Raw genomic sequence first — 57,671 nt, forward strand, 5'->3', positions numbered from 1 at the left:
TTGCGACCATCCGAAGTTTTATCTCCACGTTGGTCAAACAAAATCATCCTATTCTTACATCACTGCAATTGGCTTACGTTGGTAATTTCAGCTTTTTTAGTCGGGGTCCTGAGTAGTAACCGAAAATGCAGGATTTTTCGCTCAAATCGTGTGAAATCAGAGAAAGCCTGCGATTATGCAGGCTTTTTAAGCATTTCCATCCTAAAATCGAAAAAAGCTTACCAAAATATGCATTATCGCAGGCTTTTCACGATTTTGCGTGTTCCCGAGACGAAAAGGATGCATATTTGCAGGAAATATGCCGACATACACGGACGCAAGGTAATTTGCCAGCTTGGTGAACGCAAAAAACAAGAGGCATAAAGTTTGCCTCTTGTTAATCACTAACCTTCAATATCAAGTACCGCAAAAGGTTTGGTACGGACGAGACGTTTGTGCCGGCAATGCGGCGTATTCAGCCTGTTCCGGGGAGTGTGCGAAGGGACTCGCAAGCACCTCAAGAAGTCTTGTCATGACGCTGTAATCGCCATCTTCCACTGCCGCTTCCAAAGCCTCTTCGACCCGGTGGTTTCTCGGGATTACCGCGGGATTGCTGCTGCGCATCAATTGATGCGAGTCGGCCTTTGACTCCTGCTGTCTGCCTAGTCTCGCCTGCCACAGCTCATGCCACTGCTCAAATTCTGTGGTGCCGAACAGGGCAATATCTTCCTGATTCTCGAACGTTAAAGCGCGGAAAGTGTTCGTGTAATCAGCCTGATGCTCCTTCATCAAACGGAGCAGCCCTTCAAACAGCGAAGCATCCTCAGGCTCTTCATTAAAGATCCCCAGTTTTGCCCGCATCCCCGCAAACCAATTGAGGTGATACAGCTTGGAGAAATCGGAAATCGCAGCCTCTGCCAATTTAATAGCCTGTTCCTCATTGTCATGCAGCAGCGGCAAAAGCGTTTCGGCCAATCTGGCGAGATTCCATGCGCCAATATACGGTTGATTGCCGTACGCATAACGGCCCTGCGTATCAATGGAGCTAAATACCGTCGCTGGGTCGTACGCATCCATGAACGCGCAGGGTCCATAATCAATGGTCTCTCCACTGATGGCCATGTTGTCGGTGTTCATCACCCCGTGGATGAAGCCTACGAGCTGCCATTTGGCAATTAGCGCAGCTTGACGCTGAATCACTTTCTGAAGCAGCTGAAGATAGCGGTTCTCGTCAACTTCCACTTCAGGGTAATGCCTTTGCAGCGTATAATCAGCGAGGGCGCGCAGATCTTGGACTGTGCCATATTTAGCAGCATATTGAAAGGTGCCAACACGTAGATGACTGGCAGCCACGCGAGTCAGAATTGCGCCAGGCTGCTCAATTTCGCGGTATAGCGAATCACCGGTGGTTGCGACCGCTAGGCTGCGCGTCGTGGCAATACCGAGCGCATGCATAGCTTCGCTGATGATGTATTCGCGCAGCATGGGTCCTAGCGCTGCGCGGCCATCGCCTCTGCGGGAGTAAGGCGTTTTGCCTGACCCTTTGAGCTGAATATCAACCCGCTCGCCAAGCGGCGTGATTTGCTCGCCAAGAAGAATTGCACGGCCGTCGCCCAATAAGTTGAAATGCCCGAATTGATGCCCCGCATAAGCTTGAGCAAGAGGCAAAGCACCTTCAGGACTCTGGTTGCCAGCAAATACAGCAACACTTGCCTTGCTTTGCAGCGCATGGGCATCAAGCCCAAGTGACGCTGCCAACGGGCCATTCAGAATGGCTAGCTTGGGCGAAAACACAGGGGTTGGGCTGCACTTGGTGAAAAATGTATCGGGCAGACGAGCATAACTATTATCGAAGTTCCATCCTGGTTCATTAATTGTTTCTTTCTCCGTCATCGCATTCCCACCTCATCTCAATTAAACGAAAGGATTTAAACCTATTGACATTGTTACAGCATATCAACTTAGTTTATCTTCTTCGGAAAAACTTATCAATGTTTGGGCAAGGACTCGAACTTCTTCCGTTTCCTATGTGAATCCAATCGCCGGGGTCCTGGGGTTTGGGTCTGGGTCTGGGTATGGCTCTGGCTCTGATGGGTCTGGGTCTGATGGGTCCGGGTCTGATGGGTCCGGGTCTCGGTCTCGGTCGGGGTCGGGGTCGGGGTCAGAAAACCTGCATAAATGCATCTATTGGGGACGAAACTCATGCAAAAAGTGAAAATACCTGCGTTTTTACAGGCTTGTTCAGGTCTTCCTTCCAACTATCAGGAAAAGTCCTAAAAAGCATGCAGAAACGCAGGTATTTAATGATAGAATAGTCTTTAAAGCTTAAAAGGATGCATAATTGCAGGTTTTCTGCGCATACCGCCTCTTACTGGTATCACAATTACACATTTAAAGCGCTATTCGAACGAGCTAACTGTGTCGCTTCAACCATGTTCCGCAGTGACGCAACCGTTTCTTCTTGTCCGCGGGTTTTCAGTCCGCAGTCGGGATTGATCCAGAATAACTTCGGATCCAACACCTGCAAGGCACGTTCAATCATAGCTGTCATTTCCGCTACATCGGGAACACGTGGACTATGGATATCGTATACACCCAAGCCAATGCCCTTTGTATAGGTGTTCACCTCAAAGCTATGAATCAATTCTCCATGGCTGCGAGAGGTTTCAATCGAGATCACATCCGCATCCATCGCATCAATCGAATGAATCATGTCATGGAATTCACAATAGCACATATGTGTATGAATTTGCGTTGTATCCTGTACCGTGCAAGTGGCTAGACGGAAAGCTTTGACCGCCCAAGCAAGATACTCAGCTTGATCCTCAGCTTTAAGCGGCAATCCTTCCCGGACCGCCGGTTCGTCTACCTGAATCATGCCAATCCCCGCACTTTCAAGCGCCTCGACTTCTTGTCGAAGTGCGTAAGCCAACTGATAGGCAATTTGTTCACGAGGGATATCCTCACGGACGAAGGACCAATTCATTATCGTAATCGGGCCTGTAAGCATTCCTTTAACAGGGCGATCCGTTAGTGATTGAGCATACTTGGTTTCTTCCACAGTCATTTCATTCAGGAAAGCGACATCTCCATAAATAATCGGAGGTTTCACACAGCGGGAACCATAGGACTGCACCCAGCCATTTTGCGTAAATGCGAAGCCTTCCAGCTTCTCCCCGAAGAACTCAACCATATCCGTACGCTCAAATTCCCCATGGACCAGAACATCTAGGCCGATTTCTTCCTGAAGCTTAATCCAGATATCGATTTCCTTCCGGATAAACTCAGCATACTGTTCGTTGCTCCATTCATTTTTACGCCATAGCTGACGCGCCTTTCGAACCTCAGCGGTTTGAGGAAAGCTGCCAATGGTCGTGGTCGGGAAGATCGGAAGCTGCCATTTCTTCTGTTGCGCTTGATGGCGTTCAGCAAAAGGTAGATGACGCTCAAACTTTTGATCAGCGAACGAAGCGATCGCTTGTTGGATATCTTCGCGCTTACGCTTGTCAGACAATTGGAAAGTCTGATAGGCGCGTTCGTTTTCTTCCAATTCCGCCGTCACATCGGCCACATCTCCACGGGCTACTTTGGTCAGAAGGACAATTTCATCCAACTTCTCATCCGCGAAAGCGAGAGCATCTTTCAGTTCAGAACCCAGCTTCGTTTCATAGCTCACAGTTACCGGAACATGAAGCAAGCTGCAAGAGGATTGGATAATGATCTGCTCCGGCTTCACGTAACCAGTAAGCTTCTTCAGCAGTTCCTGTTTCCCGCGAAGGGATGCCTTCCAAATGCCACGGCCGTCGATAACGCCTGCGCCTAATACTTTGTTTTCCGGGAATCCAAGTGATTGCAAAGATGCTAAATTGCCGGACAAACCATGAACGAAATCAAGTCCTAGTCCTTGGACAGGCAGCTGGATAATTTCTTTGTATTGCTCTACCGATTCAAAGTAGGTTTGCAGCATGATATTCAGCGTTGGTGCTGCGGAAGCGAACGTATCATAGATCGTTTTCAGACGATTCAAGTCTTCCACGCTTAACTTGGACGTCAGAATTGGCTCGTCTATTTGAACCCATTGAACGCCTTCACTTGCCAGCTCTTGAAGGATTTGCACATAAAGTGGAAGCAATTGGTTCAACCAAGCATCTGTCTCAGTTCGACTATATCCTTTGGAAAGCTTAAGGAAAGTCAACGGTCCAACGATAACTGGCTTGCCCTCGATGCCAAGCTTCTCCTTCGCTTCCCGGTAAGCGATTAAAGGTTTATTTTCAGTAAGAACAGGAACTGCCCCATCCAACTCAGGTACGATATAGTGATAATTGGTGTTAAACCACTTCGTCATTTCACTAGCAGTTGCATCCTTCGTTCCACGGGCAATACCATAGTAGAGTGACAAAGGTACAACCCCGCCATCATAAGAGAAGCGTTTTGGAATAATTCCGAACATCGTAGCCGCATCTAAAATATGATCGTAATAACTGAAATCATTGACAGGGATGTAATCGATGCCCTTCTCCTGCTGCTTTTTCAAGTGATTTAAACGTAGCTCCTGCAGCTGACTGCGCAGCTCCTCTTCTTGCAGCTTGCCTGCCCAGAAGGCTTCAAGTGCTTTCTTCCATTCGCGATCTGCACCAATACGTGGATATCCTAAATTACTACTCTTCATCATCTTGTGATCCCCTTTGCGACTTGTTACAAGTAAGATATCACGGATAAGAAGATATAGTGTAACTGTATTAAACTATAGCTAGATATAGCCTAAAGCTATATCCAAGCTTTTAAGATGAAATGGCATTTTTCAGCTCTTGCACATAGGCGGTTCCAAGTTTTGAAAGGGAAATGTTCTTATGTGAAATCCAACCGACATGAATGGATTCGTCAATATCCAAAGGTACGGGAATAATCTCATTGCCATTCAAATCAGCACTTAATACACCGGTCGAAATGGTATATCCATTTAATCCAATCAATAAATTGAACAGCGTTGCTCGGTCATTCACACGGATACTTTTCTTATGTATCACCGTGCTGAGAATTTCCTCTGAGAAATGAAAGGAATTATACTCCCCTTGATCAAAGGATAAATACGGATAATCTTTGAGCTGATCCATCGTTACGATGGATTGCTTCGCTAGCGGATTTTTAATACTAATGAATATATGGGGCTTAGCCGTTAATAGGCTGTTGAATTGCAAATTGGCTGTCTTCAGTAATTTATTAATTACTTTTCCATTAAATTCGTTGAGATATAAAATCCCGATCTCACTGCGTAAATTTTTGACATCTTCAATAATCTCGAACGTTTTGGTCTCCCGCAGCGCTAAATCATATTCATCTTGTCCATACTCCCGGATCAAATTCACAAAAGCATTGACTGCGAAAGCATAGTGCTGCGTGGAAACCGAAAAATGCTGCGGTGTAGGCTTGGTATTGAGATATCGGCTTTCCAATAGCTCTGCCTGTTCAACAACTTGCCGCGCATAGCTTAGAAATTCAACACCTTCCTTAGAAATGGATATGCCTTTATTGGATCTTTCAAATATCTCGATCTGCAATTCTTCTTCCAGATCTTTAATCGCGTTGGAGAGGCTGGGCTGAGAAATAAACAACCTTTTGGCAGCTTCATTGATAGATCCACGAGTGGCGACCTCGATCACATACTTTAATTGTTGTAAAGTCAAAGTGATCCCCCTTGAAATCCAAAATATTGTTTGGCCAGCGCTTTAAATCTATCGTTGTCAATCTGTTCCTTCCTACATGTCCCATCAATCCATTGTGTGAAAGACGTATCGGTTAACGTTATATTCCCATCGCTTTTAATTTGGGTAATAAGCGGGATTTTGTTAAAACGGGAATCTGGGTGATTAACGATGATGTCTTGCACGTCATTCAATTCGGATAAATCCGCTAATGTTCGATTGATATCAAAAGCATAGCCTATTCGCCAATCTGTATCTTTATATTTGAGTTTCAACTCGAGCCTATAGTTCCCCTCATCGCTTTCCATCGCTTGGACTCGAAATTCACCGTTCATTGAGGAGGCCGTTTCTCCATGAAGCGGCACAGGCTTTAGTGGCAAATTGCCGCCAAATCCAGTATCAACCAAGTACGTTTGGCCTTCCTGCTGCAAAAGAACAGCCACATGGGTTCTCCCCAATTCGGACCATTCATTCGTCGCTTCATTATATACTTTCCCGCGAATTAACACGGCTTTAAACCCATTTTCAACTAAGAAAAAATAAAGCAGAGGGTTTAATTCATAACATAGACCCCCTTCCTTATTCACGAGAATTTTGTTAATCAGATTGTTTGGGGAGATCGCTTTTGTTTTATTAAAAATGATGCCTAAATTTTCAAAAGGAAACGTTGTTGCTGTCTTTTCAAGAATTCTGTCTAAAGATTCAAAGGTAAGCTTTTCATTCTCTGGAATGCCGAGTCTTTTACGAAATAAGCCATTCAACTCACTCATGATGAAAAATCCCTCCTTATCGGGTTCACATTTACCTTCTATTGTGATAATAAAAAGGAACCCAGTCAAGACTGGATTCCTTACTTTTACGGATAAGTAATATGGCTGGTCATTTTCGTCTTCCCAATTTGCGAGTTCGAGGCATTGGTAGGCGAAATCGAAGGGGAGCTGCCTGATCCACGCTTCATCCTGCCTGATTTAGTCAGTTTCAGCATATAGTCGCAGCTGGGTGGAAGTTGTGTATCGCAAGCTGCGATATTTATTTTAAAGGAAAATGATGGTACGGCGATGTTGAAGTCATCGGAAGGATGCTTTCGGTTCCGTATATTTCGCAAATTCCTGCGATAATGCATCCTTTTCCTCTTGGAAATAAGCAAAATCGTGAAAAGCCTGCGATTATGCAGCCTTTTGACACCTTTTTCCACTCTAGGCGCGCAAAAGCCTAAAAAGCCTGCACTATCGCAGGCTTTTCATAACGCGCGCGGATCCTAGGCGCACGTTGTGTCGCCGCCGCATGGCGGCTGTCAATCCAAGGACATTAGCCGAGCCGCATCACTGCTGCCCTTGCAGTCTTTTATCCAGCATCCCCTGCACAAACCAGGCATAAATCACAAATCCCACTAACAGCGCAACCGCTGTAACTAGGAAAGGCAGCGAATAATGATTGCCAGCCAAAATGTAACCCGCCCAGTAAGAGGCGATCGTGTTGCCGATGCTGCGCGATACGGTCCGCATGCCTGCGAACAAGTTGCGGTCTTCTTCTCCGACAGCCGACATGCTTTCACTATCCATCAAGTTGTTCAGCATGGTGAAGCCCGTCCCGCGAATGAGCAGAAGTACGGCGAATATGGAGGCCGGCATAGCTAGCGCCATCAACGCTACGACCACCATATTATATAGAAACAGGAATATGAAGGTCCTGCGGCTGCCCCATCTCTCCACTACGTATGGCATAACGATTGAGCCAATAAAGAAGAAAAATCCAGACAGCGCAAGCAAACCGGAGATGTTGCCGTCTTCCATCTGAAAGCGAAATTTCAGAATCACGTTCAAGAACGGACTAAGCAGCCCGAACGTAAAGCCGGAGTTGAAAATCAGCAGCGAAAGCAGCAGCAGAAAATACATCGCATGCCTTCTTTTCGGCTGAACGGAAGGCTTCGCTGATTGGGGGCCGCCAACTTCAACACTGTTCAACCGTGCATGTGTAGAAGGAAGCAGCAATCCCCGTAATATGCCTGAGAGCGCCAAGCAGCCTCCGGCAACGAAGAAAGCATACTGGTACATCGTCGTATGTCCAGGCAGCCAATCTGGCAGAAAGCCGCCAAGCCATGTGCCGAGGCCGGTAAAAAACGTAAATATGGCGAACAACAGCGAATACGCGCTTGTTTCTTCTTTTTTGCTGCGGCAATATTGGAAGATCAGTTGAATTTCGGAATTCACGATCGCTGTAATTCCGAGCGACCAGATAAGCTGTGCGCCCGTCACCGCGCCAAGGCTGATTCCTAAGCCGAAAACGACAAGCGATAAGAAGCATAAGAGCATGCCGGCGACAAGCATCGCTTTGCGCCCGACACGCTTCACGATGAAACCTGCCGGCAGACTGGCGAGGCCAATGGTCAAAGCTCCCAGTGATGTTATTTTACCGATGTCACCTTTGGAGAAGCCAAGGTCTAGCAGGTGCAAATTCAGGATGAGGCTGAAGATGCCCACTCCGATGCCAAACAAGCTTTCCGTCGCGATGAACCGCTTCACGCTGGGAGATAAATCACGAACTAAATTAACTGTATACGTCCACATTGATGTACCTTTCCTCTTGCTGTTGTATGTGTAATATCTTACATGGCAGCGGCAGAGGGTTCAATCCTATTTTTCCATAATGATTCTATAATGGTGTTGGGCCCCTAATTATCCGATTAGTCCCGGGCATTTACTTCCCACTCGCAGGCTCAACCAAACGGTGCTTGTACCACCGCTCACCCCTATATCGCCACAGGAAGATCGCACCGCGCACGCCCCACTCCAGTTGCATGGCTGCCCACACCCCTAATACCCCGTACCCTAACATGATACCGAACACATAGCCAAGCACGACCCGAAATAACCACATAGTCAGCATCGCAGTGATGGAGGTGAATCGAGAATCCCCCGCAGCTCGCAGCGCGCCTGGCAGCAGAAAACTGATCGACCAAAGAGGAATTTGGGCCAACATATTGACCAGCATAATGAGATATAGATCGTCCATGATTTCGGCCGGTGGGTCGAACAGACTAACCAAAGGCTTAAAAAATGGGATCAATAATAGCCCCATGACCAATAAGGAGCCAGACGACAGCCACAGAAACGATCTAGTAAATTTGCGGGCATCCTGAATATTGCCCCTGCCGATGCATTGCCCTACCACCGTAATAAGCGCTGTAGACAAGGCGATGGCGGGGATTTGCAAAAGCATCGCAAATACTGAACTGATGGCGTTAGTTGCAATCGCATAAGTGCCTAAACTGACGATGTAGATTTGGGTCAGCATTTTTCCCCCGTTAAAAAAAAGCTGCTCCGCGGCGAACGGCAGCCCGATGAACATCATTTTCTTTAACATGGAGAAATTCCATTTCAGCAAATCTTTTAGTTGAATTCGCAAGTTGGCATCCAAACGGAGCAAGTAATATAACGCGCAAGCCGCTGCCAAATAACGGGAAATATTCACCGCCACACTCAAACCTAGAACTCCCATATCCATAAAATGGACGAATAAGATGTTCAGCAGTACATAAGTGAAGTTCATGATTAGGGACAAGACTAATGTCACTCTGGTCTTGCCGATTCCGCGGAGCGCTCCGCTAACCGCTTCCTTGAACGCAATCCCGATGTAAGATAAACCGCTTCCCACCAAATAAGTGCCGGCATGGGAGAACACTTCAGGATCAGCCGTTCCAAAAAGAAACTTCAAGATCGGATGATAGAATACGAGGACGACCAAGCTAAGTATCACCGCAACCAAAGTCACTGCAGAAAGCGACGTTGCCGCCGCCTTGGATACCATCTTATCATTCCCGCTGCCCTTGTACTGGGCCACCACCACCGTGCCTCCTGTCGCCAACGCAACGAAGACGTTAACCAGGAAGAGATTGAGCGAATCGACCATACTAACAGCGCTGATCGCGGCTACCCCAGAAGAACTAATCATAGCCGTGTTCACTAAACTTAAACCGACAAGAAAGCCTTGATCAATGAGGATCGGGAGAAATAGCGCTATAACCTGCCGATAATCAATAGACTCCCCAGAAAAATATGTATTCAAAAAAGCCTGGCCTCGAGCCTTATAACGACTCGGAATCATATTAGATCACTTCCCATCTGAGAACACAACCAAACAAAATCGAATCCTCTCATCTTGATTCTTTTACCCTACTTTATCATAGAATGAGCAATTGTAGTTGCTTGGGTGCCTACTTTGTGACCTCATTTGGAAATTATTGATGAATGAAATGTCAAACGAATTCTTTATAATGAGAATAAAAGTAACATCAGGATAAAAAAGGAGTTTCCTATGAAGAAAATTAGAATCATGATAGTGACCATAGGGTTAAGTCTATCTATTTTAATCGTAGTATCCGTTTTCTCATCCAAGCATTTCTGGAAATCAACAGAGGAGGCAGCAACCACACCCTATCAGGCAAGTGTGATGAACAATGCTCCCGTCCCGTCTGTCCACCCAGCGGAGTCACAAGGAGTTGAGGGCAAAGTGAATCCTCAGGTCATTCAAAAAGAACCACAAGAAATGAAACCAGTAACTCCTGCTGTTACAACAGCGCCGCAAGTTCAGCAAGTGGCACCACAGGCACAGGCTCCCCAAAAGAGTCTTCCAATTGCCACAATCGCTCCTCCACCTAATAAGGAAGAACCCACTCCGATCGCTGAAACGCCTGAACCTTCTGGCACAGTGCCGAGCACGACCAATGAAGATCCCTTAAGCGGAGAAACACACGTCAATCTCGATCAAAAACAAATTAAGGAAGTCGTTGCTGCTTGGAATCAAGCTGTAAAAGATTCTAATTCTATGCCGCCATGGCAGCAAAAAGCAGACAATATGTTAGTTGCAGCATCTAACTATCTAGGAACACCCTACGTGTTTGGTTCAAAAGTTGGACAAACGGCCTCGTTTGATTGCTCTTCCTTTACCAAATTTCTGTTTGCTCAAGAGCATATAAAGCTGCCCCGTAGTTCGCGTGAGCAAAGTTTGCTAGGCACTGATGTCCCCTTGAGTGATTTGCGTCAGGGTGATCTTATTTTTTTCACAACCCCTGCTCGCTCTAAAAAAGAAGGGCTTGACCATATCGGACATGTCGCTATATATGCGGGTGACGGGCTCATTGTACATACGTTTCGTCCAGGCATCGGCGTAACCATTTCCGAATTGAATGGCTCTTGGAAGAAACGGGTTGTAGAAGTAAGAAGAGTCCTAGTATAAAACCTGAATTAAGGTCACTAGATCATTCTAGTTGACCTTTTTTTCGTCACTCATGCTCTGAATTCCAAGCATTTGGTACGGTATGTTTCTTCTTTCGGAGCATCCTTCTTAGCAAACTTTCCTGTTTTTTTTCAGTAAGAATCCGTTTGAGGCCTCGAATAAGAAGCTTGGATCTCATCTCATCTTCTCGGCTCATCTTTTGCAGCTCACTAAAGAATTTTTCGTTCATTTTCACCATCTCCATAGGTATATAACACTAATAATTCTCTTATATCAAAATGAATATAGTTCCATAGGATTACATTGTAACAAATGTTTATCTCAAAATTCTCACAAAAAGACAACTATTGTCGAAAATAGTCGGTAAACGAGGCAAGCCGCAGGGGTTTTTAGCATACAAAAAAACCTGCATGATAGCTCATCAGCAGGTGTGTGCGGAGTATGTATGGATAACCTATTCCTAGATGATTGAATGAATTTCCGAAATTTCTTTGTATATGATCTTTCCTTGTTCCATCGCAATCCGTACCATTTCATCAGCCCCCTGCGATGGTCCGCCAATTCGAAGCACCGCATCACAACTTTGCAGCAGCCGGATGGATGAAGGATGAAAGATCCGATTAAATATATCGTCACCTATCGCTTGTGAACCCGCTTGTTCAATCAAAGGCAGAGCATACCACTCGCCTAGAACTGGCAAATGTCCTTTCTCATATACCGCAATCGCCATTGCGTTCATCAAGTTGACATTTTGCTCAATGAGATGGGGATCATCTCCAGTTCCTGAACGATAAGGACCGGCAATCAAGATATGCTGCGCTCTTTTGGGTTCCAATAACCTGTTAATCTGAGCATACTGCAGCAGCATAATCGTTTTTGCATCTTTGATCTCACCGTTTTTCACCATGTTTAAGGCTTGTTCGAACGAGTATTCTAATACTTCAATGTTTTCTTGTTCTTCCTCCAATCCACCACCATCGCCAACTCGCATATGATCTGAATATTCGGCCGTATAAAAATACAGCATTTCGGTAACTGAACCTGGTGACATATAGGCTTCGCCGATTTTTTGTATACTCGTTACACGGTATCCCGTTTCCTCCTCGGTTTCCCGAATGATGCAATTCTCAGCATTGTCTTGATCCAGCAAGCCCGCACACGATTCAATCAAAAGTCCGGATTCATTCCCGTTCACATAAGTTGGCATCCGAAATTGCCGGGTAAGAATCACAGTTTGCTTCTCGCGATTGAATAGCAGGATCGTAGCTCCATTTCCCCGATCATAAGCTTCTCTGGCTTGGACATTCCACTTACCTTCTTTGTTAGGACGCATGAAAGTTATTTTCTTCAGCACATACCAGTTGTCCGATAAAATCTCTTCTTTCACAATTCGGATCTGTTGATTCACGACGTAACCCTCCCAAAAATCTTATAGATCATTTCCTACCTGATCTTTTTTTGATTATATAGGGTTACGCTGCGTCACCTTCAAGCTCTTTTTTTGCTGCATCATGATCTGTAAGCTAATCCTCAGTTAGATGGATTTCTTTGCTTGGAAAAAACCCGAATCCTTGGTGATATGAATGCTGCCGTCACGATCAAGCAAATTTTGCAAAAAAGACCTGAATGTATCCATTTTAGCTCCAATCAAACGGTTTCTGGCATTCATCGGTGTCGAAGTCATGTAATTCAAAAGCGGCTGAATTTGGTCTACAATCATCTCATCCACATATCGGATAAGCTTGATTTCTGAGAACAAACCTGCCAGCAACTCATAACCATTCCCGAACTCAAACCTTTCCATGACCGGGTCTAACACCTGCATTTCGGGATCAAATGCGTTAGCCATATGCTCGATTTCCCGCAAGTGACCCTTGCTCATCGTTGAAGCATAAAATACGGCATCGGACTTCATTACCCTGTATATTTCAGAAATGGCTTTAGGAATATTGGGCACATGATAGAGCATATGGTTGGCGATCACGATGTCAAATTGCTCATTATGAAACGGAATGGCCTGAGCATCTACGATCAGGAATTTAAATCGTTCATCCTGCTCGTCTAGCTGTTTACGAGCTTCTTCCAACATCCCCACAGATAGATCCGTGAGCGTGATATGCCATGACTGCGGAATTTGATTCATATTTCTAGCCCATAATGTACCATTCCCACAACCCAGTTCTAATATTTTCAAATCAGGCTGATCCCTTAACTGTTGGAAAAACCATTGATGCCAACCAATTTTATTTACACTGAAATTATCGTACAAATCAATTCTTGCTTGCAGTCGACAGGCTGTCTGGTATTGCTCTGCCCAGTCCTTTTCTGTATGTACAATGTGAATAAGATCCTCCAAGCCTTCCCAGTCCACAGCATCCTTTTGTTCATCCAATAAGGCTATGGCCTTGCTGATCGCTCTGATTACATAGTTCATATGTGCTGTTTTTTGCATCATGATTTCTTTTTGCATAGCTAGTGAGCTGCGCAAATCTTGTTCAAGCAATGAATTTTCATTAATAATTTTGTTTATTTCCTGAAGCGACAACCCAATATATTTTAAGGTCTGAATTTTTTGCAACTTAATCAAATCCTGTTTGCTATACAACCGTCTAGACGCATCTTCGTTCTGCGAAGGGCTTAATAAGCCGATTTGGTCGTAATATCTTAAAGTCCTTAAAGTCAGGCCTGTCCGCTTGGCAATTTGCCCGGTAGTCACATATTTGCTTTTATCCGTCATTCCTTCTCCCCCCTAAAAGATGATACCAAATTTCTCCAATAGATTATAGGGAAACAAAGGGCGAGGGCCTTTCTGTGCTTTTCACGCCGCACGCGGACAGAACAGACTTAGCAGCAGGACTGCCGGCAGCTCCCTATCTTTTCCGATTGTACATAGACTTCCTCCCGTCTGAGTTAATCTATCCCCTCGTCTGCAGCCTAGACGTCTCGGAAGCGGGCAGCTATGCATCTCATTGGAATTTGTCCAATGAAATCAGCCCTCAAAGGGCTCATTGCCAGCTTTCATTGGAATTAATCCAGTGAAAATTTCCATTAAACCTCAAAATACCTACTTGTCAGACTATCCATTGGAGTTTTTCCAATGAAACCGCCCATCAAGCTCTTCAAGCTAGCTTACATTGGAAATAATCCAATGAAACCAGCTTTTCTCTTCATCCTTCAGAGCCTATCAGCTAGCTCCATTGAACTTCCTTCAATTAGCTGTGCTAGCTTGCTCGGCGCGCTATGTAAACAAAAAACAGCAGTCCAAAGTAACCTTTGAACAGCTGTTTTAAAACCTTCAGATCAATATTCTCTGGGCAGCTTCAACCAATGAAAGAAACTTACCAAGGCAGCTCATCATCTGCATGATAGAATTTCCCCGTTGGTCCATCTGCAGGCAAAGTGGCGAGCTTCACGCTTGTCCTGCTGCTTTCTTTAACGTCCATATCTGCGTATTTGCCGCCTATTTCGGTCTTTACCCAGCCTGGGTGGGCAGAATTCACTTTAATTGGCGTATCTATAAGTTCGTGTGCAAGATGGATCGTAAATGAATTCAACGCTGTCTTGGATGAGTTGTAAGCAAGCAGCTTGACGCCGTATATAGGAGATGCAGGATTGGCATGCAGGGTAAGCGATCCAAGCACACTAGAAAGATTGACGATTCTGCCGGCAGGAGCTTTGCGAATTAACGGAAGTAACAGCTGAGTCAATTCGATCAAATTAAAAAAATTGGCATCAAAGGTTTCACGCAGAATAGTTGGCGAAACGGTACTTGATTCATTCATGGGCGAAAGATGTTCAATTTCTTTCTGTACACCGGCATTATTGATTAAAATATCAAGCTTTCCATGACGTTGATCCAAAAAGTCAAAGGCAGCTTGACGATCTTCGGCGACATTGATGTCGAATTTGAGACTCTCTGCTTGAATTCCTTCAGATCGAAGTGCTGCCGCGGCAGCCTGCCCTTTCTGCAAATCACGTGCTCCAATAACGACCTTAGCGCCAAGCTTGCCAAGCTCACGTGCTGTTTCCAATCCAATACCGCGATTTCCACCTGTAATAAAAGCGACCTTACCGTCAAGATTGTTCGAGTTCGTTGTCATTAGGAAAGTCTCCTTTGTTTTTTAATTTAGAACGATCGTTCTAGTAATGATAAAAAAAATGTATGAATGCCTTCGAAGATTGTTACCCTAACCTTGATCACTTCATCATATTAGCATATTGGGAACGATCAGTAAAGAATTAATTCGGAGGGGCATCTAGACCGATTCATCTTCATTACCCATCTCAAACGAACCCATATGCCGCTGAAGGAAATTGAAAGGTATATGACCTTGGCATCCGCTCAAAATTATGAGAGCTGCTACAGCGTACTGCAAGAGCACAAGCTCAAAGTGCAGTCCCAGATGGCTGAAATGCACGCTACTTTGGAAATGATGAATTACAAGCTAGACCACTTTAGGGACCTGATGAAGCGTTCAGGGTTAATAGGAGAATAGACGATGATGCCTACTAATAGCACATATAAGATAACACCTCAAGCCCCGATCCCTTCGGGCTTCGGCCCGCTATCAACAGCGCGGGAAGCACTTGGCGGACGTGACCTAAGCGGCAAACTCGCCATCGTCACTGGCGGTTACTCTGGCGTCGGACTCGAGACAACTCGCACACTCGCAGAAGCAGGCGCGACGGTAATTGTACCTGCCCGTACGCCGGAGAAGGCCCGCGCTGCAATAGCAGACATCCCGAGAGTGGAGCTGGAGGAGCTGGATCTTATGGATCCCGCTTCCATCGACGCATTTGCGAAGCGGTTTCTGGCCACTGGACGGCCACTGGATATGCTCATCAATAACGCGGGCATTATGGCTCCTCCGCTGGTGCGCGATACGCGCGGCTACGAATCCCAATTCGCCACGAATCATTTGGGACACTACCAGTTAACAGGACGGCTCTGGTCAGCCTTGAAACAATCCGGCAGCGCACGGGTTGTCTCGGTTTCCTCCACTGGGATCCGCTTCGGGGGCGTTGATTTTGACGATCCTAACTTCGAGCGGCGTGAGTACGACAAGTGGCAGGCCTACGGCCAGTCCAAGACGGCCAACGCGCTGTTCGCCGTAGGGCTCGACAAGCGTGGTCAAACCCACGGGATCCGCGCTTTCTCTGTTCATCCTGGCAGAATAATGACCGATTTAGCCCGTTATTTATCGCCTGAAGAGAGCGCTATAGGCGGAATATACAAAACTACTGAGCAGGGAGCTGCAACGAGCGTATGGTGCGCGACGAGTCCTTTGTTGGAGGGCAAAGGCGGCGTTTATTGCATGGATGCCGATATCGCTGAGCTCATTCCGGCATTCGATCTGCAAGGGGTAGGCCAAGTGGTGACGGGCGTACTTCCCTGGGCGGTCGATGCCAACTTGGCGGAGCGGCTATGGAAACTCAGCGAAGAAATGAGCAGTGTAAAGTTCAGCTAGGCGTGAAACTTCCCCTCGCATGCCGCCGATGATTACATTAAAAGGGCTGCTGTCCCAAAGGTTACAAAAAACGGATGGTCAGCCCTTCCCTGTTTCGCAAATATAAGAGTCTCTATGAGCTCCTATCTACGCAAAAAAGAAAGTTTCTTCACGAATAGAAGACTCTAGAGACTCTTGTCAACGGTTAAACGCGTAAAAACTCACACACACGAGGCAATAAGAGTCTTTATGAGCTCCTATTAGTACAAAAAGCGGCTGTTTTTCACAAATAGAAGTCTTTGGAGACTTTTATCTGGGGAAGAGAACCAACCACACTCCCGAGCTTTGAAAACAGAAAAAGGAACTGTCAATTAGATGTACCTAGTTTGCGACAGCCTCCATTTTAATCAAGAATGGTTAAGGTAGTATCAATAATACTTAACAATTTTTCTTGATCACTTGTTGTTTTGACCAACACACGCATACCCACCCAAGCATTATTAAAATATAAAGATAGGCTTGCCGCATTAAGATGTCCTGGTATTTCTCCGGATTGCTGCCCACTCACGAGCAGATTATAGAACAATTTCTCCGTATTCAAAAACTCTTCATGAATGATTGCTGCAACGATCGCATCATGCATGGCTAGCTCAACAGCAGAATTAACGAGCAGACATCCTTGGGGCTGATCTTCTTCCGTATATAGCGTCATCTCAAACAATTGCCGAATGCCCTCTTTGGCAGAAGCGGATTGCCGAATTCGATGATTGATTTTTGTTTCAAACGTCGTCTTATATCGGTTCATAACGTCTATAAATAAGTCATGCTTGTCTCCAAATGTATCGTACAAGCTTCTTCTGTGAATCCCCATGTGGGTGACAAGCTCTTGTATGGAGGTTTTTTCATAACCTTGTCTCCAAAATAAATCCATTGCCTTGTCTAATACCGTGTTGATTTCGAACTCTTTGCTTCTCGCCATGAACATGCTCACGTCCTTTAATTGACCCTACCTTGTGACCGCTAAAATCATAGTAGCATATTGGGAATGATCAGTAAATAATGCTGTTTTTAAAAGAAGAACAACCATCCCTAAATTGCATAAACTACATCAGATTATCTTTATTTTCCAAGAAAAAGGTGGTACTGATGTCGGATAGAATCCTTGTCATCGAAGATGAGTTGAAAATAGCAAGGCTTTTGCAATTAGAGCTCACCCATGCTGGTTATTCAGTAGAATTAGCTTTCGACGGTTCTGAAGGACTGCAGAAAGCGTTGCATCGTGATTGGGATCTCATCCTAATTGATATCTTATTACCCCTGTTTAACGGGTTTGATCTGATAAAGTCCTTTCGTGCGACGAATAAAGAAACGCCCATTATTGTTTTATCCGCTTGCGGCAGCACGGAAGACATCGTGAATGGAATTGACCTGGGAGGCCAGGACTATATCACTAAGCCCTTTCAGATGGAAGAATTACTAGCTCGCATTCGAGCTTGCATCCGTCATCGCAAACATTTCCAAGATATCTTCAAAGCACTTAAGAACAGTGGAACCACAACTTATTCCATCCAAGGAGCCTATGTAAATGCAAGAACGAGGGAATTCATACAAAATGGTAAAAAAGTAGATCTTACGCCAAAAGAATTTGATCTTCTCGTTTATTTAATGGAGCATCCGAATGAGATTCTTAGCCGCGAACAGATTATGAAAGATGTCTGGGGATACGATTTTTCCGGGAATTCGAATCTCGTCGATGTCTATATTAGATATGTAAGAAATAAGATATCCCCTCCTTTTCCGGTTATTCGAACCATCCGAGGAATCGGGTATTGTTTGGAGGTTAGGGAAAATGAAGCTTAAAACAAAAGCCGCTTTACTCTCCTTTCTCTGGTTAATTGGTATTTTATTTCCGTTAACGAGTATCATTTATCTGCTCTATGCCCAGTCCGAGCAAGAAGAAGCATTGGAATCCGTGCAACAAGCATCAAGTGCGATCATGGAGAACATTCTGCCTTCCCAATTAGTTCAAACAGGCAACAGCCAGCTCCTCAAAAGATACCTAACGAACCACACCATGATTCGAACACTTGATCAATCCTCAACAGTCAAAAACCAAGCACAGCGAGGCTTTGAATTTCCTGCCATTCAACCCAAGATTACTTTAACCCCGGAATCTTATACGGAAGAATTTAATCATCAAATTGTGATGATTGTACGTACTCCCATCCTGCAAGATCAGGATATCATTGGAACTTTAGAACTGATTACTGTTCCCGTTGAGCTGCAGCAAAGCTTGCTGCGCTTGTTCAGCATCATGTGCATCGTGACGTTGATCGCCATCTTCTTCTCTATTTCTGCTAGTTTTCTATTATCCAAAATGTTATTTCTACCCATTTCTCGGATCATTCAAGCAATGAAAAATATTGAAGCCAGTCTAGAAATAAAAAAACTCCCCTTAGATCGCAAATCGAAGGATGAGCTTTTTCAACTATCCGAAACGTTTAATCATCTAATGGAGCGTATAGAGGCAAGCATGCAGAAGCAAAGGCAGTTTATATCCGATGCTTCGCATGAATTCAAAACCTCTCTTACGATTATGGATGGGTATACGTCCCTTATGAGCCGGTGGGGTTATGAGAGTATGGATCTTCATCAGGAGGCCTTGCATGCTGTTCAGGAGGAATGTGCGAGAATGAAACAAGTAACTTATCAATTACTTGAATTGGCTAAACTTGAACATGAGGGAAGGCTTATAATCAGCAAATTTGATCTGGTGAAGCTCTGTAATGAATGTATTCAGCTGTTCCAGCCCCTTACGTCCAAAGTGATTGAGCTCAGCCACGATCAAAGCAGCATCCTCCTTCAAACTGATCTCTTTAAATTAAAACAGCTTATCTTTATTATTTTGGATAATGCCCTGAAATATGGCCAGCAGCATATTGACATTTATCTCTCCACAACGCCGTCGTCCTACCGCATTAAAATCAAAGACGATGGCATCGGTATTCCTCCAGAAGAGTTACCGTTGGTGTTCGAACGATTCTATCGTGTTGACCGCTCCAGAAGCCGACAAACCGGGGGATCAGGCTTAGGTTTATCGATTGCCCAGCGCTTAATCATCCAACTGAAAGGGACTATTGAAATTAGCAGTGAGCTTGAGGCAGGAACAATCGTCACTCTCACCCTCCCGCTGAGTTGACACCGCCCTAGATATCAGCGGCTGCCTTGCTTCAATAAATATTTGGCGTATTGCAGCGGTGTTTCATAGGTCCGATAAAATGTTGTTTTCATCTTTGCTTTTTTAAAAGAGTAGCGTTGGTCTCGTCCATTAACTTCAATCAATTTGATATGACCTTGATTTGTAATCCCGATATCCAGCCCAACATCAGCCAGATGAGGCAGCTTTTTGCTCAAATCTCTCAAAATACTTATAGAAGCCTGATGCAAGGCAGTTTTCATCGTCTTATTGTCTAGTTCATTATGTTTAAAAAGCTCTTCCGCTCTTCTTACCTTGCCCCCTTTGGCCACATTCGTCACATGGCTTCCGAGCCCAGCCACTTTGCCAACCATGCCAGTTACCTGCCAAGCGCCTGTTTCACCACGCTGTACAGAAATCCGTAAATCGTAAGGTCTGCCTTTGTAAGTTGCTAATGAAATGGCTTCTTGAATCATATAGGTTCTCTTTCCCACAATCTTAGTAATCTTGGCGATGATTTCTTTTACGGATACCAGCTTGGGATTTCCCCTTTTCCAGTAAAATAACCAATTCCCGCTTGCATGCTTAGCAATTTTGATGATGCCATTTCCAATACTGTCGTTTGTAGGCTTTATGAATAAAGCAGGATACGTAGACATTGCTGCTTGTAAACTCTTAGTCGAGTACTTCAGCGACACGGGCAGATAACTTCTCAAGCTGGCATTTTGATGCAGCAGTTTATAAATATAGTATTTGTCATATCGATTCTGCCGATTAAAAACGATACTGGACTTCGATAATTGTTTGAGCTTTCGTTTAAGTACTGGCGACAAAGTAATGGCGCGGTTATGTGTAACTTTGGGAATCGGACGGCGTACCAGCGTATATTTATTTTGCGAATACAAATAACCATGTGCTGACTTTTCGCCAATCTGATGAAGTGACGTATAGAAGGGGGTCAGCAGAAGCTGCTTTGCTGCCCGATTATAGAGGGATAATCTTTCATTTCCGGTTTTCTTCCTTGGTATTCCTTTAAACGTTTTTGGATCCAATAGAACACCCACGATTTGATTCATGAACCCACCACCATTTCTAGTTTTACTAAGATATGGTATGTCAGTTCCACCTTAATCAACACGGTTGTGGCCCTATATGCAGATGAGAATGTTATCATAATTGGTTATTCAGCAGCCAATGCGTCTGCTTTCGTTTTATGAATCGTACCAAATGGATGCTCAGGCGGAGCATAGATACTATAAAGTTTAAGTGGGGTATTACCTGTGTTTATTATGTTGTGCCATTTACCAGCAGGTACCATGATTGCATAATCATCATTAACACTTTTTTCAAAATTTAAGTTGTCTTTAGTATCACCCATGCGAACTACACCTTGCCCCTCTTCAATACGCAAGAATTGATCAGTAGTGGGATGAACTTCTAAACCGATGTCTTCCCCAACATTGATACTCATCACAGTTACTTGTAAGTTTTTTCCTGTCCATATGGCAGTGCGGAATGTATTGTTTTGCTTTGTAGCCCCATTAATATCCACAACAAACGGTGTTCTTCCATAATCTTTTAACTGAATTTCGCCATTCATGTTTGATGATTGCCGATAACCAAATCGGTATGCATTCTCTATTTCTTGTGGAATTACCCAGTACACAGGCTGTCTTACATAGTTAAATATTGGTGCGTTAACGTAGTATGGATATGGATACATGTTTACTCATTCCCTTCACAGAAGTATAAATTATGTTATTCGCTATGGCTTGGGAATGGCACTTTTATTCTGTGATGTATTACTTTGAGAAATTGTTGTATGGAAAGATTGATCCCATAAGTTAATGTTTCATATCTTTTACTTGTTCACTTTGAAGTTCAATTCCGGATATTTAGCAACTAATGCTTTGAGCGCAGAGTCGTCCTTTCCTTTTAAATACTGGTCGAAAAAGGCAACACTGAATTCGTTCACAATACGGTGATCCCGCCGCGTGTCTGAGCCGCCTAACAATGGAGAGAATAGCGCAAGATCAGAGTAGCTTGCATGCTTTGAACCAGGAATAAGTATGGATAAACCGCCGCCTGCCAATGCATTTCCTGATTTTAGCATATATTCCTTCCTGGGAGCTTCAAACTCCTCTCGGCTTCCCCCCCTTCTCTGTTTCGGAATTTCATCGTAAGAGGTCATTACCTTATTATATGTCTCTTCTGAATACATCATAAAAAAAGGCTTTCCCAATCCTTTTTCGGAAACCGGCGAACCATAAAACCCACCGTCCATACTTAAGGCAGCCTTCACACGTGAATCGTTCTTCATCATTTGCACAGTAACCCGGCTTCTGCCCCCCTCCTTCCGCTTGCCTAAGAAGAAATAAGCCGTCAAAACCAATGGAGTCAAGTAAGCCGGAACCATCTGCCAACGCCCGCCCTCCACTGCAATTTGTACCATAACCAAACCTAAGGAGATCATCAAAGGGAAAACAGATCCCTGGCCGCCTTTCCTATTCGCGATAATTGCCCAGTACAACAGACCAAAATTGATCGCGATCACAATTACTTCCAACATCCTCATCTCGATCTCACCCCCTATTAACTAGTTTCATCATATCCTGAACTTCTGAAAATAAAGTTGGGGGAATACTGAATTTATTCTGAAGCATGTCAAACAACGCCAAACTATTTCATAGCAACTCAAACTTCGCAGAGAGGATAGATGTATAACCATATTTTCGGAATAACACAAGTGAATATACCCAAAAGCGGTAGCCTTGGACGAGAAAATAAAGTCCTAGACTACCGCTGTATTATTGAACTATCGTTTTCCGCTAGAGCTTAAATAGCGAAACAGACGATTCCACCACTTGATCTACAACCTTCTGCAATTGCTCTAGTTGGTCTGCTGCTGGATTTCCTTGAGCGGTAAGCTCCTGCTGTACTTGATCCAAATAGTTCATCCCCTGAGAAACAGACCCCCAGAATTGCACAGCCATCAGATTAGCGTCACCTTGCTGAATCGTGCCTTGCTGAATGCCTTTTTCAATAGCCAGCGTCATCTGGTACATGAAGTTTTTGATCCACTCAAATGGTGAAAACTCCTCAGGTGTGTACAAATGATGCACATCCAAGCTAATCCGAATGTAAAATCGTTGAGTAACCGGATCTGCCAGAATTCGCTCGCAAACGATCTGCGCATAGCGCTTGAACAACTCAAATACAGAACCCTCTTGCTCAAAGTAAGTCTTCGTAAAACCCTTAGACTCCTCCATCATGTATTCGTATAGCTCGCGAAATAAAGCCTTCTTATTTTTGAAATAGTAGTACACTAGGCCGTGGGCAAGGCCGGCCTGATCCGCTACATCGCCCATCTCGGATGCCAAATAACCCTTATCGACATACACCCGAATAGCGGCTTGCAGAATTTCTTGCTTCCGCTGCTTTCGGATGACTTCGTTTTGCTCTTTCGTACGAGGAGACATGTTATGGATCACCTTTTATTTTGACTTTAACGTTAGTCAAATTATAGAGATAGGCAATCTGTGTTGTCAATCAACACATGAAGCTAGAAATAGGGGCTGATAATCTCTTGATGAGCCTCCTACTTTGTCTGACTCTAGCTCCAGTTGCTTTCTCTAAACCTGCAATTATGCATCTTTTTTGCTCTTGGAAGAGCCTCAACGATTAAATTCCTGCATATGTGCAGGTTTTTGAGGCTTTTTCTGGATGAGCGGCCGAAAAAGATAAAAATGCCTGCACAATTGCAGGCATTTCCACTTTTTAACCGAATTCGCTCGGAATTTCCTGTATTTTCGCAGGCTTTTACACTCGGGTGAACGGATCTGATCTGGAAGCCCTTTCATACCACATGAAAGTAATCATCCCATCATCTATCGACGCTTACCTACTTAATTTGGCTTATGGGACAGCCTCATTTCTTAACTCAAGCCTCCTGCCACAACCGCCTTACATTGTCCATCGCGATTCTAGAGGCCGCCTTGCACTCTTCCATCCCTTCGAATTCAACCGTTACATACCCGTCGTATCCCGAATCCTTAATGAGCTTCATCATTCGGCGCGTGTCGATATCTCCTTGGCCGAAGATTGCGCCTCTTAAGTAGTTGCCATTTGCGGTTGTGAACCAGGCACCTTCTCCGGGATGCTCGTCGTACGGCCTGAAGTAGAAGTCTTTGACGTGGATAAGCGAAGCATAGGGCAAATTTTTGCGCACACCGATTAGCGGGTGTTCATCGACGCACATGAAATTGCCAATATCGAGTGTTGTCTTGAAATTGGAGCGATTGACCTCCGTCAGAACGCGCTGCACGCGATCGCTTGCCTGTACGCTGAAACCATGATTTTCAATGGTCGTAGTGATGCCGTAGTGGGCCGCGTAATCGGCAATGATGCGGCTTCCTCTTACCATCTGGTGCAAATTCGCTTCGAACCATTGAATTGTCATGCTATCAGGCGGCAATGTGAAAGCAGTCACATCATGCCGCATATGTGCCATGCCAAGCTCGTGCACTAAATCAACATGCTGCTTGACGCGCTCCACTTCAGCTTCGAAAGCCTCTTCCGTCTCCTGGACGAAGTTGGCCGGCATCGAATAATTGGATAGCTCGATGCCGACTTCCTTTGCTTTCTCGCGAACTGCGGCCGCTAGCTCGGGCTGGTCTACCAGCGTAAAGCCATAGGGAACGATTTCCATATGCTCGCCGCCATGATCCGCAATCCACCCAATCGCATCAAGGACTGTCATCTCTCCTGTTTTTAATGCCGCCAGCAGGCTATAGGTGCTAAGACCGACTTTCAACGTTTATCACCTCAGTCACTAATTCGAGCGCAATCACGGTATCCATATCGTCCGGCAGCTCTGCTCCGATCAAATGAATGAAGGCCCCGCTATCGGTATCCGAGTATTGTTCTGCCATCCATGGCAAGGATACTTTAAGCTCGGATCCGTCTGCGAGGAGCCTCGCCTTCTTGATTTTTCCCTTGAGCCCTTGGAAATAAATCGGACCGATGCCCCGATCAAATACATGGGCATACAGCATATTGCCGTTCTGCGTATACCGTCCCCATTCTGGCTTCGGCAGCTCAGATGCTCCGCATCCATAGATGCTTTGACCATTACGCTGCATCCATTCCCCAACCGCCGTCAAGATTTGAAGGGACTGCGTTGGAATCTCTCCTCTTGCATCCGGGCCAACATTCAGAAGCATGTTGCCGTTCTTGCTGATGCATTCCACTAAGGCGCGCACGACCTGCTTCGGCGACTTATAGGCTTGGTCCTTCGCATGATAACCCCAGTTGTCATTGAGCGTGATGCAGGCTTCCCATGGAACATTCAGCCCATTCTCATCGACAATGCCGCCAGGGGGCACGATTTGCTCCGGAGAATAGAAATCACCGGCGTACACCTCAGGCTCAGCCGCTTTAATATGACCGCCAAGCCGGTTATCAATAATAATGTCAGGCTGCAAGGAGCGAATCAGATTGACTAGCTCGGTTGCCCGCCACTTTTCTCCGGTCATATCATCATAAGAGAAGTCGAACCACATCACATCGATTTGCCCGTAATTCGTAAGAAGTTCCTTCACTTGCGCATGCATATAGTCCACATAGCGTTCGAACTGAATGCTCCGATCTTTATAAGCTTCATTGTCTCTCATTGGATGAATGCGGTCCCCGTATGCGGGATAATCGTCATGATACCAATCAATCAGGGAATAATAAAAGCCAACCTTCAAGCCTTCCTCACGAAAAGCTTCGACATATTCCTTGATCAAATCCCGCTGTGCGGGTGTATTCGGCGCTTTGTAATCCGTAAACTCGCTGTCAAACAGACAGAAGCCATCATGATGCTTGGTCGTCAGGACCGCGTATTGCTGTCCTGCCGCCTTCGCCGCTTTGGCCCAAGCCCGTGGGTCATAACGGTCCGGATTAAACTCATTAAAGTAAGGCTCGTAGTCTTGATTGCTCAGCTTCTCAAAGCTGCGAACCCATTCCCCCCTCGCGGGGATTGCATACAATCCCCAGTGAATAAACATGCCGAATCGTGCTTCCCGGAACCAATCAGTTCGCTCCCAACGTTTGTTCATGTTTTCCTCCTTTTTGAGCTTCGCAGCTGCTGCTATTTCTTATATACTTTGTTGTAAGCATCTTGATAAATTTGGATAAATTGATCCATGCCGGAATCTTTGAGGCCTTTCACGTAAGCGTCCCAATCTTTATCGATGCTTTTGGCTCCCATGATGAACTGCAGCATGGACTGTTTGACGTAATCCGTAATAATCGGTTTCAGCTGCTTCACTTGATTGGCCTGATCATTCGTCAAGAAAATATCCGTCGGGAACTCTTCTTTCGGTTGATGTCCTTCATACAATTCCTTGGTAGCTTTGTACAGGCGAGTTTCCAAGCCATCCATCGTATAGAGATCCTGACTAGCAGCGTACGCAGTTTCGCGATATTCAGCCGAACGAAGGTTGGGTCCCATCTGATTCCAATGGTCATTCTGAACTTGACCTACCCCGTAAGAGGTTTCTTTCACTTTGAACTTGGCTGCTGTTCCACGCGTATTTTTGTCGTTCGCTTCCGCCTTGACCCAATTGCGGCCTTCCTCTCCAAAGTTGGACAATGTCGTGCCTTCATCCGAGTATAGATAATCGGCAAGACGAATGGCCGCTTCCGGATTTTTATTTTTGTTCGTCACAGCAAACACGGAGTTGCCGATACCGATGTAGTGCGGCGTGAACGAAGCTCCGTCCGGTCCTGTAAGCGGTGCGATCGGATCATAGTCTTTGTGCCGTGTTGCCGTAGGCGAGGCATCGGTGAATTCGCCGAACCAGCCTGCCGGAATAGCGCCGGCAATCGCCGTATCAGGGCTATTCCCTTTCTGTGAAAGCGCGTCCGATTTTTGCGTAAATGCTTCCTTATCTATCAAGCCTTCCGCATACAGTTTGTTCAAGAATTGCAGACCTTTTTTGAACCCTGGCTGATCAACGGACGTTGCCAGCTTGCCGCCGCTCATCATGAAATAATTGTTATCTGCATTGTAATAAACGAACGCGTTCATAATGAACGTTTCCACATCGGTGTGCCAACCAGTCGGAGATCCCGTTAACGCAATTTCGTCAGCTTTGCCATTCCCATTCGGGTCCTTTTCTTTAAAAGCTTTCAGCATATTGTAGAAATCGTCGGTCGTCTTCGGCGCGGTAAGGCCAAGCTTCTGCAACCATTTCGTATTTACCCACATCTTAGCGGAAAATTGGCAATGGTAGCACTCATTCACGGAAGGGATCGCATAAATATTGCCATCCGGTGCCGTGATCGCTTTCTCCAAATAGGAAATGTCTTTAAACGCCTTCTTAATGTTTGGCGCATATTGGTCAATCAACTTATTTAAAGGAATCAGAACCCCTTGTTGCCCATACAATAGCTGCTCTTCTTTCGTTAGATCCCCTGACATGAAAATATCAGGATAATCACCACTGGCTAGCAGCAGTTGTTTCTTTTCCTTCAAAGCGGCTGCTTCTCCCGGTACAAGCTGCCAGTTCAAATGAATATTCGACTTGCCTTCCAAATATTTGGTAAACCAATTCGTATTCAAGTCGGCAATATTTGCCGATTGCGGCGCGAAGGCGCTCATGTTGATTTTATTTTTGGCGATTGGAAAGCCTGTTGCGTTCACATTGCTTCCTCCGTCTGCGCTTCCACCCCCATTAGGGCCAGCACTGCCTTTGGGCTCATCGCTAGTGGATGTGCAGCCGATTATGAGCAAAGTAATGGATACAATCAGGACCACCAATAACCCTGTTCTTCTGGTTCCTTTACTTACCATATGCAAAACCCTCCTTGTTTTTCATCGCTAATCAACTGTGGGTGAAAACCTGATCTGTTCGCTGCCCCGCATCCCTCCTCCCAATAGAGTGCTCATTCAACCTTTCAGAGAACCAATCAATAGCCCCTTCACGAAATGCTTCTGAACAAAAGGATAAAGAATGAGAACGGGTGCGCTTGCGACGACAATCAGCGAGTATTTCAACAATTCCTTCAAGCCTTGTCTTTCCGCTAGCTCTCTGACATCCTTAATCATCGTAGGATCAATCGAGTTCAGGATCAGAATATTCCGCAATATAAGCTGAAGCGGATACAAATTAGCCGTTTTCAAGAAAATCAACGCTTCAAAGTAGGAATTCCAATATCCGATCGCATACATAAGTACGAGTACAGCAATGATGGGTTTGGAAAGCGGGATCACAATGCGCAATAAAAACTTGAAATCGCTGCATCCGTCCAAATGTGCGGCCTCCGTTAATTCCGAAGGAATCGACGTCTGGAAAAACGTCCTGGCGAGAATCACCTGCCAGACCGAAATTGCCCCTGGAATAATCATGGCCCATCGCGTGTCGAGCAGCCCCATCCCTTTAACGGTCAAATAATAAGGAATTAATCCCCCATTGAACAACATTGTGAAAATGAATAAGGCGGTGATGACGTTGCGTCCATAAAAGTTTCTGCGCGATAGCGGATAGGCTGCCGTAATCGTCAAGGAAACGCTAAGCAGTGTCCCGAAGAACAGATAGAACAAGGAGTTACCGTACCCCGTCAAAATTTGCGGATTTTGAAATACCGCTTTGTAGCCACGAAGGGTAGGTTCAACTGGGAACAGCCACACTTTGCCGGAGATAACGGCTGACGACGAGCTGAAAGATGAACTAATAATGTAAATGAGCGGATAGGCCACAATGACCAAGCAAATGCTCAAAAACAAGTAGACAAAGAACAAATACACTCTGTCGACACTATTTTCAAGAATGCGGGTAGAAGTCTTTTGCGCCTCAAGCTTCAATGCCTGCTCTGGGTGGACCATAATAGTTACCTCCTACCACAAACTCGTCTCAGAATTTTTCCTTGCCACATGGTTGACCACAATGAGCAGGAGCAAATTAACGATTGAATTAAAGAGTCCAACAGCTGCGGAGAAACTGAAGTTCGCTCCGACCAAGCCCATTTTATAAACATAAGTAGAAATGACTTCGGACGCGCCAACATTAATCGCATTTTGCATCAGATATACCTTCTCGAATCCAACATTCATGATTTGCCCTGAATTCAGAATGAGCAAGATGACGGCCGTTGGCATTAGGCTTGGCAAATCGATATGAATCACCCGCTGGAACCGGGATGCCCCGTCCACCTTGGCCGCCTCATACAAATGGGGGTCCACGCCTGCCAGAGCGGCAATATAAATGACCGAGGCATATCCTGTGAACTGCCAAACGTCGGACAGAACATAAACGGTTTTGAAATACTCAGGCTTGGACATTATATTTTCCGCTGGAAATCCGAACTTATCTGCCAAGAGATGAACGAAGCCAAGCTGCGGAGAAAGGAACAGCATAATGATCGAAACCATGATGACCGTGGAAATGAAATAAGGCGCGAAGGTGACCAGTTGTACGGTCCGCTTAAAAACCCCGTTTTTCAATTCGTTTAAGGCTAAGGCCAGAATAATCGGCGCTGGAAACCCCACAAGAAGCGAGTAAAGGCTGAGCAGTGACGTGTTTTTGATAACCCTCCAAAAAATGGGCAGATGGAAAAAGTCGATAAAATGCTTAAAACCGATCCAATCGCTCCCCCAAATCCCTTTGGTGACCATATAGTTCTTGAAAGCGATTTGCACGCCAACCATCGGTACATATTTAAAAATAAGTAAGTAAACGAGTGACGGCAAGATAATCAGATAAAGCTGCCAGTTTTTCTTTGCCAATCTTAATGCTATACTCATGATATTCCCCCTCACTACATTTACGATGTGCTATTATTAAGCGCTTACAGGATCTATGATATAGGAGCTGCAATTAAATTTATAGTGCTCATTCTTAAGCAGCAGTGTCCGTTTATAAGGTGGTGTGCGGTGTGAAAAAGAAGCCTGCTTTTAACTATCAAAACTTGTCGATTGTGAAAAAAATGGCCATAGGCTACATTGTTATTATCTTCATTCCGATTATTTCATTCGGCCTCATACTCTACAACCAGAACTACAACAGCTTTCTCGAAGAATATGCCCAAGGCCGGCAAAAAATTGTTAATCAAGTTCTTAACAACGTTAGTGTCAGTACAGTGCAGATTGAATCCGCTTATCAATTATTTCAAAATAATTCGAACACAATTGCCTATTTAAGTGGGAACTATCGAAGCGATTTTGAGCAAGTATCCAATTTCTTGACCTATATTAGACCTTTGTTTTCCTATATTTTGTCTTCCAATCGAATGATCGATAGTATGACCATTTACATGGAGCAGCAGAACGGTATGATTTTCCGGCCAGAGATGGCCAAGATGGACGAGTTCAAACTGGACGAGAGCATGAAGAAGCTCCCGCTTGGGGTTGGCAAATGGATTACTTATAATAATGGATCAGAGCCAGACATCAACCTCCATTATTTCCACAAAATCGGAAACCGCAACTTTGAACAGGACATCGGACTTCTCGATATCAAGGTGACTCCAAATTTAATAAAACCCTTATTGGAATCGCTGAATTCGAACAGCAAAAGCAATTTATATGTGCTTGATCAGGATCATCAAGTCATTTCTCATGTTGAAAAGATCTCCTTATCCAAGGAGTCAGAGAAAGCCTTGCTTGCCGATGCTTTCCAAGCCAACACTAAATACGCCTATCAAAATGTGAATGGGAACAAGCTGCTGATTGAATCGTTTTATGCCGACACGCTTAAGCTGCATTTTGTCATGATGGAGCAAGTGGACGACGTCTTTATTGGGATTAAAAAAAACAAATATGTGCTTGTTATGACAGTAGCTACCCTTCTATTGCTTCTTTCTGGTGTATACTACTTGATCGCCAGTTCCATTACGAAGCGCATTTTGAAGCTTTCCAAACATATGCGCCAGGTTGATGAGAACTATTTCCCGCTCTATCGCGGGGAAATTAATAAAGACGAAGTCGGACATCTGACCTCCTCTTACAATGCGATGATCAGGCGTATGGATGAGTTGGTCAATACCGTACATCGTTCGGAAATGCTGCGGAAGGAATCGGCTTATCTCATGATGCAAGCACAAATCAAGCCTCATTTTCTGTACAATACGCTCGAATCGATTCGCATGATCGCAGAGGCCAACGATGACCCTGAAGCAGCCGAGATGTCCTATACGCTAGGCAAGCTGTTCCGCTATAGTCTGTCGGGGACGAAAAGCGAGACTTCCCTGCGGGAAGAAGTAGACAATGTCAAAGACTATATCAAAATTCAGCAAATTAGACTGGCTGACCGGCTGCAAGTATCCTTTGAGATTGACGCGGCTATCGATAACTTTATTTGTCCCCATTATATGCTGCAGCCAATCATTGAAAATAGCATTGTTCACGGGATCGCCAATGTAAGAAAACAAGGCTCGCTTTCGATCCGCATTTGGGAAGATTATTCGTTCATGTTCATTGCCGTAGTTGATTCTGGTGCAGGCATGGAGGAAGAACGCCTCGCACTCATCCAAGCCGTCTTAAACGGAAGCATGGATGTCAAACTTTTGCAGAAGGGTGAAGGAGGCCTCGGGATTATGAATGTAAACGAACGCGTGAAAATGTTTTATGGCGAGCGATCAGGCATTCACATGGAAAGTAAGCTTAACGCGGGGACGACATGTTTACTCAAGTTAGCTAAGGGGGCAGCGCAATGAAGCTGTTGGTTGTCGATGATGAACCTATCATTTTGAACGGAATCATCCGTATGATCCAGAAAGCGCATACACCGTTTATCGAGATCGTCGGCGCAGCTGACGGCATTGATGCGCTGCACAAGCTTGCCCACTTTCAGCCTGATTTGATCCTCACGGATATTCACATGCCAGAAATGGACGGACTTGCTCTCATTAAGGAAATACAAGAGCTGAACCTATGCAGCCGATTCGTTATCTTAACCGGCTATGGCGATTTTGCGTATGCCAGACAAGCGCTGCGATATCAAGTTCTCGATTATTTGTTGAAGCCGATTAACAAGGATGAACTAATCAGCGTACTGGGTCGAATCGGGAGCACGATTCAGGAAGAGCAGGAACGAACCCTCCAGCGCGACCTGCTGCTGCTCAAAGAGCATATTTTATACCATACACCCTTGGAGGAACTGCCGCTTAGTGCCGAGCAATTACAGCTTCTTCTTCCTCATCCGTGTACAACCATCATCGTATTTCAAGCTTGCGAAAGTGAGCCGCCTCTTGCGGCCGAGCGTCTCGAGGGTATGATGAAGGCTTTGGAGCCTGTGAGCCAAAAGCTCTACATCTGCCAGTCACACTTTTTACGGCAAACCGTCCTCATTGCGAATGATACGCATGTTCTAACAGATGATGAGCTGCACCGTGCCTATGGCGAGTTTATCCATACGAAGGGCAGCGGCTATTGCATGGGGGCCAGCGGGAGCAAAAATGATAAGGGAAGCATACGCAATCTGTATATAGAAGCGATGGCATCCCTTTTATTCAACCGGTATTTTGGCAGCTGCGGCTTAACCGTCTTCAAGGAGAACATCTATAGCTGCTATGACAATCTTGTGCACTATATTGAACATTCGCTGCAGCATCACATCTCGATAGAGCAGATCGAGAAGGACATGCAGCCGATCCTTCTGTATTTCTCCGGCGATTCCGATTGCCAAAACAAGCTGCGCGAGCAGTTTCTAGTTTGCGTCGGACTCTATTTGCAGAACGTTGGCCTTGCGCCTGAGTCGATCTGGGGCGAACAAGCCGCAGCCAATGTATTTTCATCCAAGGGCGCTATCCTTGAGGATGCCCGAGTAGCGGAAATCCTTTCACAGCTCATTCGCTATATGCGCCGTACCAACGACTATCAGCCGAATATACAGGCCATTGATAAAATCGTCGCTTTCGTGGAACAAAATTACAAGCTGGATTTATCGCTCGATGCGGTTGCCGATCATGTGCAAATGCACCCCAATTACATCAGCATGTTGTTTCGCAAAGAGATGGGACTGACCTTCCTTCATTATTTGCATACGTTTCGACTTGCCAAAGCCAAGCAAATCATGCAAGAGAACCCGGATTGGCCGATTAACACGATTGCCGAGCTTGTTGGCTACGAAAATCCGCGGCATTTTTTCAAAGTGTTTAAAAAATTCGAACACATCACACCTGGGCAATTCAGGCTTGGAAATTCCTCTTGTTGAAGACCGTTCAACGAAGATAGGGCTGTCCCAAAGGTCATAGACCTAATGGACAGCCCTTCCCTGTTTCCGCAAATAAGAGCCTCTATGAGCTTCTATTTGCGAAAAAAGAGGTGGTTTTTCACGAATAGAAGTCTTTGGAGACTCCTATCGACGGTTAAACATGCAAAAACTCCCACAACCGAAGCAATAAGAGTCTTTATGAGCTTCTATTTGTCCAAAAAGTGGTTGTTGTTCGCAAATAGAAGTCTTTGGAGACTCCTATTTCCTTCAGGGTCAATCATTACGCTAATTATCCCCCAATTGAATCTGTGAATGACGGGTGATAGCAAATGATCCCAGATTCCTTTATTTTCATGTATGCTTCCCCTCCCTAACATTTATTTTCAACCGTGTGCTGGCTAGTAAACTCAGGACAATGAGAACAAGATTAACCAGCATGGCTCCAGAAATGCCCGCCTCCATCAACAATCCGGATGCTTGCCCCACCGCAATAATCGCCCCTCCAATACCGATGACCATGCCAGGTGTGAATGAATCTGCGAACTGCAGGTTGGCTGAGACCTGGCCTGACTCTCCTTCCTTGGCATTTGCAAAAGCAACGGCACCGCTTGTGGGATGAGCCAAGCCGATCCCAATTCCTGTTATCATTTGACCGATGATCGACAAGGCAATATTGATGCCAGGCACCCAAACGACAATGCCAATGCCAATAATCATGAGGAAGACGCCTATTCTAATTCTTTTATTCCGGCCTCGACCTTGATCCCCAGCATCCCAGTAGGACTGCAAATAGGAGACAACACACCAGCTAAGCGCAGCGCTTGCCACGATTAACCCAGCCAAATCCGCTGTTAGTCCTTTGGTTTCTGTCAATGCAAGCACTAGAAAGTTCTGAGTACTCACATAAGCGGCAAAAAATAATCCTCGTGAAGCGATTAGCGAAGGCAAGCCCCTGCGAAATCTCAGCGTGCCTCCAGGAAGCAATTTACGAAGCGGCTGTGCCATAAGAACCAGGCCAACAAGGACCAATACGATCCCTACGGTTCTCGGGAGCATTCCGAGGCCGCTTAGGAAAAGTCCAGTACCGAGGGCTAGCAGAATAGACAGCCAGGTTGCACCTGCTCCACTCGCCTTTTGTACGTTCGGAATTTGCAATTTACGAAAGACGGGTAAGCTTAGAAACGTTGCAAGCAGTAAAAACGGCAGCACCCCCCAGAACACGAAGCGCCACGAAAATTGTTGGGAAATCACTCCGGCAACATAAGGACCAATCATAGAAGGCAGCACATAGGCTGTTCCGAAAGCTCCTAATATTTTGGGGCGAAGCTCGTCAGGATAACTTAAGGAAATAGCGGTATATACGCAAGTCATCATCGCGCCTGCACCGAACCCCTGCAAGGCTCGCGAGGATATTAAAACAATCATGTCGGTAGCAACGGCCGCAGTGATCAATCCAATCGCAAACAACACAATGGCTACGGTAAAAGGCAACGCAGGCCCTTTCCTGTCGATAAGACGCCCTACGACCAATGTTCCTATAATTTGAGCGAGCAAATAAGCACTGAAGATCCAACCATAGAGGCTGATTCCCTCTAGATCGTTAGCTATAGCGGGAGCAATTGTAGTTACTGCCAAACCTTCAAACCCAACAGCCATTACAGCTAAAATAATACCAATAGACAAAGCCAAATATTTGGTTCCAAAAATACTTTGAGTTGACGACATCCTGTTTAATCCTCCATATCATAGGCAAATGCATGTTATACATCGTATCCGGATACTTTGTAAACATTATCCTTTATAAAGTTCAATATAAGGTTTCATTTTGACTTAGTCAACTTTTTTCTTTACAATGTAAGGAAATATAATTCCCATTTTGCCCAAAAGAAGAAGGTGTCGTCACTTGAAAAAGAAAGATCCAACTGTCAATGAAGAAGGTATGGCTACAAGAACTAGGCGGACCATTGTGAAATTATTGAAACAGGAAGGTTCTTTAGATGCCCTTCAATTGGCGAAACAGCTTGATGTTTCGGGAATGGCCGTGCGTCAGCATCTATATAATCTGCAAGAACAGCAACTGGTCACCTATGTGGAGGAACCAAGGACTATGGGTCGTCCTGCCAAAATGTGGAGGCTTACGCCAGAGTCGAATCGTCTGTTTCCGGATGGACATGGCGACCTTGTCGTCAGTTTAATTGAATCCATGAAGGAAGCTTTCGATGAAGAAGGATTGGAGAAACTGCTTGAAATTCGCAATCAGAAACAGATAGCACAATACAAGAATAAACTAGCAGCCTGCGTTCTTTTGCATGAGAAATTAATAGCTCTGGCAGAATGCCGCACAACGGAGGGATACATGGCGGAAGTTGCCGAACATCCGGATGGATCTTTTTCTTTCGTGGAGAAACACTGTCCGATCTGCGAAGCAGCCAAAGCATGCTCAGGTTTTTGCAGCAAGGAGTTGGAAATGCTCCAGCAGGTCTTGGGGAACGATGTTGAAGTTGAGCGGATTTCACATATCTTATCGGGTAGCAACCGTTGTGTGTATGCGATTAAAGCTGCTAATTGAACGGGGGGAACGTCGAAATTCCCAGCGCCTCCATACAAAAAAATACCCATAGATTGAACACCTTTGTCGTGTCTAGTCTATGGGTATCCGTTATTAAACTAACATTGTCATAAATTTGCTGTGAAATGCGTGTTGTTGTCCTTGCCAACATATTTCCTTTTCAGAAAGACATTCAATCTTTCCGAAAACAGGAGCATGGCTGCAGCGCACAAAACGAGATACAAAGGAAGGATACTAATCGTTGCATAGGAAGCAAGCAATCCGAGAAGCGGAGGCATAAATGTACTGCCTGTATACGCGACAGCCATTTGGTAGCCCATAATGGTCTGGGAGTGCTTTTTCCCAAAACGTACAGGTGTTTCATGCAGCATACACGGATAAATCGGTGCCAAGCCAAGACCTATGATCAGAAAACCTGCAAGCGAGAAACTAGACGGCAAAGGCAGAATCAGCAGCGCTGCACCAATGAGAGCCGTGATTTGACCTGTACGTATGAGCAGACGGTTGCTTATTTTGAAGGTGATAAAACCAGTTATTAATCTGCCGACTGTTATCCCCGCGTAATAGAGAGAAATCCATTGTGCGGCGGTGGCGGCGGGCAAATCCTTTATATTGACAAGAAAGCTGCTACCCCACAAACCTATCGTTGCTTCGACTCCGCAATAAAACAAAAAGGAAACAAGAGCCAGCTTAACTCCCTTAATCTGCCATGGTTTTACAGGTTTGTCCATTTCATTATTCAATAAGCTTTCTTCTACTTCCGGCTCTTCACTCAAAGGAGCCTTGCTGTTTTTGGCAACCCGATTCCACAAAGGCAATGTGAAGAAGAGAATGACCACTAAGCCAAATTGAATACCGGCAACAGTCAGATAGCCATGTCTCCATGTATTTTCCCCTGAAATAAACTGCGCCATAATGATAGGGCCCATCGTAGCCCCGACTCCCCAGAAACAATGCAGCCAACTCATATGGTGTGCTTTGTAATGCTCAGCAACGTAATTGTTTAGCCCTGCATCTACGGATCCTGCGCCTAATCCAAGTGGAATAGCACATATCATTAGCCAAATAAGCGAAGGGGAAACAGCAAAACCAAGCAGTGCACCGGCAGTTAGCAGGCAACTGACAAGCGTTACCTTGCCTGTGCCAAATCGTTTGAGTACGGCTCCGCTTGCCAAACTAGACACAATCGTACCTGCTGCGATGACCATAAAAAGCAAACCAGCGGTCTCAAGCGGCGCTTCAAAATCCAATTGCATGACGGGCCAAGCCGTCCCCAGCAATGAATCCGGCAACCCCAAGCTAATGAAGGCCAAATAAATAATGAATAAAAAGAATGTCGCCATAATTCTCTCCTGCTCATAATGAAGTTTAATTGCTTTTACCAGAAACCATTAGATCAAGTCCCAAAGTCTGTAGTCCATATAAATAATCTTGCTTCCAGTCACTTCGGATAAGCTTTGGAAGATGTGCTTCAGGGATATACGCTGCACTCTTGCTTGTAATTTGGCTAATCACTGTTTGGTCCACTTCATCATTGCAAAAAACAATCGCATGAGGATTAATAATAGCCGTAAACGAAGCAACTAACCGGCTAATTGCATCTATCGCCTCGTCACCTACATTTGCTTTCTCCGGTCCCCTGCCCTGGCTCAAAGCTTGCAGAAAATTCCGCTCATCGTATTGTGGGACGAACGAGATCTCTCCCGAGAAGAACGTACTTCCTCGCACCACGTCGCCATTGATCATAATGCCTGCGCCAGGTCCGTTTTGACCAAAATACAAATAGATCAGGGATGGGTTCACTTTACTTGGCCTGTTTGCGTTATATCCAAGAACAGCTGCATTCATATCGTTCTCTACAACGACAGGCAGAGCCAACCTTTCTTCGAAGTATCCTTTCAAATCAAAGTTATGAAATTGCTCGTAGCTCGGTATATAAATAATTCGACCATGATTAACCGAACCAGGCACACCGATCGCAAGCGAGCTGATCTTTGGGTACTTCGCGATAATTTTCTCAATTTGCGTCATTAAGCCAAGTACATCATCCATTAAGAGACTTGATGTTTGACCTTGTTCTTTCACTTCTCCCAAACAATTAAAAATCGTGTAATTCGTTTCCGTCTTCTCTAGAAATATAGCCAAACCCAGCATAAACTCCGGGTTGTAAGCATATCTTTGGGCTCTTCTTCCGCCGCTTGAATCATCCAGACCAACTATAAGCAGTTCCCCATCCTGCTCCATTTGCGTTAGAAACTTACTAATTGTCGGAAAGCTAATGCCTAATTTCTGACTCAGTTCAATCTTCGTTGCACTCTCAAGCGCTAGAAGAGCTGAACGAATACTGCGAAGAATAACTTTCTTCCTATCTTTGGGCGTCGTATGTAAATCACTCATCCTGTTCACCACCTTATGACGATACTTATTAAACAACTTTAATAAGTATCGTCATAATAGCAGAGATTGAATGATTAAGCAATGAAAAAGCAATTCAGCCAACTGCCGATCCCTAGTTATCGGCTGTTGGCTTCCGTTTTACCCACTTGCGCCATCCATTAATTCTCCATAGTCTATTAAAGGAATAGTAACTTTAATCTCAGTTCCTACTTCGTTACTCTTTAATATTTCAATATAGCCGCCGTGAGAATTTAGAATGCGCTGAGAAATGGACAATCCGAGTCCCATCCCCGCTTCTTTGGTTGTATGAAATGGCGCAAATATACGATCCCATTCATTCCTCGGAATTCCTGATCCTGTGTCAGTAAATATAATATTGATGGCATTGTCACTCGTATAGGTGTTAATTTTGATGATTTTCAGTTCCTTTTCATCCATTGCTTCTATACTGTTATTAATTAAATTAATAAACACTTGTCTCATTTTATCTTTATCTATGTTCGCAACCCTATTTTTTTGTTCATTCAGTTCGATGAATACATTCTTTTCTTTTATTTTTATGGACGTTAATACAATCGATTCTTTAATAATTTCCATAACATCGGTTTCTTCTGTATTAATTTTACCGCTTTTTATAAATTGATTATAGTTGATGATAATGCTGTGCATGTGGGCACCAGCTATTTTAATTTGACCCACCATCCCTTGGGCGCTTACATCCAACTGTTCGTTGCGTGACAGAAGTTCTGAATACCCTTTCATGATCGTTAAAGGATTGCTGATCTCATGAATTAATCCAGAGGTCGTTATCTCAATTTGCTCTTCTTTTTCTTTTCTTTTTAAGATCTGGGTTGTTTCCCTAATCATCTTTGTACTCATATGAACAAAAATAAAGAAAATAAAGATAGAAAAAATCATCACAGCAATTTGACTTGAATAAATAAAAGTTCCTGCCTGCAAATTTAAGACGCCAATCAAATAGGTCAAAAGAAACGTCAGACTAAATAAAGTCAGAAAATTTTTCACATGCTTATCGGTTACTTTTCTGCTCGAAATGAGTGTTAATAGAATACTAACGATCAATAGTTTAATGTGGTTTACAAATAAGTAACTCCACTCCCCGTAAACGGGATAGAGAACACTAATCGCACTTCCAAACCCTTCAATTTTCTTCAAACTTAATACCCCATAATCGGTCCAATTGATCACATAAATGAATACTGACCAAACACTATACACGCCTAGTGTGTACTTATTGATAATCCAGTTCATCCATTTCGCTTCTTCTTTGGTCAAATATTTCAATGTAACATATCCGACGTATAGAAAAGCTGGAGGAAGCATAATGGAACCTATCCGAAAAAGCTTAAATAGAAAAAACAAGCTGTCTTCCTTCAGCAAGTCAATGCCATATAAAACACTTACATCCAATTGCCATAAGCACATAAAAATCATAAAGACTAACATGGCGTTAGTTAATTTTGTTTTGAACAGCATTTTACAGGACATTCCTAAGAACAGTGGTATGAAAGACATTGCTGCCATAAGGATAAAATTCATAACTTAACCTACTTTCGATACCACAATTGTATTATTATTCCCGCCATATCCATGAGAAGTGATTGCAATATTCTGAATGTCGCCATGCATGGTTTCTTTGACAATGTTCACATGCTCATAACCTTTGAAATCACTCAGCGTTGTTGGTGGAATAAAGTGATCTCTCAAACTGATTAACGAGGAGATGAGTTGGGCAACGCCAGAAACAGCGAAAGGATGACCGATCATCCCTTTAATGGAAGTGATAGGTGTATGAGCACCTAACTTTTTCATATGATTTTTGGCCTCATTTTCGTCTTGCAAATCCAGCCCCAGCGCTAGACTATTCGTGTATGTAATTTTCCGGCTTCCAACAGCTTGATCAAACGTTTGATATAATCGTTCGCCATTTTCGTCCATTTGATGAATGCTCACACCATCGTTATTCGCAGCGGCACCTGTCAAATAGCCATATATGTGCTTATTCTCCTTATTGGCTTGCTGCTCTGTCTCCATAACAATAACGGCTGCTCCTTCAGAAATGACAAATGAATTGCTGTTTTTGGAAAATGGATTCCCTGTCTCTCCAATATTGACATTGAATTTGATCGCTTTCTGCTTAGCAAAACTCACTATGGCTGAATCGCAAAAAGGTGTCTCCGCTGCACCAACAATACAGATATCAACCGTGCCATTCTCTAATAGAGTCTTTCCTAAAAATATGGCATCCGAACCTGACGAACAACCGTTAGTTAATGTAAATACAAGATTGCCATCTCCCAAGCCAAAATAATTGGCTATACCAGAAGAAAGACTATGAATATTCGTCATCCCGGCATTGAAAGCACTGATTTTATTATATTGATTGCTTTTATATAGATAAGAACATTGTTCTATTTCAGGAAGACTTGAAGTCGAAGTACCTATTATAACGGCTAGTCTCGCCTTCGGACTCGCAATTTGTGCTTGTTCCAGCGCTTCCTTTGCCGCAGCGATACCGAGTAGAGCGGCTCTAGGGTATCCGCGCAGTTTTCTTTCACGGGCTTCTTCCAGCTCTTCTTCAATTATTCCGCAGACCAGACTTTCTCTTTTGGGCCCTATTCCAGTGACAATCGATTGTGTACAAATACCATTTCGCAACACCTTTTCAAATTGCACAACGTTTTGAATTTTAGGTAGTCTGAGTCCAAAACCTGTAATGACTGTTTTGTTTTTCACGGTTTGTAGTCCCTTCGCTTACAATATCTTTACATTATCGGCCAATGAAAAAAAATAGGCCTACAACGGTTGAAAGTTGTAAGCCCAGTTTGTATGACAGAGCTGAACAATTAAAGTATTAATCCTTCTGGCTCAATTCAATTTGTACATAACAATTCAGACACAGTAATTCCCTATTATCAATATGGGAAATTAAATACGCGAGAATTATACCATATCTTCCGTGCGCGTGGAATGGCTATAATAAAGATTATTCCTTCTTGGGGATCAGTTCGGTTCACCTGACGATGAAAACCTGCATAAGTGCAGGAATTTCCGGGTGATTTCGGCTAAAAAGTGGAAATGCCTGCAATTGTGCAGGCATTTTCATCTTTTCCAGCCTCTGATTCAGAAAAAGCCTCAAAAACATGCACAATCGCAGGAATTTCATCATTGAGGCTACGCCACGAGCAAAAAACCTGCACAATTGCAGGTTTATAAAAAGCAGCTGGAGCTAGAATCAGGGATAACCCTGCTACCAGCTATTTTTCGAGAAAACTTCTGAATTGGGTAAAAAAAAGCTGTCCTCAAGTAGGTTTATCTACTTATGGGACAGCTCATTCCTTGCAATCTTCTATCCGCTACTTATCGACCTGTGTTACTACTACTACAGCTTCAGTGTAAACAGACGTCAATGGATTCATGACGCGGATCACCGCGCTTCCAACAGCCAGAGCACGCAGATGTCCTTCGGCATCAATGGCTGCCACATCGCTATTCGTGCTGCTCCAAACCAGATTTTGATCCGTTGCATCGTTCGGAGTTATCTTAGCCGTAAACACATGCGTATCTCCTATTTGTAAATCGAGCGTCTGAGTATCCAAGCTGATGCCCGTAGCGGGGATGAACTCAAACTTGGCTGCGTCCGCACGAAGCGGTCTGTCATGAGCTGAATTCGCATCCTCGACCGAGATGTAGTTGGCACTTCCTCGCGGCAAATCATAGATGCCCAGTACCTGCCACGAGCCTTGCCGTGTAGATTGATCGACAATCTTGGAATCACTCTTCGTGCCATTGATATAAATCGAGTATTCGGCAGCTTTCGTCGTATACACCGGGGTCGCAGGCGTTCCCGGCAAATAAACCGATACCCTGTATCGTCCAGGTTGGCTAATCGTTGGTGTCCATTTGGCTGATGCTCCCGTTGGATTCGTAATCGCTCTTGATATGCCGCCGTTATAGCCTTGGAGAACCGTAGAAGTCACCCACTTATTCGTAGCGATTTCTAGTGGCCCATTGACTTCCGTGTATCCCCCGTTTGTGCCATAACTATTATAAATCGTCACCTGCTTTATGACAGGCATCGTTACTTGGATCTTCGCTTCGGTATAAAGAGAAGTCAACGGATTCGTCGCACGAATCACCGCCGCTCCGACCCCCGTCGCATTCGCATGCCCGTCGGCATCGACAGTCACGATTTGACTGTTCGAACTGCTCCAAACCAGCGTCTGGTCTGTCGCCTCGGCAGGCGTAAAGACAGCCTTGAAGGCATGCGTATCACCTACCCCTAGGTCGAGTGAATCGGCATCCAGAGCAATTCCTGTCGGAGGGATAGCCTCTAGCTTGATGACATCCGCCCGAAGCGGTCGATCGTGAGCCAGGCTTGTATCCTCAAGCAGGATATAACTGCTTGCTCCCCTTGGAAACTCATAGGTACCCAATACCTGCCAAGATCCCTGTAGAGAGAATTGATCCACATTTTTCGTTTCCTGTTTTATTCCGTTGATATAGATCGAATACGCCGCCATCTTCGTCGTATTCACCGGAGTGGCGGGCGTTCCGGGAAGATACGCTGACACTCGGTAACGCCCGGACGCAGACACATTCGGCGTCCATTTGGCCGATGCGCCCGTTGGGTTCGTAATCGCTCGCGAAATTCCGCCATTATAGCTTTTGAGCACGGATGACGTTACCCATTTGTTCGTAGCTGTTCCAAGCGGCCCATTGACTTCGGCGTAACCTCCCACGCTGTAACCGCTATAGAGAGTGATCGGATTAGTAATCGTCGGCGGAATCTCTTCGATATAAGGAGCCTCCAACCCACCTTTGACATAAAGCGGATTCTCATCCAGCCGCAGCTGTACATAACCATTCGTTGGCGTATACGTTAACGTATTCCCCATGATGTCTGTGACATGAAGGGGACCACCCGTATAAAGCTTGAGGTCGGCTCCCGCAGGAGCGTACATAACCCGAACATCCTCCGCTGCTGTATGAAACTTATGACTATAAACACCAGGTCCAACATCCTCCGTCGTTTGGAAATCCGCTCCCGTTAATTCGCGGGTCATAGTCGCATAAGCGGCATAGGCCGGCTTCGGAACATAAGCCCCTTTGGCATCGTCAGGATTCCGAATCAAACCGAACGTTCCCTCAAATTCATTCGGAACCGTAGATTTATTTTGCAAATTATAAATATTAATTTTTTGGATACCATTTGCCAAGGCAGTGACAATTCTTCGAGCCACATAGTTGGCTTGGACATGCTCGTCGAAATTAAAGTTGCTGAATCCTGTCTCCGAAAGATTAATTGGAATGGTTTGATTATTGTTATAGGTTTTCATCATATTTCTGTGCCTATTGATGTCCTTAACGAAATCCTCTGGATTCCTCGTATACGAATGAAACGAATATTCATCCATATAATTCAGCGCACCCTTTTGATAAAGCGCTTCCAAAAATGCATCTGAGCCTAGTTCGCCAAAGACAAATCCTGTTATTTTGACATTCGGAAAAAGCGGATGAATTTGTTCGTAAGAGGTTTTTAACAAATTAAAATAAAAATCCGCCTTCTCTGCCTCTGTGCTAAGTCCCTTCCCAAACGAAGGAATATCGGGTTCGTTCCAAATTTCCACCTGACCAATTTCCGGGTATCTACTCAATACTTGCTTGCCATATTCAGCAAAGGCCATCCTTCCTTCCGAACTCGTAGGCGCATTTCCTCCATCATAGAAATCATTATATAACGCAAGAGTGATATAGGGCTTGAGATCGTTCGCCGCCACACGCGACATGAAATCATCATGGAAGGTTTTAAAACGATAAACCCCCTTCGCCGTATTCTCGATGTCCCCCCACCGCAAGGCATCTCTGACATACTTAACTCCCATTTTCTTCGCAATCGGAATTAAAGCTGCAGAGTCTTGAGCAATAAGATCCGTTCGAGCAGCGTGCGTTTGTACCGAAAAATGCGAATCCGCCACTTGGCTCAGATCGAAATTCGCGACAACGGCGAACGAGGTTTCTTTCGTGGCCACAACGTTCCCGTTCTGCTTGGCTGTAATCACTAAGTTGAACCATCCCTTTTTCCCAGGATTAACGGTTAGCAGGGTCGTTCCATCGCTTACAGCTTGGCTTCCGGACTGCACCGTGTTATTCCAATAATCGGAATACACCCAATCAATCGAATCCCCATCTGTATTGATTCTAATTGTTTTGGCATCGCTTTCATAAAAAATGTTCCCAACTGTCGTTTGCTCAATGGTTAATGATGCTGCATGGGCCACTTGGTTTCCTGAAATTAGAGTGAACCCGTACGTTGCTAGCAGAGCAAACACCATACATGCAGTACTCAAACGGCTTAACATTTTCTTCATTGCCATACATCTCCCTTCAAATGTAAATCATTTTCAACAGAATTGGAAACCGTGTGTCTCCTCTCACCTCCTTCATCCATTCAAAGATTAAAAGGCATACACCGTTCATCGAATAGCGCCCAGTATATGCCTTCTTTCTTCATTTACTTAACCAACACATGTGTCTCCTTGACAGGACCTTCTACAAATTGGCCACGGGTTTGGAGAATATAACGAATCTCTTCGGCAGAAACCATCCGAACATCGCTGAAGCCAGATTTGACTGTTAAGGCTGCTGCGGTTCCTGCTGCTTCGCCGATAGCACTGATTCCTGACATTACACGATAAGAAGCGTGAGCTTCAAATGTACCGCTAATGCAGCGCGAGCTTAATAGCAGATTGCCAAATCCTTTGGCGATAAGGCTGCGATAAGGAATATGATAATACCCTGGGCTCGGCAAAATCGTCATGTACTCTTGGTGATTTTTTTTCCCATCTGGATCATGGACATCCACATCATAAGCACACGCCGCCACCATATCATCAAACTTGCGAACTTGCAGACAGTCTTCTCCGGTTAACATGTAGTCTCCGACAACTCTACGGCCTTCACGAACCCCTAGCTTCGTAAAAATAGTCTCGATCTTCGCATCCCGGAAAGCAGGATGCTCCCTGATCGCTTCAACTAATTCGTATACTTGAACTTTGCCGATTTCAAACGCGCTTTCAACCGATCCTGGAATCGTGGGATCAACATCGTTCACAGCCGTCGAATTAAATAGGAATGCTTTGCCATCTGGGTAAGGGAATGCTAATACGCCCTGACGCATATTCGTGCTGTTCGTTCTCTGTTTCATCGCCATATAATAAGGCTTGAGCGTCTCTTCCAGCCAAAAAAAGCAGCCCCAGCTTGTAACATCCTTTACTTTAAACAGCGAGGGATCGAATCCAGTGAGTTTGAAAGTAACCGTCGCCATCTGCATCTTTCCATCTTTTTCACGCCCCTTTTGAAACTCTGCTCCTGCCAATGCAGACAAATTTCCGTCTGCTGTGCCGTCAAGAAACACACGACCGAATACATGCGTTTGCTTAGATCCAGTGATCGTCACTGAACGAATATTCCCATCTTCCACCTGTACGGCGTCCACTTCGCAGTCCGTCCATACGGTCAGATTTTTCTCTTTTTGAATTAATCGATGGTACGTTTCTTTTAATTCCTGTTCATCATAGCTGGATACCGTTTCCTCATCAAAGGTCAAGCCCGTATTCTGATAGGCCTGAGGGAATAATTCCTTATGAATCCCCGTGTTCACACATCTTCCATCATGATCACGAAACTTGCATACTAAAGCGATTGCCGCATGGACACCCGTTCCGCCAATCTCACTCATTTTTTCAATAAGCAGCACCTTGCTGTGTAATCTTGAAGCAGCTAAAGCTGCACAAATGCCGCCTACGCCTGCGCCAACAATCACAATGTCAAAATCGTTTGTCCAATCATTCATGGATATCACTCCTCTAATAAAATTAGGTTTAGCCCTTCAGGCCGCTGCTGGCAATGCCTTCAACAAAAAATCTTTGGAAGATGGCTACGACGATGATAAGAGGAAGCAGCGCCGAAACGGAAGCAGCCATAATCAACGAATAATTCGCACCGTATTCATCTACAAAGCTGGAAAGGCCAATCGGTAGTGTGAACAATTCACTCGAACGCAGGAAGATCAACGGATTCTCATATTCGTTCCAATGCCATGTAAAGGTCAGGATGAGAAGTGTTACGATGGCAGGCTTCGTTAATGGCAAGCAAATTTGCCAATAGATCCGGAAGAATCCTGCTCCATCCACTTTTGCAGCTTCAAGAAGCTCACTTGGGATCGTACTGAAAAATTGTCTCATCAGGAACGTTCCGAATACTGTAAAAATCCCAGGCAAAATGACGGCCCAGTGGGTGTTCACCAAGCCAACGCGATCGAACAGGATAAACCTAGGAACAAGCAGCACCTGAGCAGGGATGATCATAGTAGCCAAGTACATAAGGAAGATAAAGTCTCTTCCCTTGAAATTCAGTTTGGCGAATGCGAACCCAGCCAGTGAGCTGGTGATGATGGAGCCGACAACCGTAAAGAAGGTGATTTTGGCCGAGTTCCAGTAAAACAAAGCAAACTTATATTTGCCGCCCCAAACCTCTTCGTAGTTCGAGAGAATCGGATTCTGAGGAATCCAATGGATCGGGTACTTGAATAAATCAGCTTGGATTTTGAAGGATGAAGAAATCATCCAGATGAACGGAATCAAAACTGTGACACCCAAAACCAACATGACGAGGGTAACGCTTAATTTTCGCAAAGAAACCACAACAAACCCACTCCTCCATTAAAAATGCTGCTGCCACTTCTTCTGACTGCGCCACTGAACCAAAGTAATCGAGAAAATGATGATGAATAAAACCCAGGACATCGCTGCCGCATAACCCATTTTGTAATTCTGGAAGGCAGTGAGATAAATATGATACGCGATAACCATGGTCGAATTGACCGGTCCGCCTTGTGTCATCACATTCACAACAGCAAAGACCTGGAAGGTGGAAATAATCAGTGTAATCGCAATTAAAAAGGTCGTTGGCTTCAGCATGGGAACCGTGATATTGAAAAACTGCCTTATCCCTGTGGCTCCGTCAATCGAAGCCGCTTCATATAAATCTTTGGGGATTCCTTGCAGCCCCGCCATATACAGCACCATCGTATATCCAATGTAAGTCCACACGACCATAATGATGATAGCCGGCAAAGCCCACGCCGTACTCCCTAACCACCCGGGAGGATTGTCAATCCCCAGCGATCTAAGAAACGCGTTGATTGGGCCATCTTGGGCATTGTAAAGCACGCTCCATACCACAGAAACGGCAACCAAACTGCTGACATAAGGCAGGAAAAACAAAGTTCGTAATAAACCTTTGGCATAGACATGTCGATTAAGCAGATCAGCTACAACCAAACCAATCGCCATAGCACTGGGCACCGTTACGCCTGTTAGAATCAAATTGTTCCGCAGTGCGTGCCATAAATACACGTCATTCACTAATTTCTCAAGATTTCCTAGCCCAGCAAAACTCAGCCCAGCAAAGCCTTTTAAGTAATCCCAATCTGCAAAAATCAGCATAAAACTGAAAAGCAGCGGTAGAATGACGAAGAAAAAAACACCGAGAAAATTCGGCAAAATAAACAAATAACCCGCCAATTGTTCCTTCCTGTTATGCTTGGACACTCGTTGCATGATGCCACCTCATTTAGCCATATTAAACCCATACCCGTATCATAATCAGTAGCGCATCAGAGTGGAATGGCGTGATTTAGGTTGTTACAGCGTTGATTTTAAGATGTAGGGAAACAAATTTCAAAAAATAGAAGCAAACAAAAAAACTCCGGCTGTCTGCTGAGGCAGATGACAACCGGAATTCTTTTGCTCCTTCTTCTTATTACCGGGTAAGCTTACTTCCCGTGTCGGCTGTACGCTTAAGGGAAATCAGCCTTAGAATGGCAGTAACCGTTTCTGCCCGTGTTGTTTGTTCGGCTGGATGGAACTGTTCTCCATCCCCCTCTATAACGCCCTTCCGGGTTGCTTCATATACATACCCGGCGGCCCATTGCGGGATATCAGCATGATCCGAGAATCCCTTGGCTAGCTGCGGGCTTTGACTCGCTGCTTGGCCGGCGGTGCGCATAAGCAGCACCGTCATTTCAGCACGTGAGATGAACGTCTGGGGACGAATGGTGCTATCCTCGTAACCTTCCAGCCATCCCGCATATACGGCATCGGCCACGGCTTGCTTCGCCCAGGTGCTGATGGCGCCGGAATCCGCAAAATCAAGATTACCGCCGCTTGCCGAAGGCTTCATGGCCCGCACCAGAAATACCAGAAACTCCTCCCTGGTCACCGGCTCATCCGGTCTGAAGGCTTGGTCCTCATATCCGTTGACCCATCCTTGGGCGAAAGCCTCCCAGATGCCGGACTCCGCCCAGTGGCCTTCAATATCCCATGGGAGATCAGCGGGATTATTGGTAGTGCCTTGGAGGTCCGGCTTGCTGGCCATGGCAAACACGGCAAACTTCGTAAAATGATCTATTTGGACGGTGATAGCGTTCCCGATTACTGTACCGCCGATTTCCACCCATTCCTGTACTTTTTCGTTGTAATAGAAGATAGAAGCCTTTTGGCCGTCTTTAATCTCTTCGGGCTTAAACTGCAGTGTCAAGGTCACGGCTTGGGCAATCGGACCTTCCACATCCTTTGTAATTTCATAGACAGGGCTTAAGAATGTACCTGGCGCACGGACTGTCAGCCCTTTGATATCATACAGCTTCTCAATGGCAATTCGTACGGATGTGTTTAAACTTCCGGCAGGAATGTGCAGGCGCACCTCCTCGCCCAATCCCACATCCCCTGCCTCTCCAGCCGCGAGAGTCAGCTTGCCTCTGGTAACACTGCTTACGGTAGGCACATTGGAAGATGAGCTTTGCTGGCTTTGCTTGTAAAACACAAACTGAACTGTTCGAGGCAATTGTACGCCATCCACGCTGGCCTCAACAATGGCTGTACCCGCTTCGGTTGAAGTAAGGGTTGCCGTATACACTCCGTTCTCCTCCACAATAGGACTTAACTGTCCAAGAGAAGCTGCAAGCTGAATAGAGGCCGCCGTGGTAACGGCGTTTCCATCCTTGTCTTTAAGCTCCAGCTTGATTGTTGCCATACTGATGCCGTCTGCCAGAACCCGATCCGGACTTCCGCTCAGCACACTTTTATTAACCGAGGCAGATGAGCCCAGATCCAACAAGATCGGTGTAAAAGGCGCCAGCTCCAGATCGGAGGCATTTAATGAAACATCGGCAATCAGCTCTTTGGAGATGCCCGCGGGACGTTCTTCCCGCAGCACGGAGACGCGCTTTGCTTCCAAACTATAGTTGACCAGATTCAGAAGCAACCGACCCTTATGCACGGCCGTCTGCCAGCCCACATCGGTTACCAGGGAACCAGTAGCGGCATCCGTCACACGAACAGGAAGCGTATTCATCTGCTCCAGCACCGGAAGCACCGCTGTCCGGATTTCCTCGACGCTCGGCGATACCAGCTTGCCCGCGCCATATTCGGACGGCATGATGATCGCCCGGCTCACGACGGCATCATGCAGCCCATCAGACAGAGGTTGATCATGCTCATTGCGGGAAAGAGATTCTTCGCCGATCAGCACCACCTTGCCGCCTGCCTCACTGAATGCCTTCACAGCGGCAAGGGTACTCGCGTTTACATGCGCAGCAGCCGGCACAATCAAGAGCTTGTAGCCGTCCAATCCACCTTGAGCCGCCTGCTTCTCACTGACAAAGCTGATTCGTTGTCCGCTGTACGCTAGAGCTGCATAGCTTTTTCGCAGCGTATCCTCGCTGGCATTGTTGTAGATGCCGGAGGCCAAGGAATATAGAATGGCGACTTGGGACTTCACATCCTGCAGCGCCGTCACCTCCTCCGCTAGCCGGTTGAGATCATGATTGGTTCTGCCTATATCCGCCACCACATCAGGCCGGTGGAGAAGACTGCCCATGAAATCGCTGGTAGCATCATAGGTCCGTTCCCATACCCAGTTTGTGGAAGCGCTTTTGCCATGAACGGCGCCTTGCCACAGAATGGCCCTTACTCGCTTGGCCTGCTCGGGAATATACTGGTCATCCCCATCTTTTATGAAATGATGCTCCGAGTTGAAAATAGGCGCCGGATGGAAGGAACGCTGCATGTCATAGAAGCTGAGCTCTTTGATAAATCCGTCAGGTCCGTCTCCGATGACATTGTAGGCATCATTGCCATTAATTTGGCTGAAAGACGAGAACTGCTCATAGTCTACGCCCCAATTCAGGCTCTCCTGCAGCTTTGCCATCGTCTTGGACTGTACAGGCAGGTCCGGAGCCATCTCATGAATAATGTCCGCCATCCACTGATGCCAGTCGGAGAAAACCTTGTTATTAAAGGTTACCCAATCGTATACAATTGGCGTGGCTGCAATGGCTGAAGGCATCTGGATCTGTTCAAAAGAGGTATAAGACTTTCCATATACCTGATTCAGCTCAACCAGATCATCTCCGTATAACTCCTTCAGGTAGTCATGCCACGCAGGCAAATAATAAGAGTCGCGATTGGTTTGGTATACCGGCTCGTTGGTTATCGTAACCGTCAACAAGGACTTATAATCCTTAACCAAAGGGATCACGGTCCGCAAATAATCCTCGATGACTTCTTTGGCTTTCGGTTGACCAATCACGAATTTGATGTTCCCCGCGTTGTTGCTCTTGAGTCCCGGGTTTTTTTTCAGTATCCAATCCGGGAAATAGTGGGGAGAGAGGAGCAAATTCACGGCGATGTTATTCGCTTCCGCATTTTTCAGCACTTCCACAACATTGGCCTTCAGGTAATCTGTGGCCCCAAAATAATCCTTTGCGGGGTCCGTCGTATCCCAATTCATCGTTTCCTCAAAGCCGGCATTCTGGACCAGATTCTCATTTCCGCCCAGTTCGGTCATGCTCAGATCATCCAGCCAAAGAATCTGCTCATTCTCCGACAGGAAGACAAGGGAAAAAGCAGTTTCCGCCGATCCCGTTTTATAGGTATAACTGACCTCCTGCCAGTCATAGGTGCCCGTTGGCAGCGCTTGGCGCAAATTCCAGCCGGCGTTACCCGGGAACCAGGCGTTTCTCACATTCCCTCCCTTCACCCAAGCTCTGATCTGATAGGTTGTATTTGGCTTTACAATCATGACCTGTGAAACATACTTGTACATATTAGGCTGCTTGGGGGACGTATTGACAATCTTTAAAGACTGCCCGCCGCTGTGATGCACGGCTTTGTCCACTTCTACCGATCCGAAGGCGCTTCCACCAGAGCTGTATTGCGGAATGTACCCTTCCTTCTCGGTAATCACCCTGTGAGGTCCGATTTCAATCTGGATCACATTGGTTCCGAAATCCTGAAACTTCGCAATATCCTTGCGCACCTGATTGAAATGGCCGTATCCGTTTAAAAAAACTGGACGAACTTCCTCCGCTCCCGTACTTCTCACCCGGGTCAGACCCCTAAAGCCGTATTCGGTCCGCTCCAGTTCCCCCGTCACATAGCGAGGCGCCGCTTTGGGCGTCAACGTGCCGTTCAGATAACCAAGCAGATTAGTCATGGCCTCATCGTACAACGAATCCAAAGTTTCCATTACATAATAAGCCCTTGTCAGAGCACCCTGCCCAACATCCTCCTTGCCATATGCGATGAAATCCTTGATCGTTGTATAATTGATGCGTTCATAATCAGTCGACAGACCTTGCTCCTCCGCCTGCAAAAGCATACCCTCCAGGGCAGGCAGCTTGGCGGATATGGCATCCAAACCATTGTTCAACTGCCCGGCACCGATCTCCACATCAATTGACGCAGGGAATTGTCTAGATATACCAGTCGTCTGCTCCGCTGCTGAAACAATGGTTCTGTAACTTCCTTTATCAGCGATGACGCAATGTCCCTCCTTAGTCAGAACCATTCCCGCTGGCACTGTTACTTCACTATCCAGCCCCAAAAGCTCCGAACGAAGAGAGATTGTCTTGGCTTCATTGCTGTAATTAACCAAATTCAAATTGTAAGCGATTTCTTTTTCTGTTTCGGCCGTCCGGGGGATCTCCAGCCAGAAGCTCCACGGATCCTGCGCCGGCACCCGATAGAGGCTGGCAAGCTGCTTGCCGTCCTTCACCCTGCCGATGCCGCTCGTCCATTCCAGCCACCCCCTTCTTCCTTCGCCGTCATTGTCATTGACCAGCATCGAGAAGGAAATCGGCCCTTCGGCGGGTTTGGATGCGAAAATTGCTTCCCAAGGAATTTTGGCCTCATAAAACGTATCATTGCCGTTCACGACAGCCTTGGCGGTTACAGCTTCCTTGCCGATATTAGCGCTGCCGTCTTTCCAGCGCCACACCTGAGTCTCTCCGTTCAGCAGATTGAATCCGTACTCGGCTCCATAAACGCCGTCCTGGCTGAATGCAATCTGAACACTGTCGCCCATCCACATATCGGCACCAGCGATGGAGTAGTGCACATTGTCCCTAACCTTGGCAGAAATATAAAAATAATCGTCGTTATAAGCAAATCTGGCGTTCATGGACAGATCCTCCGCACCCGCCCAGCCCGATATCTGGTTCTGAGTGGTGCCTGCCGTTGGCAGCGAAATACCGGTATACTTCTCCCAGTCCTCCAAGCTGCCATCCATCACAAGCCCCTCCGCCCAAAAAACGGGAACATGGGTGCCGCCGCCCAGTTTCGCTTTGAAAGTATCCCAGTACTCCAGGGTTTCTCCGGCTGCCCCTGTCCCCAACGTATACGGCAGCACGGCAACGGCGCTGGCTTCGTATCCGTCCTTCTGACCATATGCCTTCACCGTTACACCAGACGCAACAGGGAAAGGGGTGGTGTACGTCTGCTTCGTTCCAGAGGTGACGGGATCGCTGCCGTCGGTGGTGTACCTGATCGTGGCGCCTTCCGTTGCTGTAGACAAGGCAACCAATGACCCTGGCAATATTCCCCCTGGTTCAGGCGAGCTTGTTACCGGCTGCACTTGCTTAAGGATAACAGCATTCAGCTGATCCACCACATAGCTGACCGAGGTCCGATTATCCCAGCCTGTAGCGCTTGGTCCTGTTTTCGTATGCAGCGATATCTCGGCAATTCGGTTCCGTACAGCAGAATTGGCGAAGTCCAGCTTCACCCCATTCCACCGGTTAGCCAGAAGTTTGGGCAGCTGCACCTCTGAGACAGTTCCAGAGACATCCTTCACTTTCAGGTATAACGGTTCATTGCCGGAGGTGGTTTGAGAGAGGGGATAGACGTCCATCGTAACCGTTGATGCCTGGCTCAAATTAAGCTCCGGCGCAATGCTCCAGACATATGACATTTGATCTGTCTGGCTTGAGGTTTTGGCAAAGGTGAGCTTGGCGGCCTTTTCCCCTTCCGTATGGAGATCATATACGGATTCGACAACGGTGGTTCCGCCGGTGCCTGCGGTGGTCCAAGCGGACAGATTTTCAAAGCCATTCAGGGGAATATTCTCCTGTATACTGTCAAAGCCTCCGTTGCGAAGCAGGTTATGCTCTGTATTGGTCTCCTTCAGGGTCAATTCATCCAGCCAAACGGCTTCCGACTTATCCTCGATCAAGATCCGGAAGGCCAACGTTGTTTCATTAGATTTGGTGGTATAGCTTGCGGTAACCTTCTTCCAGTCAAAGGAACCCGATCCAACACTGGTACGGGGTTCCCAGTTGGCTCCGAAGCTTACCCCTTTCATATTGCTGCCCTTGACCCACATGCTCAAATCATACCGGGTATTAGGTTTTACACTTCCAGTCTGGGATATATTCATGTACACATTGGAAGCTTTGTCCGAATGATAAGCAATCTTCAGCGAATGGCTTCCTTGATGGAATACATTGGAATCCAAGCCATATTCCACATCCGGCAACCCGGCAAAGCTCATGTACCAAACGGGGATCATCCTGCTGGTATCAGCCGATGCAAAGGCCGCAGCGGATTTCCACCATGCAAATTGGACAGTAGATAGCACAAGAACGGCACATAAAAAACACAGGCATACCTTTTTCACCATAAACTACCTCCTGTTATTGATTGCCCTATCTTATCATCCTTTGACTGCCGAGCTTGAGAAGCCTTGAATAATATACTTCTGACCTAGAAAAAATACGATGAGCAGAGGCACGACACCTGCTGTGGCGGCAGCCATCATCAAGTTGTAGTCTACGCCGGCTTCCAGCATGAAGTTCTGCATGCCAAGCGGAACCGTGTAAAGCTTCTTGTCCAGCAGGAAAATCAGCGCATTCTCATAATCGTTCCACGTCCATGTAAAATCAATGATCGCGAAGGTGGCTAGCACAGGTTTGGAGAGTGGCAGGAACAATTGAATGAAAATCCGGAAATGCCCTGCCCCGTCAATGAAGGCGGCCTCGGATATTTCATGCGGAATGCTCATGAAAAATTGCCGGATCATAAATACGCCGAATACCGTAAACAAGCCCGGGAGAATCAGCGCCCAATGGGTATTGTAAATATGCATCCACTCAAACATGATGAATTTAGGGACAAACAGCACTTGCTGCGGAATCATCATCAGACATAGATACAGCAGAAAAATCGCATTCCTGCCCTTGAACTCAATACGGCTGAACCCATATGCGGCCAATGCGGCGAGCAGCGGCGCTCCAATCATCAGAAACACCGATATCTTCAGAGAGTTTAGATAAAAGAGGAGAAATCCGTCTCCAGTGGTCCAGACCTTGATGTGATTGATCAACACCGGGTCAAACGGAATCCACTGAATAGGGTAGGTGAAGACGTCCTTTGGTTTCTTAAACGAGGTGCTGATCATCCAGATCATTGGCAAAAGCAAAAGCAGGCTGAAAAGTGCCATGATGATCGTATTCAAGCCTTTGCCCAGCCGCCCCTTGATTATTCTGGTACTTCTTGCATTCATGTTGCGTCTTTCCCCCTTCCCTAGTAATGGACCCATTTTTTCTGACCTGCCCACTGAATAAGCGAAATGCCTAAGATAAGCAGAAACATGCTCCACGAAACGGCCGACGCATAGCCCATTTCATAGAAGTTGAATGCTTTCTTGTAGGCGAAAATGGAGAATACCGTCGTACTGTTTGCGGGCCCCCCCTGGGTAATGGCATAGATCATGCCAAAGCCCTTGATGGAGCCGATACAACCGGTAATCATCAGGAAAAGCGTCGTCGGGCTGACCAATGGTAAAATAATAAGACGCAGCAATTGCCCGAACGTCGCTCCATCTATCTTGGCGGCTTCCAGCTGCTCCGGGGATATTTCCTGCAGGGCAGCCAAATAAATGATCATGTTGTAGCCGATGCCGCCTGCGATCATCATAATAAGCACCGCATACATCGCTGTATCAGGAGAAGCGAACCATTTGGGAGGCTCCGCTATGCCGACGGATCTTAAGAAGGCATTAATGGGACCGTTTGCAGGTTGGAACAGCACCATCCAGACGAATGCAATAGCGATGCCGCTGGTAAAATAGGGGGCGAAGAAGAAGGCCCGCAGCGTCTTCTGGAGATAGACGCGATTGTTTAACATGACTGCGATCAGAAAACCCAGAATAATCGAAATCGGTACAGGGATTAACACCAATAGCGTGTTTTTGACCGATACAGCAAACAAATCGTCTCTCACCATCATCTTGAAATTGTCCAATCCGATAAAATGCGGGGATTCTCCGCTAGCGAATACCCAATCTGTAAACATCAAATAAAAGGAAAACAGGGCTGGAATCAGCATGAAAATCATCATTCCGATAAGATTAGGGGCGATGAAAACATAGCCAAGCAACCTCTGCCTTTTCATCCAGTTCACGATCGGCCACCACCTTTCTCTCTAATATGGGTTTATGCCAAAGGAGAAGACCGGCACGTTTATTCCTGCCTCTCCTTTGGCTTTCCCGTCTCCTATTTTTTGGCCGCTTGCAAGTTCTCGTTATGCACACGCGCCAGTTCCTTCGCACCTTCTTCTGGAGTCAGCTTCTGAGTGAAAACCTTGTCATAGACGACCTGCTGTTCGATTCCCGTTTTCTTGTCCAAACGGCTTAATCCGAGCGGAAGGCTGCCGAACATAACTCGCTTAATGGAATCAATGTCATAGGTATTCTCCACGCCTTTGAACATCAGGGCGATAGCCTCATCAACGGGGAAGTCCTTGGATGATGGCACTCTTCCGCCTGCCGCCATTGGCAGCATTCCACTATCCGAATACCACTTGATAAATTTCCAGGCTGCTTCCGGATTCTTGGTACGGGGATTAATGGAGAGCACATCGCCCAATCCGCCTGCGTTAAGGTAGTCGGTCTGATCCTTGTTAATCTTCGGAGCCGGCGCTGCAGCCACCTTGAACGTGCGGGGATAATCCTTGACATTATTAGTAGTCCTGAAAATCTGGTTAGTGGAGAAGAGCATCGCCGTTTCCCCCTTCACAAACATCTGGTCCAGAGCCGGCTTCGAGGTGATTTGCTCCGTATGGGGCATGATGCTCTTATCCTTGAACATCATGTCCGAATACACTTGAAGCGCCTTGGCAGTCAGCGGATTATCGAAGGCTGAGGTGCCGTCCGGTTTCGTCAGCAGTAGACTTCCTTTCAGCATGGAACCATTGATGGGCACATTGAAGTAATAATCAGATTGTGCCGCTCCCCATACCTTGTCTCCCTTCAACTTGTTAGCGTAATCCCTGAATTCGTCCAGACTCCAGTCCGTGGGAACCTTAAGACCCTTGGCATCCAGCATATCCTTGTTCAACCAGACAAAGGACAAGCCTTTCTGGGTGGGCACACCGTAATACTTACCATCCACCTTCCACAAGGAGGCGCCTATGCCCATTTTGTCGTCCACATTGTAGTCCGTGAACTTGCTCAGATCAAGAACATTGCCTGCTTTGATCCGCTTCTCGTAGAGGCTGAAATCATAGCTCATGTACATGTCCACGGGCTGGCTGGAAATGAGCGCCGTATCCAGCTTTAGATTTCCGGCATCGTCATTGACGAACCGCACATACTCCACCTGAATATCCGGATTTAGCTTGTTCCAGTTGTCTACAACAGCTTGAGGACCATTCTCGGGCGGCACGCCTCCCCACATCGTAAGCTTGATCGGATTCTTATTTGGCACGGTGCTAGGCGCCGTGCTCGAGCCTGCGGAAGGGGAAGCCGTTCCCTCTGCTTGGTTGCTGCCACCCTGTGCACCGCAGCCGGTAAGCGCCAAGGGTATAGCTATTAGCGCTGCCATCCCTGCTCTCATCCATTTTCTGTTTCTCATCTTATCTGTAACCTCCCTGCAATCTAATGTTTGATTCTTCCCAACTATATCAATGTGCACCTTATCTTCTTAGAGTTGAAACTTGTAGGTTGATAGTACAAAACTTAGATATTGTTTTCCCTTCTGAACGAACTCGGCGTTTGTCCAACCATGCGCTTGAAAACCTTGATGAAATAAGCATCGTCGGCAAAGCCCGTTTGAAAGGCGATCTCCTCCACACTCAGCTTGGCATGCAGCAGCAAGCGTTTCGCCTGTTCGATCCGGATATTCTGTAAATAAGCGATAGGCGTCAATCCGGTTTTTTTGCCAAACACAGTGCTTAAATAGTCCACATTGATAGCTACCAGCTTGGCTAAATCCGCAACCCTGATATTTTCCTTGTAATGCTCCAGCATATATTGAATCACCCGGTTCACCTCGGGATGGTCTGTAAAGCTGATATGTTCCTCTTTCAGATGTCGGATATGCTCCCGTATGGTTTGCAGCACATGTGCCAGCAACGATTCATGACTTATGGCTGAGTTGATTCCCTCATGATCCTCGAATTTGCGTCCTGCCAGCATGGCCAGAATACTAAGAAGATGGGACGCCAGCATTTTCACTTCCATATGGGAGAACGAGGAATATTCCATAATATCCCATATATGTGTTGCCACCTCGGCGCATTTGGT

42 protein-coding genes (1 of these 42 running past the window's edge) are annotated in these 57,671 nt (G+C 45.8%); 8 read left to right on the forward strand and 34 right to left on the reverse strand.

The features are described from left to right. Positions 1-396: 396 nt before the first annotated feature. From HQN90_RS27205 to HQN90_RS27235, 7 genes are all read right to left on the reverse strand, one after another. The gene (locus HQN90_RS27205; protein WP_173224582.1) at positions 397-1,872 is read right to left on the reverse strand and encodes a protein adenylyltransferase SelO; all 1,476 of its coding nucleotides are present in this window, start codon (positions 1,870-1,872) and stop codon (positions 397-399) included. Between the two features lie 490 nt (positions 1,873-2,362). Continuing rightward, a complete protein-coding gene (gene metE / locus HQN90_RS27210; RefSeq protein WP_173224584.1) occupies positions 2,363-4,651 on the reverse strand; it encodes a 5-methyltetrahydropteroyltriglutamate--homocysteine S-methyltransferase in 2,289 nt (762 codons plus the stop codon). Between the two features lie 109 nt (positions 4,652-4,760). Next, on the reverse strand, positions 4,761-5,663 hold the full coding sequence (locus HQN90_RS27215) for a LysR family transcriptional regulator (protein ID WP_173224586.1): 903 nt from the start codon (positions 5,661-5,663) through the stop codon (positions 4,761-4,763). Beyond that, positions 5,660-6,451 carry an arylamine N-acetyltransferase family protein gene (locus tag HQN90_RS27220; protein ID WP_173224588.1) on the reverse strand — a complete coding sequence of 264 codons (792 nt, stop codon included), beginning with the start codon at positions 6,449-6,451 and terminating at the stop codon, positions 5,660-5,662. The genes HQN90_RS27215 and HQN90_RS27220 overlap by 4 nt, the downstream gene beginning before the upstream one ends. Positions 6,452-6,537: 86 nt before the next feature. Further along, the gene (locus HQN90_RS27225) at positions 6,538-6,804 is read right to left on the reverse strand and encodes a hypothetical protein (protein ID WP_173224590.1); all 267 of its coding nucleotides are present in this window, start codon (positions 6,802-6,804) and stop codon (positions 6,538-6,540) included. A gap of 199 nt (positions 6,805-7,003) precedes the next feature. Beyond that, the gene (locus HQN90_RS27230) at positions 7,004-8,248 is read right to left on the reverse strand and encodes an MFS transporter (RefSeq protein ID WP_173224592.1); all 1,245 of its coding nucleotides are present in this window, start codon (positions 8,246-8,248) and stop codon (positions 7,004-7,006) included. 130 nt (positions 8,249-8,378) lie between these two features. After that, entirely contained in the window at positions 8,379-9,785 is a 1,407-nt protein-coding gene (locus HQN90_RS27235; protein WP_173224595.1) for an MATE family efflux transporter, read from the reverse strand. A gap of 210 nt (positions 9,786-9,995) precedes the next feature. Here HQN90_RS27235 and HQN90_RS27240 point away from each other — a divergent pair, with 210 nt between their 5' ends. Then, positions 9,996-10,916 carry a C40 family peptidase gene (locus tag HQN90_RS27240; RefSeq protein ID WP_173224598.1) on the forward strand — a complete coding sequence of 307 codons (921 nt, stop codon included), beginning with the start codon at positions 9,996-9,998 and terminating at the stop codon, positions 10,914-10,916. A 460-nt stretch (positions 10,917-11,376) separates the two neighbouring features. Here HQN90_RS27240 and nudK read toward each other — a convergent pair whose 3' ends face one another. The 3 genes from nudK to HQN90_RS27255 all read right to left on the reverse strand — a co-directional run bounded on the left by nudK (position 11,377) and on the right by HQN90_RS27255 (position 15,016). Then, positions 11,377-12,324 carry a GDP-mannose pyrophosphatase NudK gene (gene nudK / locus HQN90_RS27245; RefSeq protein ID WP_173224601.1) on the reverse strand — a complete coding sequence of 316 codons (948 nt, stop codon included), beginning with the start codon at positions 12,322-12,324 and terminating at the stop codon, positions 11,377-11,379. Between the two features lie 126 nt (positions 12,325-12,450). Continuing rightward, positions 12,451-13,653, reverse strand: coding sequence for a methyltransferase domain-containing protein (locus HQN90_RS27250; RefSeq protein ID WP_173224604.1), 1,203 nt, complete (start codon positions 13,651-13,653; stop codon positions 12,451-12,453). Positions 13,654-14,254: 601 nt separating this feature from the next. Continuing rightward, the gene (locus tag HQN90_RS27255) at positions 14,255-15,016 is read right to left on the reverse strand and encodes an SDR family oxidoreductase (RefSeq protein ID WP_173224607.1); all 762 of its coding nucleotides are present in this window, start codon (positions 15,014-15,016) and stop codon (positions 14,255-14,257) included. A 168-nt stretch (positions 15,017-15,184) separates the two neighbouring features. Between HQN90_RS27255 and HQN90_RS40045 the strand changes: the two genes are divergently transcribed. Both HQN90_RS40045 and HQN90_RS27265 read left to right on the forward strand, forming a co-directional pair. Continuing rightward, positions 15,185-15,412, forward strand: coding sequence for a MerR family transcriptional regulator (locus HQN90_RS40045; RefSeq protein WP_420851088.1), 228 nt, complete (start codon positions 15,185-15,187; stop codon positions 15,410-15,412). A gap of 3 nt (positions 15,413-15,415) precedes the next feature. Beyond that, positions 15,416-16,384: an SDR family NAD(P)-dependent oxidoreductase gene (locus HQN90_RS27265; RefSeq protein WP_216855484.1), complete on the forward strand. Its 969-nt coding sequence runs from the start codon at positions 15,416-15,418 to the stop codon at positions 16,382-16,384. A gap of 382 nt (positions 16,385-16,766) precedes the next feature. Here the strand turns inward: HQN90_RS27265 and HQN90_RS27270 are convergent, their stop codons facing one another. After that, positions 16,767-17,342 (reverse strand): TetR/AcrR family transcriptional regulator, encoded by a 576-nt coding sequence (locus tag HQN90_RS27270; protein ID WP_173224609.1) that lies wholly within the window; start codon positions 17,340-17,342, stop codon positions 16,767-16,769. A gap of 167 nt (positions 17,343-17,509) precedes the next feature. Between HQN90_RS27270 and HQN90_RS27275 the strand changes: the two genes are divergently transcribed. Beyond that, positions 17,510-18,223 carry a response regulator transcription factor gene (locus tag HQN90_RS27275; protein ID WP_173224612.1) on the forward strand — a complete coding sequence of 238 codons (714 nt, stop codon included), beginning with the start codon at positions 17,510-17,512 and terminating at the stop codon, positions 18,221-18,223. Further along, positions 18,213-19,562: a sensor histidine kinase gene (locus tag HQN90_RS27280; protein WP_173224615.1), complete on the forward strand. Its 1,350-nt coding sequence runs from the start codon at positions 18,213-18,215 to the stop codon at positions 19,560-19,562. The genes HQN90_RS27275 and HQN90_RS27280 overlap by 11 nt, the downstream gene beginning before the upstream one ends. A gap of 14 nt (positions 19,563-19,576) precedes the next feature. Here HQN90_RS27280 and HQN90_RS27285 read toward each other — a convergent pair whose 3' ends face one another. The 9 genes from HQN90_RS27285 to HQN90_RS27325 form a co-directional block, all read right to left on the reverse strand. Further along, positions 19,577-20,635: a YheC/YheD family endospore coat-associated protein gene (locus tag HQN90_RS27285; RefSeq protein ID WP_173224618.1), complete on the reverse strand. Its 1,059-nt coding sequence runs from the start codon at positions 20,633-20,635 to the stop codon at positions 19,577-19,579. Between the two features lie 104 nt (positions 20,636-20,739). Beyond that, entirely contained in the window at positions 20,740-21,282 is a 543-nt protein-coding gene (locus HQN90_RS27290; RefSeq protein WP_173224620.1) for a cupin domain-containing protein, read from the reverse strand. A gap of 138 nt (positions 21,283-21,420) precedes the next feature. Beyond that, positions 21,421-22,134 (reverse strand): alpha/beta hydrolase, encoded by a 714-nt coding sequence (locus HQN90_RS27295; protein ID WP_173224623.1) that lies wholly within the window; start codon positions 22,132-22,134, stop codon positions 21,421-21,423. 253 nt (positions 22,135-22,387) lie between these two features. Then, positions 22,388-23,038 carry a TetR/AcrR family transcriptional regulator gene (locus HQN90_RS27300; RefSeq protein WP_173224626.1) on the reverse strand — a complete coding sequence of 217 codons (651 nt, stop codon included), beginning with the start codon at positions 23,036-23,038 and terminating at the stop codon, positions 22,388-22,390. 461 nt (positions 23,039-23,499) lie between these two features. Further along, entirely contained in the window at positions 23,500-24,372 is an 873-nt protein-coding gene (locus tag HQN90_RS27305) for a sugar phosphate isomerase/epimerase family protein (RefSeq protein ID WP_173224629.1), read from the reverse strand. Beyond that, positions 24,356-25,660, reverse strand: a complete 1,305-nt coding sequence (locus HQN90_RS27310; RefSeq protein WP_173224632.1) for an alpha-L-fucosidase — start codon at positions 25,658-25,660, stop codon at positions 24,356-24,358. Before HQN90_RS27310 ends, HQN90_RS27305 begins: the two co-directional genes overlap by 17 nt. A 32-nt stretch (positions 25,661-25,692) precedes the next feature. Further along, entirely contained in the window at positions 25,693-27,399 is a 1,707-nt protein-coding gene (locus HQN90_RS27315) for an ABC transporter substrate-binding protein (protein ID WP_173224635.1), read from the reverse strand. A 96-nt stretch (positions 27,400-27,495) separates the two neighbouring features. Continuing rightward, positions 27,496-28,431 (reverse strand): carbohydrate ABC transporter permease, encoded by a 936-nt coding sequence (locus tag HQN90_RS27320; RefSeq protein ID WP_173224638.1) that lies wholly within the window; start codon positions 28,429-28,431, stop codon positions 27,496-27,498. A gap of 12 nt (positions 28,432-28,443) precedes the next feature. Further along, positions 28,444-29,349, reverse strand: coding sequence for an ABC transporter permease (locus tag HQN90_RS27325; protein ID WP_079417627.1), 906 nt, complete (start codon positions 29,347-29,349; stop codon positions 28,444-28,446). Between the two features lie 131 nt (positions 29,350-29,480). On the opposite strand from HQN90_RS27325, the gene HQN90_RS39710 reads away from it, so the two are divergent. Together HQN90_RS39710 and HQN90_RS27335 are read left to right on the forward strand one after the other, a co-directional pair. Then, entirely contained in the window at positions 29,481-31,259 is a 1,779-nt protein-coding gene (locus HQN90_RS39710) for a histidine kinase (protein WP_173224641.1), read from the forward strand. Next, the gene (locus HQN90_RS27335) at positions 31,256-32,758 is read left to right on the forward strand and encodes a response regulator (RefSeq protein WP_173224644.1); all 1,503 of its coding nucleotides are present in this window, start codon (positions 31,256-31,258) and stop codon (positions 32,756-32,758) included. Before HQN90_RS39710 ends, HQN90_RS27335 begins: the two co-directional genes overlap by 4 nt. A gap of 351 nt (positions 32,759-33,109) precedes the next feature. Here HQN90_RS27335 and HQN90_RS27340 read toward each other — a convergent pair whose 3' ends face one another. Further along, positions 33,110-34,483 (reverse strand): MFS transporter, encoded by a 1,374-nt coding sequence (locus HQN90_RS27340; protein ID WP_173224647.1) that lies wholly within the window; start codon positions 34,481-34,483, stop codon positions 33,110-33,112. A gap of 178 nt (positions 34,484-34,661) precedes the next feature. Between HQN90_RS27340 and HQN90_RS27345 the strand changes: the two genes are divergently transcribed. Further along, a complete protein-coding gene (locus HQN90_RS27345; protein ID WP_246362870.1) occupies positions 34,662-35,327 on the forward strand; it encodes a helix-turn-helix transcriptional regulator in 666 nt (221 codons plus the stop codon). Between the two features lie 107 nt (positions 35,328-35,434). Here the strand turns inward: HQN90_RS27345 and HQN90_RS27350 are convergent, their stop codons facing one another. From HQN90_RS27350 to HQN90_RS27410, 13 genes are all read right to left on the reverse strand, one after another. After that, positions 35,435-36,670 (reverse strand): MFS transporter, encoded by a 1,236-nt coding sequence (locus tag HQN90_RS27350; protein ID WP_173224650.1) that lies wholly within the window; start codon positions 36,668-36,670, stop codon positions 35,435-35,437. Between the two features lie 25 nt (positions 36,671-36,695). Next, positions 36,696-37,724 (reverse strand): ROK family transcriptional regulator, encoded by a 1,029-nt coding sequence (locus tag HQN90_RS27355; RefSeq protein ID WP_173224653.1) that lies wholly within the window; start codon positions 37,722-37,724, stop codon positions 36,696-36,698. Positions 37,725-37,862: 138 nt separating this feature from the next. Continuing rightward, entirely contained in the window at positions 37,863-39,284 is a 1,422-nt protein-coding gene (locus HQN90_RS27360) for a sensor histidine kinase (RefSeq protein WP_173224658.1), read from the reverse strand. Positions 39,285-39,287: 3 nt separating this feature from the next. Continuing rightward, positions 39,288-40,481, reverse strand: a complete 1,194-nt coding sequence (locus HQN90_RS39715) for a beta-ketoacyl synthase N-terminal-like domain-containing protein (RefSeq protein ID WP_173224661.1) — start codon at positions 40,479-40,481, stop codon at positions 39,288-39,290. A gap of 620 nt (positions 40,482-41,101) precedes the next feature. Further along, complete coding sequence (locus HQN90_RS27370) at positions 41,102-44,116, reverse strand: golvesin C-terminal-like domain-containing protein (protein WP_173224664.1); 3,015 nt, start codon at positions 44,114-44,116, stop codon at positions 41,102-41,104. A 143-nt stretch (positions 44,117-44,259) separates the two neighbouring features. Further along, positions 44,260-45,600, reverse strand: a complete 1,341-nt coding sequence (locus HQN90_RS27375; protein ID WP_173224667.1) for an FAD-dependent oxidoreductase — start codon at positions 45,598-45,600, stop codon at positions 44,260-44,262. Between the two features lie 28 nt (positions 45,601-45,628). Next, positions 45,629-46,450 carry a carbohydrate ABC transporter permease gene (locus HQN90_RS27380; protein ID WP_338042393.1) on the reverse strand — a complete coding sequence of 274 codons (822 nt, stop codon included), beginning with the start codon at positions 46,448-46,450 and terminating at the stop codon, positions 45,629-45,631. Positions 46,451-46,468: 18 nt separating this feature from the next. After that, positions 46,469-47,368, reverse strand: coding sequence for a carbohydrate ABC transporter permease (locus HQN90_RS27385; protein WP_216855485.1), 900 nt, complete (start codon positions 47,366-47,368; stop codon positions 46,469-46,471). A 202-nt stretch (positions 47,369-47,570) separates the two neighbouring features. Then, positions 47,571-53,768: an S-layer homology domain-containing protein gene (locus HQN90_RS27390; protein WP_173224670.1), complete on the reverse strand. Its 6,198-nt coding sequence runs from the start codon at positions 53,766-53,768 to the stop codon at positions 47,571-47,573. 33 nt (positions 53,769-53,801) lie between these two features. Continuing rightward, a complete protein-coding gene (locus tag HQN90_RS27395; RefSeq protein ID WP_173224674.1) occupies positions 53,802-54,650 on the reverse strand; it encodes a carbohydrate ABC transporter permease in 849 nt (282 codons plus the stop codon). Between the two features lie 20 nt (positions 54,651-54,670). Then, positions 54,671-55,540: a carbohydrate ABC transporter permease gene (locus HQN90_RS27400; RefSeq protein WP_173224803.1), complete on the reverse strand. Its 870-nt coding sequence runs from the start codon at positions 55,538-55,540 to the stop codon at positions 54,671-54,673. A 101-nt stretch (positions 55,541-55,641) separates the two neighbouring features. Further along, positions 55,642-57,000, reverse strand: coding sequence for an ABC transporter substrate-binding protein (locus HQN90_RS27405; protein ID WP_173224677.1), 1,359 nt, complete (start codon positions 56,998-57,000; stop codon positions 55,642-55,644). 104 nt (positions 57,001-57,104) lie between these two features. After that, positions 57,105-57,671, reverse strand: partial view of a helix-turn-helix domain-containing protein gene (locus HQN90_RS27410; protein ID WP_173224680.1) — the 3' portion only. 870 nt of this gene lie beyond the right edge of the window; only the last 567 of its 1,437 coding nucleotides appear in the window; the start codon falls outside the window, past its right edge; it ends in the stop codon at positions 57,105-57,107.

Origin of the sequence: Paenibacillus alba (assembly GCF_013204855.1) — a bacterium.
Taxonomy (GTDB): domain Bacteria; phylum Bacillota; class Bacilli; order Paenibacillales; family NBRC-103111; genus Paenibacillus_E; species Paenibacillus_E alba.

Excerpts from the sequence above, each read along its gene's own strand:
- HQN90_RS27310 (WP_173224632.1), bottom strand. The coding sequence starts at position 25,660 with ATGAACAAACGTTGGGAGCGAACTGATTGGTTCCGGGAAGCACGATTC.
- HQN90_RS27395 (WP_173224674.1), bottom strand. The coding sequence starts at position 54,650 with ATGAATGCAAGAAGTACCAGAATAATCAAGGGGCGGCTGGGCAAAGGC.
- HQN90_RS27225 (WP_173224590.1), bottom strand. The coding sequence starts at position 6,804 with ATGCATTATCGCAGGAATTTGCGAAATATACGGAACCGAAAGCATCCT.
- HQN90_RS27405 (WP_173224677.1), bottom strand. The coding sequence starts at position 57,000 with ATGAGAAACAGAAAATGGATGAGAGCAGGGATGGCAGCGCTAATAGCT.
- HQN90_RS27320 (WP_173224638.1), bottom strand. The coding sequence starts at position 28,431 with ATGGTCCACCCAGAGCAGGCATTGAAGCTTGAGGCGCAAAAGACTTCT.
- HQN90_RS27295 (WP_173224623.1), bottom strand. The coding sequence starts at position 22,134 with ATGAGGATGTTGGAAGTAATTGTGATCGCGATCAATTTTGGTCTGTTG.
- HQN90_RS27370 (WP_173224664.1), bottom strand. The coding sequence starts at position 44,116 with ATGAAGAAAATGTTAAGCCGTTTGAGTACTGCATGTATGGTGTTTGCT.
- HQN90_RS27230 (WP_173224592.1), bottom strand. The coding sequence starts at position 8,248 with ATGTGGACGTATACAGTTAATTTAGTTCGTGATTTATCTCCCAGCGTG.
- HQN90_RS27340 (WP_173224647.1), bottom strand. The coding sequence starts at position 34,483 with ATGTCGTCAACTCAAAGTATTTTTGGAACCAAATATTTGGCTTTGTCT.
- HQN90_RS27270 (WP_173224609.1), bottom strand. The coding sequence starts at position 17,342 with ATGGCGAGAAGCAAAGAGTTCGAAATCAACACGGTATTAGACAAGGCA.
- HQN90_RS27290 (WP_173224620.1), bottom strand. The coding sequence starts at position 21,282 with ATGTATCCATATCCATACTACGTTAACGCACCAATATTTAACTATGTA.
- HQN90_RS27375 (WP_173224667.1), bottom strand. The coding sequence starts at position 45,600 with ATGAATGATTGGACAAACGATTTTGACATTGTGATTGTTGGCGCAGGC.
- HQN90_RS27355 (WP_173224653.1), bottom strand. The coding sequence starts at position 37,724 with ATGAGTGATTTACATACGACGCCCAAAGATAGGAAGAAAGTTATTCTT.
- HQN90_RS27220 (WP_173224588.1), bottom strand. The coding sequence starts at position 6,451 with ATGAGTGAGTTGAATGGCTTATTTCGTAAAAGACTCGGCATTCCAGAG.
- HQN90_RS27285 (WP_173224618.1), bottom strand. The coding sequence starts at position 20,635 with ATGAATCAAATCGTGGGTGTTCTATTGGATCCAAAAACGTTTAAAGGA.
- HQN90_RS27300 (WP_173224626.1), bottom strand. The coding sequence starts at position 23,038 with ATGTCTCCTCGTACGAAAGAGCAAAACGAAGTCATCCGAAAGCAGCGG.
- HQN90_RS27325 (WP_079417627.1), bottom strand. The coding sequence starts at position 29,349 with ATGAGTATAGCATTAAGATTGGCAAAGAAAAACTGGCAGCTTTATCTG.
- HQN90_RS27390 (WP_173224670.1), bottom strand. The coding sequence starts at position 53,768 with ATGGTGAAAAAGGTATGCCTGTGTTTTTTATGTGCCGTTCTTGTGCTA.
- HQN90_RS27385 (WP_216855485.1), bottom strand. The coding sequence starts at position 47,368 with ATGCAACGAGTGTCCAAGCATAACAGGAAGGAACAATTGGCGGGTTAT.
- HQN90_RS27280 (WP_173224615.1), top strand. The coding sequence starts at position 18,213 with ATGAAGCTTAAAACAAAAGCCGCTTTACTCTCCTTTCTCTGGTTAATT.
- metE (WP_173224584.1), bottom strand. The coding sequence starts at position 4,651 with ATGATGAAGAGTAGTAATTTAGGATATCCACGTATTGGTGCAGATCGC.
- HQN90_RS27240 (WP_173224598.1), top strand. The coding sequence starts at position 9,996 with ATGAAGAAAATTAGAATCATGATAGTGACCATAGGGTTAAGTCTATCT.
- HQN90_RS27360 (WP_173224658.1), bottom strand. The coding sequence starts at position 39,284 with ATGAATTTTATCCTTATGGCAGCAATGTCTTTCATACCACTGTTCTTA.
- HQN90_RS27255 (WP_173224607.1), bottom strand. The coding sequence starts at position 15,016 with ATGACAACGAACTCGAACAATCTTGACGGTAAGGTCGCTTTTATTACA.
- HQN90_RS27250 (WP_173224604.1), bottom strand. The coding sequence starts at position 13,653 with ATGACGGATAAAAGCAAATATGTGACTACCGGGCAAATTGCCAAGCGG.
- HQN90_RS27235 (WP_173224595.1), bottom strand. The coding sequence starts at position 9,785 with ATGATTCCGAGTCGTTATAAGGCTCGAGGCCAGGCTTTTTTGAATACA.
- HQN90_RS27275 (WP_173224612.1), top strand. The coding sequence starts at position 17,510 with ATGTCGGATAGAATCCTTGTCATCGAAGATGAGTTGAAAATAGCAAGG.
- HQN90_RS27265 (WP_216855484.1), top strand. The coding sequence starts at position 15,416 with ATGATGCCTACTAATAGCACATATAAGATAACACCTCAAGCCCCGATC.
- HQN90_RS27205 (WP_173224582.1), bottom strand. The coding sequence starts at position 1,872 with ATGACGGAGAAAGAAACAATTAATGAACCAGGATGGAACTTCGATAAT.
- HQN90_RS27315 (WP_173224635.1), bottom strand. The coding sequence starts at position 27,399 with ATGGTAAGTAAAGGAACCAGAAGAACAGGGTTATTGGTGGTCCTGATT.
- HQN90_RS27350 (WP_173224650.1), bottom strand. The coding sequence starts at position 36,670 with ATGGCGACATTCTTTTTATTCATTATTTATTTGGCCTTCATTAGCTTG.
- HQN90_RS27400 (WP_173224803.1), bottom strand. The coding sequence starts at position 55,540 with ATGAAAAGGCAGAGGTTGCTTGGCTATGTTTTCATCGCCCCTAATCTT.
- HQN90_RS27335 (WP_173224644.1), top strand. The coding sequence starts at position 31,256 with ATGAAGCTGTTGGTTGTCGATGATGAACCTATCATTTTGAACGGAATC.